We start from the raw sequence: 55,010 nt of genomic DNA, 5'->3' as shown, positions 1-55,010 counted from the left end.
CATAATTGTACAGGATAGTATGTAATTTTTTAAGAAATATTTTGCGTTATAATTAACTAAATGAACTATAAATTATGAATTTAAAAATTACATTTAAAATCCCCCCTAACTTAAAGGGTATTTTTTTTATTGCTATTGTAAGTTTCTTTTCAATAGCTATGGCAAGTGCGCAGACCATTACAGGAACAGTTTCAGCAGAAGGAGAACCATTGCCTGGAGCTTCTGTTTCGGTTAAAGGAACATCAAAAGGTTCAACTACAGATTTTGACGGAAAGTATTCAATTAATGTAAGCTCAGGAGCAACATTAGTTTTTTCTTATGTAGGGTATGCTACTAAAGAAGTTGTCGTTGGTAATCAAAAAACAATCAATATTAGTTTGGACCCTGATAATCAATTGGATGAAATTGTTGTTATCGGGTATGGTACTCAACGAAAATCAGATTTAACAGGATCAGTTTCTACCATTAAAGCAGAAAGTATAACTCAAACACCTGTTGCACGTGTAGATCAAGCGCTTCAAGGTAGAGCTTCTGGGGTGCAAGTAACACAAGTAAGTGGTGCTCCAGGTGCAGGTACAGTTATTAGGGTTCGTGGAGGTAATTCTATTACTGGTAGCAATGAACCTCTATGGGTTATAGACGGTATTGTGGTTGGTACCAACTTTAACTTGAATAATATTAACAGTAATGATATTAAATCTATTGAGATTTTAAAAGATGCATCTTCTATTGCAATTTATGGTTCTAGAGGAGCAAACGGTGTTGTATTAGTAACTACAAAAAGTGGGAAAAGTACTGGTAGTGGAAAACCCCAAATTACCTTAAACTTATACAACAGTATTCAATTTTTACCTGAGTTACCAGATAGATTAACTCAAGCAGAACAAATTGCATTCACAAATGAGAGTGCAGCATTTAGATCAGCTGCAATTCCATTTCCTAATAATCCTTCTACATATCCTGATAATGATTGGGTAGATTTGGTGTTAGGACCTGCTTTAATTTATAATGCAGATGTATCTGTCTCAGGGGCATCAGATAATGTGAACTACTATACTTCTTTTAATTATTTTAACCAAGAAGGTATCGTAAAAAGCTCTGGTTTAGAAAAATATATTTTTAGATCAAACTTAGATATTAAAATATCTGATAAGGTAAAAGCTGGATTTAGAGTAAACTATTCTAGATTAGAACAAGATAATGCGTTGGCTAGCTACAGTCAGGCTGCATTTGGTATTCTTCGAACACAGCCAGTTTATAATGCTGACGGTTCTTATAATGGATTTAATGATGTTGTTGGTTCTCCATTTTCAAATCCAATAGCAAACATAGCATTGAATACAAATGAAACCAAAGCAAATAACTTACTAGCTACCGCTTTTTTAGAGTATAAGCCAGCAGAGAATTGGATTATTCGTTCAACATTTAGTCCAGAATTTAATAATACAAAACGAAATATTTTTAGGTCTAGTCAGGCACCAGATTTGCTTTCTGTAGGTGATACTGGACAAGGAAGTGCTAGTGTACGCACAATTGCTAGTACTGGGTGGAATAATGAAAATACAATTCAGTATAATACAGAAATAAATGATGATCATAGTATTACTGCCCTTGCAGGAGCTTCTTTTCAGAAAGCTTCTACAGAAATTGCTGAAGCAGAAGCTTTTGGAATTACGAGTGATGCTACAGGCTTTAACAGTTTAGGTAATTCAGACCCAACAAGATCAGTTGTAAGCAGTTCATTCTCTGGATTTCAAATTGCTTCTTTTTTTGGAAGATTAAATTATACTTACAAAGACAAGTACTTGTTAACATTAGTAGGAAGAACGGATGGTAGTTCTCGATTTGCAAAGGGTAATAAATACGAGTTTTATCCCTCAGTAGCTGCAGCTTGGAAAATTTCTGAAGAAGAATTTATGCAAAACCAAGATGTTGTTAAAGACCTAAAATTAAGAGCAAGTTGGGGAAAATCTGGAAATCAAGCGATAGGACCTTACAGAACATTTGGTCTTTTAACAGCTGCAAATACTACACTTAATGGAGCTGAAGTACCTGGTTTAACATTAGGTAGACCTGCGAATCCAAATTTAAAATGGGAGACTACAAACTCATTTGATGTAGCATTAGAAGCATCATTGTTTGGAGGTAGGGTTTTTACAGAATTTAATTATTACTATAAGAAAACAGATGATTTATTATTAGATGTTACTATACCTAGGCAAACAGGTTTTACAAGTCAATTACAAAATGTTGGATCTCTGCAAAATCAAGGTTGGGAACTTTTAGTGAATACTAAAAATGTAAACACAGATAATTTTCAATGGAATTCTAATATAACATTATCATCTAATAAAAATGAAATTTTAGACCTTGGAGGTGTTGATTTTATTGATGTTGTAGTAGATCCAATTATTGGTTCTGGTAATACACGTTTAATTGTTGGAGAATCAGTTCCTGTATATACAGGGGTTAATTATTTAGGAACATGGAAAAGTCAAGCAGAAATTGATGCATCTGGTTTAACTGCTCAAGTAGTTGGTGGATCAAGATTTGAAGATCTTAATGGAGATGGAATCATATCAACAGAAGATAATGTGGTTTTAGGAAGTCCATTTCCAGATTTAATCTTTGGGTTTGAAAACTCATTTTCTTACAAAAATTGGGATTTCTCATTTTATTTCCAAGGAACTTTAGGAAATGAAGTATTTAACTTAAATATGCGTAATAATTATTTTAATAGAGGAGAGACCGTAAAATTTGGTGATTTAAGAGATCGCTGGACTCCACAAAATCCAACATCAGATATTCCAAGAGCTGGTGCAGATTCTGTAACAAACACTCCACCAAACTCTCAGTATGTTGAAGATGGATCACATTTACGTCTTAAAACAGTAAGATTAGCTTACAATTTTCCTGTTGATGAAATAGGAATTTTAAAAGGTGTTAAAAATGCCACTTTTTATATGTCTGGATCTAATTTGTTTTTATTATCTAAAACAAGATTAATAGACCCAGAAGCTAGTAATTTTGGTAGAACAGGACTAGGAAATATAGCACAAGGTTATTTAAGTGCCCAATATCCAAACCCAAGAGTTGTAACATTTGGTTTAAACTTAACTTTTTAATAACAAACAGACATGAAAACAAATAAAATATTTATATACATCTTCATACTTTTTACAAGTATTAGTTGTGAAAGTTTTTTAGAGGAAGATCCAAGGTCGTTAATTTCTCCAGACACTTTTTTTGCATCAGAAAATGATGCAAGACAAGCGGTTCAAGGAATGTATGCTATCTTAAAAAACAACTCCATTTATGGACAAGTTGGGCTAGATCATTTTTACGATAATGGTGCAGATATTATAGAACCTAACCGTGCTGCAAATTTTGTACAACCAATTGGAAATTATACATTAAACGAGGCTTTAGCAGATGTTTCAGTTCAAAAGATGAGTGTTTCTGATACATGGAAAGATTTGTACAGAACTATACTAAATGCAAATGTAATCATAGAGAGAGTTACAGGTAATGAAGCTATAGGCTCTAAAGCAGTGAGAACAGATATTATTGCAGATGCAAGATTTATTAGAGGTCTATGTTATTGGCACATTACAAATCTTTGGGGAGATGCTCCTTATTACACAGAAGTACTTACTCTTGAAGAGATTAGTAAACTGGGAAGAACAGATGAGTCGACTATTTTAACAGGAACCTTAGCAGATTTACAATTTGCTCAAGATAATTTACAAGATTCATATTCTGGTGATCAAAGTGGTAGAGCTTCTAAATGGGCAGCAGCTATTGTGATGGCTAAAATTTACATGAAGCAAAAACAATGGCAATTAGGTTTAGCAAAATCTGAAGAAATTATAAATCAATCTTCTCATATTTTGTTACCTACTTACAATGAAGTGTTCGACCAGTTTAACGAATATAATGCTGAAATTATTTGGTCTTTAGATTTTGCTAGAGATATAACAGGTCAATTTGATCCACCATTTGCAGGTAGAGCATTTGCAGGTAATAGTAACTGGAGACCAAGTATGTTTAATCCTCGTTTAAGAGATGAACCTAAAAACTCAAATGAAAGAGATGCATTAGGTGCTGCACTTAAAGCAAGAGGTGAGGCATTTAATGGTACAGGCTTGCAAGTTGCAGCTAAAGATTTTGCAGAAAAATTCCCTTTAAACGATAAAAGAAGAGAATTAAATATTGTAGATAATTATTTAGGTTTTGATTTAGTATTTCCATATATGGCTAAATTTTGGAACTTAGAATTAGATCGTTCTCCTCGTTTTAATCACTCGGATAATAGAATGATTTTTCGTTTAGGTGATGTTTATTTAATGGCGGCAGAATGTGAAAATGAATTAAATGGTCCAACAGCAAAGGCATTAAATTATATGCACGCTATAAGAAAAAGAGCTTATGACAATCAAGCTGATTGGGATATTACAGGTGTAAGTCAACAAGGATTTAGAGAAGCGATGTATGATGAGCGTAAATGGGAGTTAGCAGGAGAAGCACATAGAAGATTTGATTTGATTAGATGGGGTATTTTATTAGATGTAGTTCAGAATTTAGAATACCGTTTCTGGCAACCAAATGTTAACATTAAGCCTTATCATGTTAAATTACCTATTCCTTTACAAGAATTAGAATTAAATCCAGCGTTATTGGAGTCAGATCCAACAAATAATGGATACAGATAGAATTAGTTTGAATTGATTTATTTGGATTGAAACCGAAAGAAATTTTTCTTTCGGTTTTTTTATTTAATCTATTATAGGATTAAGTATAGTCAGTTTTTAATATAACTATTAAGCAATACAAATTAGGGTAAGAATTAGACAAATTAAGTGATATTCCTAATTGCAAAAGATATGCTAAAATTAGTATCATTAAGTAGAATTCATGATATAATAAAAGAGTATTTAAGGATGATTGCTATCTGCAGATGAATTTGTGTGATAAGGGTTTGGAAAAAATAAAAATGATAAACAATCTAAATTTAGATTAATGCTATAGAATTACTCTGTAAGTTGTTTTGTAAAAGAAACTTGTGTGTTAAGTTTATGATAGTGTAAATCTATGATAAAGTAAAAAAAAGACTCATGCTAAGGTTTAGCCAATTTATAAGTATAATTTATTTATACAGGATGGGTATTTATGAAAGAAAAAAATTAAAAGCAAAAGACATACATAATGTATGTCTTTTGCTTTTAATTTTAACAAATAGAAATAGAATGTTAATGTTACTTCTTTTTCCAAATATTTTCCATCTCTTCTAAAGTTTTTCCTTTTGTTTCAGGGATGTATTTCCAAACAAACCACATGGCTAATAAAGACATAGCACCATACACCCAATATGCAAATCCGTGATTAAATTGCTCAGTAAGTGCAGAGTTGTCATTCATCATTGGGAATGTTAAGGATACTAAATAATTAGAAATCCATTGGGCAGCAACTGCTATTGCCATTGCTTTTCCTCTAATTTTATTTGGGAATATTTCCGATAATAATACCCAAGTAACTGGTCCCCAGCTTAACGCGAAACTAGCTACATATAACATCATACATCCTAAAGCTAAATAACCAGTTGCGCCTGAGAAAAATACAAAACCTAAAGCTAACATAGCTACAGCCATACCTAAAGCCCCTATTAACATTAGTGGCTTTCTACCTTTTTTATCTACAGTTTTTACGGCTATAATTGTAAATAAGAAGTTTACAATACCAACAATAATGGTTAGTAATAGAGCTCCATCAGTATCTGGATCTATAGATTTAAAAATTTCTGGAGCATAATATAACACGACATTAATCCCTACAAATTGTTGAAAAACAGAAAGAAGAATACCTATTATAATTACTGTCCATCCATAAGACAGCAGTTTTCCAGAAGTTTCTACAACAGAGTTTTTAATTTCTGATAAAATTCTTTTTCCTTCTACTTCTCCATTTACCTTAACTAAAACATCTAAAGCTTGTTGAGGTTTATTTTTTAGCATTAAAGAACGAGGAGTGTCTGGTACAAAAAATAGTAATCCTAAAAATAATCCTGCAGGTATCACTTCTGAAGCAAACATCCATCTCCAACCCACTTCATTTAGCCAAGCATCAGAACCACCACCTCTAGAAATAAAGTAGTTAACAAAATAAACCACCATAAAACCACCTACAATAGCTAATTGATTAAAAGAAACTAACCTACCTCTACTATTTGCGGGTGCAATTTCAGCAATATATAAAGGAGATAGCATTGATGCTAAACCAACACCAATACCACCGATAACTCTATATACAATAAAGATGGTAGAAAAAGTATGATCTAATTCACCAATAGGAGCAATTAACATTTCTGGCATTGCAGAACCCAAAGCAGAAATTAAAAATAGAATTGCTGCTAGAATTAAACCTTTTTTTCTCCCTAATTTTTTACTAATTAATCCGCCAAAAATTCCACCAATAACACAACCAATTAATGCACTAGAAACTAAAAATCCTTTAAAGGCACTAGCTGCAGTTTCGGATAATCCTTTTGGTGTTACAAAAAAACTTTCTAGAGAGCCTACTGTTCCAGAAATAACACCTGTATCGTAACCAAACAGAAGTCCGCCAAGTGTTGCAACTAAAGTTAATTTTAATAAATATTTAGAATTGGATGATGAACTCATAGGTTTGGATTTTGTATATATTAGTTTATAATGTTCTCAAAAAAGGTCTTACTGCTATGTATAATTAAGGTTTGTAATGTTTTTCTATGTTGTTTCTGCTAGCTTAAATTTATGTGATTGAAGTTTTTATTTCAGAGTTATAAATTTTTACAAAAATGCAGTTTTATTTAACTTTTTACTAGATAACAATTTTAATTTTTTTAAGAACAAGGTTTATCCTGTACTGTCATGATAATTTTATGGAATATTACTAGTCGTTTTTTTGTGGGTGGATTCTTAAAACAAACAGTAGTGTACAGGATGCTTAAGGTAGTTGATCATTGTATTTTTATGAAAAATTAGGATTTACAATGAAGTATTTTTTCTTTAAATTATTGCTTTTAAGTTTTACAATATCTTGTTTTTCTCAAATTAAACACGGTTTAAGAGATGATCAAGGTAGACACATTATACCAAGAGGTTTTGTAATCAATACCAACGATCATAAAGGAGAAGTTTTTTTTAATAATGATGATTATGCAAGACAGGTTAGAATGGGGGCTAATTACCAAGTTATCCGTTTAGAACTAGGTAGAGTTAGCGAATTTCCTGGAGGACAAGTAGAGCAAAAATATTTGCAAAAACTAGATGAATTGGTTGCTTTAGGAAAAAATCACGATATAAAAACAGTTTTTAAAATGACGGTTTATGGGGTTGATAAATTTGTTTGGCAAGAATTTTGGAATAACAAAAAAGACAAACAATACACGACTTATATAAATGCTTGGAAAGTAATTTGGGAACGTTTTGCAGAAGAACCCTATGTAGTTGGTTACGACGTTGTAAATGAACCTAGAAAGCTAGAGATGGATATTTCTTACAAAGATTTAACAGATAAATATTTGGTGCCTTTGTATCAGAGAATTATTGATGAAAGCCAGAAAATAAATCCGGATAAAAAGATTTTATTTCAGTCTATTTTCATGAATAAAGGAGAAAAGATAGACAACAATCAATATGCTGAAATTACATCAGCTATAAATCGAAAAAACATTGTTTTTGCACCCCACATTTATCAAAACAACATTAATTATATTCAAAAAAATATGGATCGTTTTGATAAAGAATCAGATATGTTAAAAGCACCAATTTTAATTGGAGAATGGGGTTTTCCAACTTTTGCAAGAACAGACACTACTTTAGTAGGTAATTTAGGGCAATTAAAATATAGAGAACTCTATATTAGAACAGCAGAGGTTTTTGATAAAATGGGTGTGGGTTCCATAAAAGCATGGTTTTTAGGAAACAGAACTATGCAAAATTTTTTACCTGGAGGACCATCAACTTGGTCTATTTTTAGTGATAAAACAGATGCAGGTACAGTTGAACGTAAATATATTACAGATGTAATTTCAAGACCTTTCCCACAAGCAATTGCTGGCGATATTCAGTCGTTTTTATTTAATTTTGCAAAAAGAGAATTGAATATCCATTTCAAATCAGATAATAAAAAAGGCGCTTCAAAAATTTTTATTGGAGCCAACAGGCATTATCCAGATGGTTTTTCAATTATTGTAAATGATGATTTTATAATGTATTACAATCCACTAAAAAATGTAGGTTTAGAAGTTTATAAAACAACTAAAGATTCTAATCCTGCAGATTTTATTTGGGATACTAAAACCCAAAAACTAATTGTCTTAAAATGGGGTAAAGACAATACAGAATATCAGATTAAAATAGTTCCAGGACTTCGTAATTTTTAAATTTATATATAATTAACAATGATCAAAAAGAATTTAGTATTACTTTTTTTAAGTGTTGCATTTTTAGCAAATGCGCAACAAGTAAGACACATAGAAACCATCAATGAATCATGGTCTTTTTATAAAGGAAAATTGAAGAACCCTTTTGATAAAGCTTCAAAAGTTTCTTGGGAAAAAGTAACCATACCACATTCTTGGAATACCGAAGATATTTTAGATGATGAGAAAGGCTATTACAGAGGAGAAGCTTGGTATAAAAAAACAATGACGATTCCTCAAATTCACGAAAATCAACAAGTGTTTTTGTTGTTTGAAGCAGCCAATCAAGTTGCTTCTTTATTTGTAAATGGAAAAAAAGTAGGTAAAGATCACATAGGAGGATACACCACATTTGCAAGAGACATTACCTCAGCTTTGAAAAAAGGAGCAAATGAGATTGCAGTTAGAGTAGATAATTCGCACAATGATGAAATTGTACCACATTCAGCAGATTTTTCATTTTATGGAGGTATTTATAGAGATATCCAGTTAATTATTACCAAGCCAGTACACTTTGAAGTGGCTAACTTAGGAGCTAATGCTGTATTTATAAGAACACCAGAAGTTTCAGAAACTTCAGCTAAAGTTACTGTACAATCTAAATTAGTAAGACCCAAAAAAGGAAGGTATTATGTAAAACAATCTTTGTTTGATGCCAATAACAATTTAGTAAAAGAAGTAAAAACAAAATCAAAATTTCATAAAGATGTTTTTAGTTCTTTTTCTGTGGAATCGCCTAAATTATGGTCACCAGAAAATCCATATTTATACAAAGTAGTTACTGAAATTGTAGATAAAAAAGGGAATGTTTATGATAGAGTAGAAAATCCTTTAGGTTTAAGGTGGTTTAGTTTTGATGCAAAAAAAGGATTTTTCATCAACGGGAAACCAACCAAGTTAATTGGTACCAATCGCCATCAAGACTTTTTAGGAAAAGCTAATGCAGTAAGCGATGAAATTCATAGAAACGACATCAAGCTATTAAAGGATATGGGTTCTAATTTTTTACGTATTGCTCATTATCCACAAGATCCAGCAATATTAGAAATGTGTGACAAATTGGGTTTGGTAGCTACGTTAGAAATTCCTTTTGTAAACAAGGCAGCAGCTAATGAAGCAGGTAAACAAAATACGGTTAATATGTTAAAGGAAGCCATTCGTTTCAATTACAACCATCCGTCTATTGTTGCTTGGAATTTAGGGAATGAAACAACCATGAAAGCTCCTAAAACATTTGGCGAAGAATACATAAAACATTTTGTAAGCACGCACGAGGTATTGGCGAAGACCATTAAAGAAGAAGATAAAACTCGATATTCGTATTCTGTGTTTTTTAGAGAGCCAGCATATCAAGACAGATTGGGTATCCGATTTACAGAATTGGTAGGCTATAACAAATACTATGGATGGTATGTTCAAGAATTAGAAGATATTGATAAAAACTTGAGAAGTTTGGTAGCTCGTTCATTAGAGTTAAATCCAGATAAACCATTTATTTTAAGCGAATATGGTGGAGGTGCAGATCCAAGAATCCGTTCTTACAACCCAACTCGATTTGATTTTAGTGTAGATTATCAGTTTTTATTGCATAAATACTACATGAAAACCATTCTAGATATGCCAGAGATAGTGGGTGCAAATGTTTGGAATTATGCAGATTTTCAAGTGGAACATCGTAGAGATGCTGTGCCACACATTAATAGTAAAGGATTGGTGTCTGCAACAAGAGAGAAAAAAGATGTGTATTATTTATACCAAGCTTTGTTAAAAAAGACCCCTTTTTTAGCAATTTCATCTAAAGGATGGAACAAAAGGTCTGGTATTTCCGATGTCAAAGACGGAACTTTCGCAACACAACCTATAACTATAGTTGGTAATGCTAAAGATGTAGAGGTATTTGTAAACGGCACTTCATTAGGTAAAAAAGCTTTCGAGTTTTCTACTGTAACTTTTAATATCCCTTTTGTAAACGGACAAAATTTAATTGAAGTCATTAGTGAAAAAGATGGAAAAATATTGAAAGATGTAGCTATTATAGATTTTAATTTGATACCAAAAGATTTAAAAAGTAACACCAATAAATTTGAAGAGTTAGCCATTAATGTAGGCTCTTATTGTTATTTTATAGAAACTGATAATATGGACTATTTATGGATGCCAGATAAAGCATACGAAAAAGGTAGTTTTGGTTATGTAGGTGGAGAGTTACTAAAACACCCAAGTAAAAGAAGAAATGCTATTGGTACAGATGTTAGTGTAAAAGGAACAGACAACGATCCTATATACCAAACACAACGTATAGGTATTGAAAGTTATAAATTTGATGTACCAAAAGGAACGTATGAACTGTCTTTGTCTTTGGCAGAATTAAAATCCAAAGAAGATAATGAAATGGATATTTTAGTAAACAACAAAAAAGTTTGGTCTAACTTAAATTTAAAAGCTGAGTATGGAGGTGATAGAGGTGTAACCAAACGTTTTTTAGTTTCTGTTGATGATGAAAATGGAATAACTATCGATTTTAAGTCTTTAAAAGGAAAAACACGATTAAGTGGAGTGAAATTAAGAAAGGTATATTAACCTGCTTATTTTGGTATTAATTAAAAGAAAAAGCCTCTTGATATATTGTCAAGAGGTCTTTTATTTGAACTAGTTTTTAATTTTAGGAAATTAATAAAGTTAAAAAGTACTTAATGATTCCCTGACACTACAGGATGAGTTTGTGTTAATATAGTTGTCTTTTTGGTTAAAATATTTAACTTCTAAATAAACATTTGTAGAAATGAAAAAATATATATTCCTTTTTCTAATGTTACTTTTAGTTTCAGCAACTATAAAAGCACAAATATTTACGCAAAATTTTGAAAGCTCAACATTACTTTCAGATTATGTAAGTAATACTCCATCAGCTACTCAATTAAGTGAAGTACATTCAGAGCCAGGTGTTGATGCTAGTATAACAAACAAAGCATTAAGAATAGAAAAAACAGCATTCTTAAGAACTTATTTTTACCGTACACCAAACCCTGCATTAACTGAACCTCCAAAATTTGTGCAGTTCAAGTTCGATTTCGAAGTAACCAATAATAGTCAAGACCACCCAGATAATCGAAGAGAAATTCCATTTTATTTTGGACCAACATTTGAGGCAAATGGTACATCAATAAGTACTTTTCATAGTCGATTTGGTTTGGGTATTAGTGCTACACCAGGTAATTTCTTTTTAAAAATTTTAGATAATGGCAGCACAAAATCAACAGAATTTTCAGGAAAACAAACCATTACATTAATTATTAATAATTCCGGTAAAGATTTAAACTATACTGCGCCAAATGAAAGTACAGAAACTATCGGTAACGATAAATGGGAAATTTGGGTAGGAAACACAAAAGTATTTAACGAAGTATCTGCAAAGAATAAAGATTTAAACTTAGGAAGTTTTAAATTTCAATACAATTCATTTTTACCTAAAGCTATTTTAGATTTTGATAATATAGAAATGACAGCTTTAGAAGAAAAAGAAATAGAAGCTGGAGAAAAGAATATAGAACATCCACGTATTTGGGTTAAAGATTCAGACAAACAATCTATTTTAGACAAAATTAACACTGTTACTTGGGCTAAAAAATTATTTGATCAATATAAATCTAGAGTAGCTAGTTTAAAAAGTTCTCATGGTGCAAATCCGCAAACAATTGTAAATTCTATACCTGCATTACCAGGAAGTAGAACAACGCACAGAGAAAGGTTAACTATGGGTTTTGATGCTGCACTACTGTATTGGCTTACAGGAGATAATGATTATGGGCAAATAGCTGCTGATATTTTACATCAGTATACAACTGAAATTTCAAAAAAATCAGGAAATATAGACTTTCATAAAGGTAGTGGAAGCACTTATTTAATAGATTCAAGAGAAGCTTATACGAAGCCTCCTATGATTTACGATTTTGTATTTGGTTTTTTAATGAAACCAGAAACCACCGTTTATGATAAAAGTACCCAAACTAGAGTTAAGTTTAATTTTACGAAAGCTGAAACAGCATTTAAAAAATTAGCAGACAATGTTTTTAGTAGAGGAGGATTAAATAATAATCACCCAGTATTGGAAGCGCCTGGAGCACTTTTTAATACGCTTGCTATTGATGATGATGCAACACGAGAGGCTTATTTTAATAAGTTTATGAATGGAACTTCTAGGCAAAATGGTTTAACTTGGATGATGGAGGAATGTAAAGAATCCGGAATTTGGCCTGAGTCAACGGGTTATACGCTAGGGCCACAGCGCATCATTTTAGAGTTAATGGAAATAGTAGATAAATATAAGCCGTCATTAAATGTAGTAGACGATAATCTAGATATCATAGAAAGTAGTTTTCTGTTTGAAGATTTCAGGTTTCCAAATGGAAATGAGGTAATGCGATTTGGAGATGGCCACAGAACACGTCTAAACACACAAGCTCTAATGGAACGTGTTGTTGTAATTACTAACAGAAAAGGATACACCAATTTTAAAGATAAATCAGAAGCTATTTTAAAAGCAATTTACGATAATAAATCTAATGGTTATAATCCAACGGTTTCAACTCAATCTTTAGAGTGGAATAACCCTTTGCAATTGTTGTATAATATTGATGTTGATGCAACAAATGTTATGCCAATTAATTACAATAGATCAATCAATATTAGTCACGCGGGTATTACTATGCAAAGAAATATAAATACAACAAATGTAGAAGAATATGGTTTAATGGGCTATACAGGAGGTGCACATTATGTACATTCTCATTTATCAGGAATAGATATGGAACTTTATGGCTTAGGAGTAGTTTTAGGAACTGGAGGAGGAGATGTTGGGGCTAGTGCTAGAAATGGAGAAGAATTTAGAAATTATCATAGAATATTTGCAGGTCATAACACAGTTATCGTAAATGGAAAGTCTAAAGGAGGGGGAAAAGGTTCTTGGAAATCAGACAATCAATTGTTTATGAATAAAACTCAAACTTTGGCTATAGAACCAAAGTCGCGAGAAGATGCTATAGCTAATGAGTTTTCATTTTCAGCACAAGAGTTAGATGATAAGATAAATAACGCAAAACAACAACGTGTTTTTAGTGTCATTAGAACGAGTAATACTACAGGTTATTATTTTGATTTATTTAGATCAAAATCATTAGGCACAAATGATTTTCATGATTATGTTTATCATAATGTTGGTAACGGTGTTTCTTTGGTAGATGAAAATAACAATCCTCTTCCATTGTCTTCAAGAACAGGAAGATATACATCTACTCCTAGTGTTTATAATAACAAGACAATTCATTTTCCAGGATGGCATTATTTTGAAGACGTAGAAACATCTAACGCAACTAAGCTTGGTGTAAAAGCAACTATAGGAATGACTAGGCAAGGTACAAGATACATGCATGTTATAATGCCAAGTGGAGAAAATAGAGAGTACACAGCATGTAAAGGGCCAGCTACTATAGAAGCACAAATGGGGTATAAAGATGTTAAAACACCAATTTTAACAGTTAGACATATAGGTGAAGCCTGGAACAAGCCTTTTATATCCATATTTGAACCCTCTAGAAAAACAGATGGAGCCGTAAAATCTGTGGAAAATTTATATCAAGAGGATAAAATAGTGGGTGCGAAAGTAGTTTCTGACATTAATGGAACAATAATTACAGATTTTATTATTTCAAATGAAAATAATTCAGAAACGTTCGAATCTATTAATTTAGGAATAAGTTTTAAAGGTAGATTTGCTATTGTAAGAACTAAACAAGAAGTAGGTAAAGAAACTAGAGATGTCTCTATGTATATTGGAGAAGGACAACAACTTACTTTTTTAGATGAAGAATTAATTGCCGATTCAGAAGGTAAAGCATACTCAGAAGTTTTTAACAGACCTTTATCTACAAAAGATAATTTAGTTTCAACAAAATCTATTTTTGGGTATCCAAACCCAACCTTTGGTAAATTAGAAATTACTGTTCCTAAAGAGTTAACTAAGGTTAAAACTGAAATTTATACTTTAAGAGGTCAATTGATAGCTTCTAGTCTACAAAATACCAATAACGCAAAAGTTAGTTTAGATATTTCAGACTATGTAAAAGGAATTTATTTAATTAAAGTTAATTTAGATAAGCCAGTTTATTTAAAAATAATAAAGAATTAATAGATGAGTTTATTTGTAAAGAAATGATTAGTTTATATAAATAGATAAATCATTACAAATTAATTACGGACTTACATTTAATCATTATCAACCCAGTTCATTTTGAAGTAGCAAACTTAATAGCAAATGCTATTTTTATTAGAACTCCGGAAGTTTCAGAAACTTCTGCAAAAGTTTCTGTAGAATCTAAATTGTTAAGAAAAAAAAAGAACGTATTGCGTAAAACAATCTTTGTTTGATGCTAATATCAACTTGGTAAAAGCAATTAAAACCAAGTCTAAATTTGGTAAAGATGTGTTTAGCTATTTTACCGTTGAAAACCCAAATTATAGGTTTAGAAGCGTATAAATTTGATGTGCCAAAAGGAACCTATGAAATCTCTTTATCTATGGCAGAACTAAAATCTAAAGGAGAAAATGTGATGGATATTTTAGTAAATGGAAAAAAAATCTGGGAAAATCTAAATCTTAAAAAACAGTATGGAAAAGACAGAGGTGTAACCAAACGCTTTCTAATTGCTGTAGATGATGAAAACGGAATTACTGTCGATTTTAAAGTGGTAAAAGGAAAAACAAGATTAAGTGGAATTAAATTGAGAAAAGTACATTGATTTTTTATATAAGTAAAGATAGTAAAGACAAAACATTTACATCTTATTAACAGGAAATCTGAGTAATTTAGTTGTAACAATATTAGAAAACAGGTTTTTTTTAGCCGGTACACATATAAATTTGTGTGTTTACATAAATCCTAAAATTGTTAAAAACTTACTTTTTAATTACAATAATATGTACAAAACAGTATAGTACAGGATACTAAAAACTAAGAAAAGTTTTTAATTGCATGTAAATTAACTATATAAATATAATATTATGAAAAAAATTACTTTAAAAATCACTGCAATCTTATTTATTGCATTATCAGCTTTTCAAACAAATGCACAAGCAGACGCAGTTTGGACTAAAGAGGGTTGGTATACATTAGGTGCAGAAGGAACAGATCTTTTAATGACAATAGATGGTGCTACACTTACTTTAATTTGGGCAGCTCCTAAGACTGGTGCTGATGCAAATTTACAAGAGTTTCGTATCGTAAATCATAGAACTCCTTCTTCTGCTGGTCTAATGGAAATTACTGCAGATGTAACGCCTGGACCAGGTTTAATTACATTAACTACCAATACTGAAGACCCAGGTCCAGATGCAACAACTGGTGAGAAAAGAGCACTAGGTTTAGCTATAAAAATAGGAGCACCTAAAGAAGTTACACCACTTGTTGGAGATTATTCAGGTTTAGATCAGTTTCAGAGAAGAAAAACGAAAGTTGATGCAGATGGAAATTATGATGCTGGTGGATCTAATCCATCAGCAGGAAATAATGCTTTATTTCTTAGAACTTCATGGGACAATGGTTCAAGATTTGGTGTTGCTCCAGTAGCAGGTGAGCAGGTTAAATTTGATAATGGTGCAATTGACGTAATACGTTTCAACTTTGTTAAAGATCTTGAAACAGCAAGTGTTAATACATTTGGTGCAGAGGCGTTTTCTATTTCTAATCCAATAAACAATACATTAACTATTAAAGGAGCTACATCTAAAGTTAGCAAAATTAATATCTTTTCGGTTTTAGGTAATAAAGTATTATCAAAATCTGTAAATAATGTTAATGGAGATATTAGTTTTAATACAAGTACTTTATCAACAGGTTTGTATATTGTAGAGTTGACAGGTGCAAATAACGAAAGATTTACAAAAAAAATTATCAAGCAGTAAGCTTAAAATTTTAATAATTTGTAAAAACCCTATTCTTTTGAATAGGGTTTTTTTTAATAAAAAAAATATTTTTCTCACTAATAAAACTAAAAATATTTTATTAGTAAAACCTTTACACTTTATTATTAGCAGGACATTACATGATAGTTTTATTATAAATAAGATGTATTTTTATAGCTACTATTATAGTAAATAAAAATTAAGTTTTTTTGTTTAAATAATTTAAATTAAAAATGAGGTAATGCTCTACTTAAAATATGAAAAAAAAACAGATTAAATTTTTGACTAGTGTTTTCTTTTTACTTTGTTGTAGTTTTTTGGTAAATGCACAAGTGACTTTAGAAAAAGAAATCAAGATATCCGACTTGGGTTTACATTTTGATGGGAGTAAGGTCTCTGGAGGAGCCTCAAATACGGGAGACAATGCTCCCTATGATTTTTTCTTTGGGCGAAACATTTCTGCTCATGGAGATGCAGTAAAAGCTTTTGGTAATTATGTATTTATGACTTGGTATCGAGGAGGGAAATCAGATCGCCATATGATGTTATCTAGATATAACAAAATAACAGGTGTTGTCTCCACTATCGAGTTTCCACATAGGCATACAGGATATCAAAACCGTTATTGGATAGGTGAATCACATAATACAATAGCAGTAGGTATTAGCCCATTAGATGGTACAATTCATTTATTGTATGATATGCATGCATATAGTGCTAACAGACCTTCAGATGGTAGCTTAGCAAACGATTATTTTCGATACTCTTATTCGGTAAAAAATGCTGCAACATTACCAGATGAAGATTTTACCATAGATAAATTTGTTTTAGATAATGGAGCTGCAGGTGATTACAAGCACTTACGTACGCCAGGAAATATATCACAATCAGAGTTCGTGGCATTAACTTATCCTAGTTTCTTTTTAAATGATCAGGGAGATTTGCTGTTTTTTATGCGAGAAGGAGGTAACAATAATGGAATGTATAAATTTAGTAAATATGATGCAAACAAAGGCGAATGGCAGAATTTTACAGATTTTAATAGATTGAATGCAAAAAGTCAAGCTGGTATAACGTATAACTGGGGGTTATATGGAGATATTAAATACGTAAATGGTAAAATACGAATTGGTTTTCAAAGAAGATTATCAAACAATAATGATAAGTACCAATACCAAAATGGTATTTATTATGCCTATTCAGATGATCCAAGTGGTGCTACGCAGTGGAAAAATTATAAAGGAGAGTCCATTAACTTACCTTTATTAGATGCAGATGATATAAAAGTAATGGAACCTGGAGATTTTGTAACTACTAACCAGGCAAATAAAGTTCATATAGTAGGTAATTTCGATTGGACAGTAACTGCAAATGAAGACATTCACTTTATTAGTAGAGTTAAAGACAATGAAAATAATGTCACTAAATTTTTACATACTTATAAGCCATCAGGTGCATCAGATTTTATTACATCAGAAGATTTTGCAGGCGGTACAGCATTATATACTTCAGGGAATGATGTTTATCTAATAGGTTTGAATAACGGACGTGTTTTTGTCGAAAAAACAGCAGGAGGTACACACAATTTTGAACGTGTTTACGAACAGACTGGAGGTAGACAATATGATCATGGAGTAGTACATATAAGTAATGGTAAGGCATATTATTATCTAATGGAAGACAGCTCAGGTAATGCACAGCCATTATACTTACAAATTATAGATTTAGATATCGTACCATTAAATCCTTTAGGAGTAGACAATTTCACAATTCAGTCTTTTGGTGAAACCTGTACAGATATGGATAACGGGAAAGTTATTATCAGCGGAAACGCAAAACACGATTATATAGCTACTATTGATGGTAAAGAGTACGAATTTGACAAAGATAAAACGATAGGGAGCTTAAAACCTGGGGCTTATGATTTAAGTATTGAAGTAGTTGGAAAAAATTTCAATCATCATTATCAATTAAATATAGAAGAAGCACCTACTTTATCGGGTAAAATAAGTATCGATAAAAAAACAGCAAAGGTTTCAGTTCAATCAGGAGAAGCACCATACAAAGTTATAAAAAATGGAGTTCAAATATTTGAAACGTATCAATCTAACTTTTCTGTAGATGTTAATCATGGAGATAACATCCAAATAAAGAGTAAAACTGCTTGTCAAGGAGAGTTATTAAAAACGATTAATTTATTAGACGATCTAAAAGCATACCCAAACCCTACAAGTGGTACATTTGAATTATTTATACCTAGTGATATAAAAACTATTGATTTAGAAGTGTATAATATACGATCTCAATTATTAGTTTCAAAAACCTATACTGTAAAATCAGGTAAAGTTCAATTGAATATTGCAGACAAACCAAAAGGCGTTTATTTTGTAAAAATAAATTCAAATAAACCATCATTTATTAAAGTAATAAAAAACTAAGTAAGATGAAAAAAACATATTTATACTTCATGTTAACATTATTATTGACTACAATATCTTGTGGTAGTGATAGCGGAAATGATATACCAGAACCAGAACCAGAGGTAGAAAATACAGCACCTACTACCCCTAGTTTAGTATATCCATTAAATAATACTGTTTGTATTGATAACAATATAATTTTTAAATGGAATGCATCAACAGATGCAGAAGGAAATGCGATAACATACATGTTAGAAGTTTCAGAAAACAGCGCGTTCTCTCCATTATTAGAAGCACAAAATAGCTTTTCAGAATCAAAGTTAATAAGCTTAGATAAGGGAAAAGCATATTATTGGCGTATCAAAGCAGTAGATAACAAATCTGCAGAAAGTGAATATTCAGAAGTAAGTCAATTTTTAACAGAGGGTAATGGTACAACTAATCATATACCATTTGCACCAAGTTTAGTGGCTCCTGCTTTGAATTCTGAAATCGATGGTACTAATACTACCTTAAGTTGGTCAGCATCAGATGTAGATGGAGATGCTTTAACTTTTGATGTGTATTTGGATACCAATTCAGAGCCAAATACTTTGGTTTCAGAAAATCAATCAGAGACTACTTTTAATGCTACAAATTTAAGTGCATCATCAACATACTACTTTAAAATAGTAGTTAAAGATGGTAATGGAGCAACTAGTATAGGTCAGGTTTGGAGTTTTACTACAAAATAGAATCATAAAATTTAAATAATATATTGGCTGTTATAATCAAGATGATTATAACAGCTTTTTTTATATTTAAAATTAAAATAATAGAAAGTTATGCAAAGATTAGCCTTTAAAATGAAATTAAATCCTGGACAAAAAAAAGCCTATACAAAACGTCACAATGAGCTTTGGCCTGAACTTAGAAAGTTACTTAAACAAAATGGAGTTAGTGAATATTCCATTTTTTTAGATGAAGAAACTAACACTCTTTTTGCTTTTCAAAAAGTGTCAGGAGAAGGAGGATCGCAAGATTTAGCATCCAACGAAATTGTAAAAAAATGGTGGAATTTTATGGCCGATATTATGGAAGTTAATCCAGATAATTCCCCAATTTCAATCCCTTTAGAAGAAGTTTTCTATATGCCTTAGTACTATACAAAGGTTCTATCAAGTTTTAGGTCAGGACACTACAAGATACTTTCCTGTTTTTTCAAGTTTACCTTTACAATAACTTGATAACACTCTATAAATGAATATAATTACTTTTAATAAACGTAACATAGCATTATGTGTACTACTCTTAGTTTGTTACCATTCATTTTCACAAGTAACTTTTGAGAAAGAAGTAAAAATAACTAATATAGGTCTACACTTTGATGGTTCTAAAGTTGGGAGTTCAGCCGCAAATACGGGAGACAATGCTCCCTATGATTTTTATTTCGGTAGAAATATTTCTGCTCATGGAGATTGTATAAGAACCTATGGAAAATATGTATTTATGACTTGGTATAGAGGGGGTAAAGGAGATCGTCATGTAATGCTAACTCGTTATAATACAGAAACAGGCACAAGCGTAGATATAGAGTTTCCTCACAGACATACAGGATTTCAAAATAAACCTTGGATTGGAGAATCTCACAACACAATAGCAGTTACAGTAAGTCCTTTAGATGGTACCATTCATATGTTATACGACATGCATGCATACAGCCGAACAAGACCTTCTAATGGTGGTTTATCTAATGATTATTTTAGATACACTTATTCAGTTAAGAACGCGGCATCTGTTTCTGACGCTGAATTTACCTTAGACAAATTTGTGAAAAATAGCTCTAATGGGTACAAGCATTTAAGTTTAAATGGAGGTAGGCCAGGTTATCCAGATGAAGAATATTCAAAATATGCTGCGTTAACGTATCCGCAATTTTTCACCAATGATTTGGGTGATATATTTATGTACATGCGCGAAGGAGGTAATAATAACGGAGCCTATAAGTTTTCTAAGTATGATGCAAGTACTTCAACTTGGTCAAATTTTACACATTTTAATGTTTTAAATGCGAAACGTCAATCTGGTATTACACACAATTGGGGGCTTTATGGAAACATGAAATATGTAAATGGAAAAATACGAATAGGTTTTCAAAGAAGGTTGGCCAATAATAATGATAAATATCAATATCAAAATGGAGTCTATTATGCCTATTCTGATAATCAATCTGGTGCTGATAGTTGGAAAAATCATTCAGGAGAATCTTTTTCATTACCACTTTATGATGCTGATAAGATTAAGGTAATGGAGCCTGGAGATTATGTGTCTACTACAAAAGCAAATCAAGTTTATATTGTTGGTAGTTTTGATTGGACAGTTACTCAAAATGGAGATGTTCACATTATTAGTAAGGTAAGAGATAAAGACAATAACGTTACCAAATATTTGCATACCTACAAACCTTCAGGGGCATCAGATTTTATTACATCAGAAGATTTTGCAGGTGGTACATCAATTTATACAGCAGGAAATGATGTTTATTTTATAGGTCTTAAAAACGGTAGAATTTTTATTCAAAAGACAAAAGGAGGTACCAATAATTTTGAAACGGTTTATCAAGCTAATTCTGGTAGAAAATTTGATCATGGTAGAGTGCAAATTGCAAATGGTAAACTTTATTATTACTTGATGGAAAAAAAATCAGGAAATGCACAACCTTTGTATCTTCAAATAGTAGACTTAGGTATTATCAAAGAACCGTTTAGAGTTTCATTAACTTCCCCTGTTAACGGACAAAATTATTACATAGATAGAGCAGTTCAAATTTCAGCAAATGCTTTTGATGAAAATGTAGGAATTGCAAAAGTAGAATTTAGAGTAAATGGCACTTCTATTGACGAAGATACAACCAAACCATACACTATAAGTTGGACCCCAACTTCAGAAGGCGCTTACACCATACAAGCAGTAGCGTATAACAATAGTAATGAAACAGTTTCTTCTTCAGAAATAACGATTAATGCACAAAATTTTGATTCTACAGATATAAATGGTAAAGTTTTCAGATTAAAAAACGTTGCCACTGGAAAATATTTAAAATCTTCTGGGTCTAACGTAGAGGAAAGCGATTATGTTGCTAACGATGATTCTTTACACTGGAAATTTGTTAAAACAAATATTGGAGACACAGAATACTATAACATAGATAGTGAAGTAAATGGAGTTTTAAGAGGTGGAGGTTCTGGAGTAGGAAACACAATAATTAGTACAGGTAGACCTTCGCCAAATAGCGATGTAGATAAAGTTTGGACATCTAATTACATAGAAACTGAAGATGTTTATAGGTTTAATGTTAAAGATGGCAATAACTTTTTATATCATCAAAACGATGATAAATTTTATAACATTGTTGCAAATATAAATGATGCTAGAAGTAAATGGATTTTAGAGTTGGCTAATGAAGCACCATTAAGTATTGATGACGAAAAAATTGAATCATACTCAGTAGATATTTATCCAAATCCAGCAAAAAATAACTTTACTTTATCGTTTCAAGGACTCACAAATGTTGATATAAAGATTTATAATATTCTTGGAAAAAAGGTATATCAGAATAAAACTTCTAAACAAAGTATTTTAATAGACAATAACAATAAGTTTAAATCAGGAATATATCTTGTTAGAATTGTTGGAGACAATCAAAAAGTAATTCATAAAAAATTAATTATTGATTAGATTTTAAAATCGAAAATCTTTACTTACAAATCATCTTGCTTTTTAGCAAGATGATTTTTTTTACGGTATAGAACAGGATACAATTTTAAAAAAGAGAAGTATCTTAGAAAACTTCTTTAATCTTTCAATAAATTTTATGAAAAGACGTTCGTTTATCCAACTTTCTGCATTAAGTAGCTTAGGGCTTTTGTTTCCTTTACACTCTTGTAATTCAGGCAGTCACAAAATCATCAATTTAGAAGAGTTAACTGCATTTCAAAAACAATCTTTTGATCTTTTAAAAACGTGGTGTGATGCTATGATTCGCGATCAAGTAAATGACAAAAATAATCCTATTACAAACGGAACATTATATTGCCACGCTTGTAAAACCGTTCACGGACGTGCAAACGATGCTGTATATCCATTTATGTATATGGCAGATGCAACAGGAGAAAAAAAGTATTTAGATGCTGCACTTAAGTTGTTAGATTGGTCTGTAAATGTTGATGGACCAAAAGGAAGCTGGACCAATGACATCAACCCAAAATCTTGGAACGGAATTACAGTTTTTGGCGCTATTGCTTTAGGAGAAGCGTTGCATCATCATGGTCATATATTGTCTAAAGAAGACAAAGCAAAATGGGATGCTAGATTAAAAGAAGCCATTGAATTTGTGTACAATCGATTTGATATGCATTTTAGTCATATCAATTATCGTTTTACAGCAGTATATGCCTTGTACTTTTTAGGCACTTATTTTAACGAAGAAAAATACATTAAAAGAAGTGATGAGTTTTCTGCGTTTATTCCAGATTATTTAACAGAACCTAATAAATTAATTTTTGGAGAAGATAAACCAGATAATGATAAAAGTGCAAAAGGTTTATATCCAATTGATATTGGTTATAATGTAGAGGAAACTTTGAACGGTGTTGTGCAATATGCGATTCTAAAAAATGATGAAAAACTTTTAGACTTGCTCACAGAATCTATGAATGGGCATTTAGAGTTTATGTTGCCAGATGGTGCTTGGGACAACAGTTTTGGGACGCGTCAAAACAAATGGTCGTACTGGGGTAGTAGAACTACAGATGGTTGCCAACCTGCATTTGCACTAATGGCAGATAGAAATCCTGCTTTTGGTACAGCAGCTTTTTTAAGTACAGAATTGTTAGCACGTTGCACAGTAAACGGACTTTTGGCAGGTGGTTTACATTACGAATCTCATGGTGTAAAACCGTGTATCCATCACACCTTTTCGCACGCTAAAAATTTAGCTTTTGTGTTAGATAATTTGGAGGCTACAAAATCGGTTACTAAAGAAACACCTGTTCCAAGAACCGTCAATGATGGTGTAAAACATTTTCCAGAATTAGATGTTTGGTTAGGTGCAAGAGGGCCTTGGAAAAGTACAGTATCTACTTATGATCAAATTTGGAAGAAAAAATACTCAGTTGCAGGTACTGGAGGTGCTTTAAGTGTGTTGTGGCACGATAAAGTTGGTCCTTTGTTTACGGCAAGTATGGCAGAATATTTAATGGTTGAGCCAAATAACCAGCAACCACAACCAGGAATTGATTTTTGTATCACACCAAGAGTAGAGCGTTTTGAAAATGATATATGGTTTACAAATATTCACGACTTAAAGGCAAAAGTAGCTTTTTCCGATACAAACGGAATTATTGATTTTTCAGTAGATGCTAATTTAACCAACAGAGAAAAAGAAGTTGTTGCTAACAATTCTCAAATTCATTTGAATTATATTTTTGATAAAGAGTCTGCAACTATAAAAGCGAAAAGAACAAGTATAGAAGCAAATGGAGATACGTTAGTATTACCTATCATTTCTAAAACAGGAGAAAAGATTGTGCAATCATCAGGAAATACTATCGAAATTCATAAAAAAGAAGTGATAGTTAAAGTAACTAGTAATATTGCAATTAAAATAAAAAAGATGCAAAAAGAACGCATTTTTAATCAAGTGCCAGGTATGGAAGTTTTACCTTTACTAATCTCTTTTCCAAAAGGAATAACTGAAATTTCTTGCGCTATAGAAGTATTTAAAAAAAACACTTAAAAATCGAGATACAACAGGATGGTTTTTTAAAAAAAATAAAAGAGATTGCGTAATTATAGATGACTATAACCTTAATTAATGATACGCAAAACTCTTTTTTTTAGTCTTTCTATTTATTCTTTTTTTATAGTGATGATGTCTTGTTCGCAAGATGGCATTCAACGACCAAAAGAATTAACGATTTCTGAAGGTTTTAAAAACCCAATAGGTTTTTACAATCCAAAACCAACTTTTTCTTGGCAATTACCAGTTTCAAAAGAAATAAAATCGCAATCAGCTTATCAAATTGTAGTAGCATCTTCTAAAGATTTATTGCCAAATAATGCTGATTTGTGGGATTCTAAAAAACAAGAAAGTGCACAGTCTACTTTTATAAAGTATCAAGGAGAAGCCTTAAAATCGCGTCAAAAAGTATTTTGGCAAGTCCGTTATTGGAATCAAGATAAGAATGCTTCTTCATGGAGTGATGTCAATCATTTTGAACTTGGCTTATTAAAAAACTCAGATTGGAAAGCAAAATGGACAGGTTTAGATACTGCAAAAGATAGTATTAAAGGAGTTCGTAAGTTTTTAATGCACAGACCACAATATTTACGAAAAGGTTTTGAGTTACCAGATGATATAGAGAAAGCTAGATTATACATCACTTCAAAAGGTGTTTTTGATGTGCATTTAAATGGAAAAGACATTAGTGATGATATATTAACACCTGGTTGGACGCCTTACAATCATCGCATTGAAACTTTAACGTATGATGTAACAGACTTATTGACTTCTGGTAAAAACGCAATTGCTGTAGAGCTTGCTTCTGGTTGGCATTCAGGTAGAATAAGTAGAGGAAAAGCAGTTTACAAAAATTTTGCCTCGCCAAAAGTTTTATGTCAGTTAGAAATTACCTTAAAAGATGGTTCTAAAAAAACAATTATTTCTGATGAAACTTGGAAAGGAACCACAAATGGACCAATAAGATTGGCAAGTTTGTACGATGGAGAAGTATATGATTCTAATTTAGAAATGCCAAATTGGAATACAGCAACTTTTGAAGATTTATCTTGGATAAATACGGAAGTAGAAGAGATTGCTGATAATGTAAAATTAGAACCAAAACGCCATACAACAGTAAAAAACATGCTTGTTTTAGAGGATGCAGAAATAGTAACAGCTACAAATAAATCTGTTGTTTTTAATTTAAAACAAAATATGGTGGGTGTACCAAAAGTAACTGTTCCTATGAAAAAAGGAGATACCTTAACCATCCGTTTTTCAGAAATGTTATTGTCAGACAATACGTTTTATACCAAAAACTATCGTTCGGCAAAATCAACCGATTATTATATTGCAGCAAAAAATGGCGTTATAGAATATACACCAAAATTTACCTTTCACGGTTTTCAATATATCCAATTATCCGGTTTTGATGCTTCAGCAAAACCAGATTCTAGTTGGGTAAAAGGAGTCGTACAACATTCAAATTTTGATAGAAACGGAACATTTACATCTTCGCACGATAAATTAAATCAACTACAAAGTAACATAACTTGGGGTTTACGAGATAATTTGTTAGACATTCCAACAGATTGTCCACAACGTGACGAACGTTTAGGATGGACAGGAGATGCACAAGTTATTTCGCCAACGGCTATGTATAATTTTAAAATGCATGCCTTTTGGACAGCTTGGTTACAAAGTATGCGAGAAACACAATCTGAACACGACAATGGTTTGGTGCCTTTTATCATACCAGATGTACTTCAAAATAACAGAGCAAGTTCTGGTTGGGGTGATGCCTGTGTTATTATTCCTTGGGATATTTATAATAGTACAGGAGATAAAAGAGTGTTGGAAGAAAATTTTGAAATGGCTAAAAAATGGGTGGGTTATTACCAATCTAAATCAAAAAATTACATACCAACCATACATTCTTTTAGAGATTGGTTGCAACCATATCCAACAAAAGGTGGTAAAATGGGAAATAGAGGTGACACACCAGGAAGTTTTGTAAATACCGCTTATTTTGCACATTCGGCTCACTTAGTTTCTAAAATTGCAGGTGTTTTAGGTAAGGTTGATGATGAAAAAAAATATAAAAATTTATATAACGAAATCGCTTTAGCTTTTGAAAACAAGTTTTTTGATAAGAACGGAAAATATCAAAATAAAAAGCAAACGCAAACCAGTTATTTACTCGCGATATATTTTGATTTGCTAAAACCAGAAACCAAAGTAAAAGCCCAAAAACATTTGCTAGAAACTATTAAAAATGCAGATAATCATCTAGGAACTGGATTTTTAGGAACTCCAATTTTACCCAAAGTTTTAGATGATATGGGAGAAATTGATTTGATGTATACAATCTTGTTTAAAGAAACCTATCCTTCTTGGTTTTACTCTATAAATCAAGGAGCAACCACAATGTGGGAACGTTGGAATAGCTTTAGCAAAGAAAGTGGTTACAATCCACAAAGCATGAATAGCTTAAACCATTATGCTTATGGTGCAGTTGGCCAATGGATGTACGAACGTATTGCAGGATTATCTGCTTTAGAACCAGGTTACAAGAAAATTAAAATTGCTCCAATACCTAATCAACCATTAACTTCTGCTGAAGCAAGTGTAAACACACCTTATGGAAAAGCATCTTCTTCTTGGAAAATTGAAAATGATGTATTTTATTTAGAAGCAACAATTCCTCCAAATACAACTGCAGAAATTCATTTTCCAGAGATATTAAAAAGCAAAAAACCAGAGGTTAAAACAGTATGTGCAGGTACTTATCAATTTCAAATTAAATTAGAATCTAATGAATAATACATCTCAACAAAAAGCATTTTTAATCACACTTTTATGTGTTGTTTTTTTTAGTGTAACCTCTTGTGATCAAAAGGAAACTTTAGAAAAAGCAAATGATTTAACCATTTCAGAAGGATTTCAAAATCCTTTAGGTTTTTATGATGCTACACCAACATTTTCCTGGAAATTACCTGCCTTAAAAAATAATAAAAGCCAGTTTGCATATCAAATTGTGGTAGCAAGTAACCCAGAATTATTACCCAATGACGCAGATTTGTGGGATTCAAAAAAACAAAAAAGTGAGCAATCTGTTTGGGTAAAATATCAAGGAGAAAAATTACAATCACGTCAAAAAGTATTCTGGCAAGTAAAGTATTGGAATCAAGACAAAGAGGCTTCTTTTTGGAGTGAAATCCATCATTTTGAACTAGGGTTATTAAATAATTCTGATTGGAAAGCAAAGTGGATTGGTTTAGATACCAAAAAAGAAAAAGTTATAGGTACTCAAAAAAATATGCTACACAGACCACAATATTTACGTAAAGATTTTGAACTTTCTAATGATGTAGCATCAGCAAGATTATACATTACAGCAAAAGGTGTTTTTGATGTTTCCATAAATGGAGAAAATGTAAGTGATGATGTGATGCCTCCAGGATACACGCCTTATAAAAAACGTATTGAAACTATTACTTATGATGTTAGTGATTTAATAGAATCTGGACAAAATACGATTGGTGTAGAATTAGCGGCAGGATGGCATTCTGGACGTTTAGGTTGGATGAAAAAATACTGGCTAGATACTGAAACGCCTAAAATGATTTGCCAGTTAGAATTGACAATGAAAGATGGTTCAAAAGAAGTGATAATTTCTGATGATAGTTGGAAAGGAACTACAAACGGTCCCATACGTTTGGCAAGTATTTATGATGGAGAAACGTATGATGCCAATTTAGAGATGCCAAATTGGACAACCAATAATTTTAATGATAAGAATTGGGAAGCTGTAAATGCATTTTCTATTACTAATGATATTCGTTTAGAACCTAAAAGACATACCACAGTAAAAACTAAAATTCAGCTTCCTACAAAACAAATAATAGAAAAAGATGGAGCAGTTATTTTTGATTTAGAACAAAATATGGTGGGTGTTCCGTTAGTAAAAGTGCCTATGAAAAAAGGACAAACGCTTAAAATTAGATTTGCAGAAATGTTATCTCCAGACGGTTCTTTTTATACTGAAAATTATCGCTCTGCTTTGTCGACAAATTATTATACAGCTAGTGAAGATGGGATTATAGAATATGAACCAAAATTTACATTTCACGGATTTAGATATGTAGAATTAAGTGGTTTTGATACCTCAAAAGCGCCCTTAAAAGATTGGGTAACAGGTTTGGTACAATATTCAGATTTTGATAAAAATGGAACATTTACATCTTCAAATGAAAAATTAAATCAACTACAAAGCAATATTGTTTGGGGATTAAGAGGGAATTTCTTTGATATCCCAACAGATTGTCCACAGCGTGACGAACGTATGGGCTGGACAGGAGATGCACAAGTGTTTGGACCAACGTCTATCTTTAATGCAGATGTGTATAAATTTTGGGCAAGCTGGATGCAAAGTGTACGAGAATCTCAGTTTGATGATGGAGGAATTCCTTGGGTAGTGCCAGATGTTTTGTTTAACAATAAAGTAAGTGCAGGTTGGGGAGATGTGTGTACTATTATCCCTTGGAAAATATATCAAAGAACAGGAGACAAAAGAATTTTACAAGAAAATTTTGAAATGATGAAAGGTTGGGTTGCTTATCATGAAAAAAACACCAAAAAAGGAATCTCTAAAATGGGTTTTTTTGGAGATTGGTTACAACCTTATCCAGAAAATGGGAATAATAAAGGAGATACTAAACAAAGTGTAATTGGAACTGCATTTTTTGCACACTCAGCAAAACTAACTGCAAAAACCGCAAAAATTTTGGGAAAAGAAAATGAATATCAAAAATATGAGAACCTTTTTAAAGAAGTATCAAAAAAGTTTGCAAATCATTTTTTTGATGACAATGGAAAAGTAAAAAATGCTCCAGAAACCCAAACAACCTATTTGTTGGCATTGGCATTCGATATGTTACCAGAACAAAAACAAAAAGGGGCAAAAGAACAATTATTAAAAAAGATTGAAGAAGCAGATAATCATTTAAGAACAGGTTTTTTAGGTACACCTTTGTTATCTGAAGTATTAGATGAAACAGGAGAAATAGATTTGATGTATAAATTATTGTTTAACGAAACTTATCCATCTTGGTTTTATTCAATAAACCAAGGAGCTACAACTATTTGGGAACGTTGGAATAGTTATAGCAAAGCAGAAGGTTTTAATCCGCAAAATATGAACAGTTTAAATCATTATGCTTACGGAGCTATTGGAGAGTGGATGTACGAGCGTATTGCAGGTATAGCTCCCTTAGAGGCTGGTTATAAAACTATTAAAATTGCGCCAGTTCCAAGATCTCCATTAACATCGGCATCAGCAAATTTAGATACACCTTATGGGAAAGTTTCATCATCTTGGGAAATAAAAGGAGATAAGTTACAATTACAAATTGTTGTTCCTCCAAATACAAAAGCAAAAGTTACAGTGCCAGGAATATTAGAACCTTTTGAAGAATCTAATGATGTAAAAATGATAAGCGATAATAAAGTTAATTCTGAGTTAATCGTAAAACCTGGTACCTATACATTTAATTCTAAGCTATAATGAAAGTCATATTATTTAAAACTGTTTTTTTTATTACAATCATTCTCATTTTAGCGGGATGTAAAAAACAAAATAAAGGAACATCTAAAAAGAATGAAAATGATAAGCAACAAGTTTTAAAGGAAACTAGTTATAATAATCCAGTAATTCGTCATATTAGAACCGCAGACCCATCTGCCCACATTTGGAATGATGGTAAAGTATGGATGTATACTTCTCGAGATGCAGAAGATGCAGTAAATTACAACTCAATGGATGGGTATCGTGCTTTTTCATCAACAGACATGGTTAATTGGACCGATCATGGAGAAGTTTTCCATTCTAGAGATATTCCATGGGGAGTTCCTGGTTGGATGTGGGCACCAACTGCTATTTATAAGAATAACAAGTATTATTTATTGTATCCTCATTCTGTAAAAGGCAATAAAGACGATATGCGATGTGGGGTTGCAGTTAGTGATGTTCCAGAAGGGCCTTTTAAATATGTAGGTTGGATTGATGGTGTAGAAGGACAATGGTTAGATCCTTGTGTTTTTACAGATGATGATGGTAAAACGTATTTATATTGGGGAGTTAGAGAGCCTAAAGTAGCTCTCTTAAAAGACAATTTATTAGAATTGGCAGAAAAACCAAGAACTATAGATTATGGGTATAAAAACTTTTTTGAAGCTAGTTACATGCACAAACGAAACGGAATCTACTATTTCTCTTACAATGCGGGTTTAGGCGGGTTTTATGCAATGGGTAACAATCCTTATGGACCATTTGAATACAAAGGCGGGTTGAATCCAAAGCAAAGACAAGACCATCATTCTATTATAACTTATAAAGGAAAAAATTATTTCTTTTATCATTGGCAAGGATGGAATGAGGGATCTAAATTTAGAAGAAATACTGCTATTGAGTATTTGTACTATAATGAAGATGGTACAATACAAGAAATTTACGCCACAGAAGAAGGTGTTTCAAAAATTAGTCAATAATCAAATACACAATTATCCCAAAAATGAAAATTAAATTATTTTCAATTACCATTTTAGCAATGGTATGTTTGCTATCAAGTTCTAAAAAAGCAGCAAAATCAGAACAAAAAGTAGAAAAAAAACCAAACATAGTCTATATCCTTACAGATCAATGGAGAGGTTCTGCTTTAGGATATGCTGGCAACCCAGATGTAAAAACACCAAATTTAGATGCTTTTGCTAAAGAATCAGTAAATTTTACAAATACAGTTTCTGTAACTCCAGTTTGTACACCACATCGTGCAGCATTATTTACAGGGAAATTCCCAACAACTACAGGAATGTTTTTAAATGACTTGCACATGCCTGCAGAAGAAGTAACCATGGCAGAAATATTTAAAAAAGAAGGCTATAACACTGCTTATTGGGGTAAATGGCATTTAGATGGTCATGGTCGTTCAACCTACATCCCAAAAGAACGACGACAAGGTTTTGATTTTTGGAGAGCTCTAGAATGTTCTCATAATTATACAAAAATGCCTTATTATGATAATGAAGATATCACATTAAAACACTGGAAAAAGTACTCGCCATTTGCAATTACAGAAGATGCAAATCAATATTTAGAAAAGCATTCTAAAGATGAGAATCCATTTTTAGCCGTAATTTCTATTGCTACACCACATTATCCTCATGGTTCTGCCCCAAAGAAGTATAAAGATATGTATCCGCCAGAATCGTTGACATTGAATCCTAATATTTCGGATAAATTTAAAGAAAGAGCTCGTAAAGAATTACAGGGGTATTATGCACACGCAACTGCAACAGATAAAGCTATTGGGAATGTTATTAATAAAATAAAAGAATTGGGTTTATTAGAAAACACCATTATTGTTTTTTCTGCAGATCATGGAGAAATGATGGGGGCACATGGCGTAAAACCTTTTGTAAAACAATTGGCTTGGGACGAATCTGTTAGAGTTCCTTTCTTAATCAGATACCCAAAAATTAAAGGTAATAAAGGGAAAGTTGTAAATGCGCCTTTAACAACGCCAGATATTTTACCATCTTTATTGGGGTTAACAAATATTGATATTCCAAAAGATATTGAAGGAGAAAATTTAGCAGCATTAATCCAAAATCCTAATCCAAATGCAGATAGAGCAGCTTTGGTGATGAATGTTGCTCCTTTTGGAGCTAATTATAAAGATCAACCTTACAGAGGAATTAGAACGAAGCAATACACTTATGCAGTTACTCCAAAAGGGCCAAGTATGTTTTATGACAATGTTAAAGACCCTTACCAACAAAATAATTTATTAGGGAAACCAGAATTTGAAGGAATTCAAAAAGATTTAGACACCAAATTACAAAAGCAACTTCAAAAAATTGGAGATGAAGTTAGACCAAGAGCGTATTATATGGAAAAATGGGGTTATAAATTTGACGATAGCAGAAGAGCTATTAATTGGTGGGATTGGAAAGAAGGAACAGGTACAGTGCAATCACCAAAAAAACTTTAAAATATTTATTTAAGATGAAAAGAATACTAGCATTACTGTGCGTTGCTTTTTTTGCTTCAAACACTTTTTCTCAAGAAGAAAAACCCAACGTATTAATATTTTATGTTGATGATTTACGAGCAGAATTAGGTTGTTATGGTAGTGAAACAGCAATAACTCCAAATATTGATAAATTGGCAGCAGATGGTGTACAATTTAACAAAGCATATGTGCAACAAGCTATTTGTGCACCTTCTAGAATGAGTACCTTAACAGGTTTACGACCAGAAACACTAGGGATTTATAGTATTTTTACACCACTTAGAAAAGTACATAAAGAGGTAGTTTCTATGCCTCAATTGTTCAAACAAAATGGATACAAAACAGTTAGTATTGGTAAAGTATATCACCATAGTATAGATGATAAAAAAGAATGGACCAATTACTTTGCAAAAGAACCCAACAGTTACGTTAAGCCAGAAAACATTGCTTTAATCAATCGCCTTAAAAAAGAAGGAACCTATAAAAAAGGACCTGCTTTTGAGGATGCTGATGTTGAAGATGAGGCTTATAAAGATGGACGAGTGTCCAAATATGCAATTGAAACTTTGCACAAAATTAAAGACGACAAATTTTTAATGTTTGTGGGTTTAAGTAAACCACATTTACCTTTTAATGCACCCAAAAAATACTGGGATTTGCATGATAAAAGTAAATTTAAAATTCCTTCAAGAACAAAACCAGAAGGAATGTATCGTTTGGCATTAAGTAAATGGGGAGAGTTAAAAGGATATCATGGAATACCTAAAAAAGGAGATTTAGATGATGAATTAACACGAACTTTAATTCATGGTTATCATGCCTCAGTTAGTTTTATAGATGCACAAGTGGGTAAGATAATGCAAACTTTAGAAGCGTTAGATTTAAGAAAAAACACCATGGTTATTTTCATGAGTGATCATGGATACAAAATTGGCGAATATGGAGCTTGGTGTAAACATTCTAATGTAGAAATAGATGTAAGAGTTCCTTTAATTATTAGTAGAGAAACCAATTATAAGAAAAGAAAAACTGGCAAAACATCAGATGCATTGGTAGAAAATGTAGATATTTTTCCAACTTTAGTTGAATTTTGTGGATTAGAAGGACCAAAACCTGATGGAAAAAGTATTCTTCCTGTTATAAATAAACCAAATAAAAATTGGGATAAAATAGCTACCAGTGTTTATGCCAGAGGAAAGAAAATTATGGGCGTTACAGCTACTGACGGAAAATGGCGATATACAGAGTGGAGAAATTCGGTAACCAATGAAATTTTACAAGCAGAATTATATGAACATAAAAATAGTTTATTGTCTTTTGTAAACCTTTCTGGAAATAAAAAATATAAGAAAACTGAAGCAAGAATGAAAATGCTTTTAGAAAAACAGTTTCCTAGAGATACCCCTTTTTTACAAAATGATAAACCTAGAAAATAAATAATTGGTTTAAACTATCAATATAGCATATAAAAGTGTTAAAAAACTTTTGGTTACCTTATTTTAGATTTTTAATTTTTAAGTGTGCCCTAACTTTACAATATTAAAAAGGAAGTAATATGGTAGACTTAATTAAATTAGACCCTAACTCAGTTGTCCCAAAATATTTACAGATCATTGATGCAATACTGCATAATATTTCTGTGGGTAATATTAAAATTGGTGATAAAATGCCATCAATTAATAAACTTAGTAAAGATATTTATCTATCAAGAGACACTGTTGAAAGAGCTTACAGTATTTTAAAAAAGCGAAAGGTAGTAGTCTCTGTTCATGGGAAAGGAACTTATATAGTAGAAACAGAAGCAATATCTAAACCCAAAATTTTATTCTTTGTTAATAATTTGAGCCCTTACAAAATGAAAGTCTATAATTCGTTTTTAAAAACAATAGACAACAGTTCAAGGGTAGATTTGCATAGTTATCATTGTGATGAAACCTTATTTTTAGAATTGATGCAAAAATACGAGTCATCTTACGATTACTTTGTAATTATGCCACATTTTAGAACCAAAAACTTAGCTCACACTAGCACTACAGAAAAAGTAACAAAAGTCATCGATAAAATAGCGAAAGAAAATTTAATCTTATTAGACAACAGCGATCATAATATAGAAGGAAAATTTAATGAAGTATATCAAGATTATAAAAATGATATTTTTACAGCGTTACATAGTGGAGCAGAAAGCATCTCTAAGTACAATCAATTAACAATCGTCTATCCAAAGACATCTTTTTATCCTTACCCTAAAAGTATTTTAGATGGATTTAAAAAATACAGTGTTCAAAATAATTTGGAATTTAAAATTATTGAGGAGGTTACAGATCAAACAATAATAACTCCCAAAAATGTATTTATAACTTTAGAAGATGATGATTTAGTAAAAGTCGTAAATAAAATAAAAAGTAGTAAATATGAGTTAGGTAAAGATATTGGTGTAATTTCTTACAATGATAGTCCTCTAAAACAGTTACTAGGTATTTCTGTAATTACTACTAACTTCTCCTCTATGGGAGAACAAGCTGCAAATATGATATTACAAAAGAAAAAGCAAAGTGTAAAAATTCCAATTAATTTTATCAAGAGAACATCACTATAAAACTATATTTGAATTAATTTTTTAAAAAAAAGGAAGCCTAGTTTAGGTTTCCTTTTTTTTTTTTTAGAACTATGCTACCAATTAAATTGTATTTTTTACCTTAGAACAACTATTTTAGCATAAAACTGTAAATAGGTTTTTTAATGAAACAGAAACTATTTTTATTACTATTCTTATTCGCTACTAATTTTCTGTTTGCACAAATAAGCAACTTTAACTTTAGAAATATTAATATTTCAGACGGATTGTCTAACAATACTATTTCTTCAATAACCGAAGATAAATTTGGGCAAATTTGGATTGGAACTAGTAATGGATTAAACAAATACAATGGTAAAGAATTTACAGTTTACAGAAATATTCCAGGTAATAATAATAGTATTAGTAGTAGTGAAACCATAAATGTTTTATCAGATAAAGAAGGTTATATTTGGACAGGTACCTTTAACGGGTTAAATAGATATGACCCTAAAACAAATACATTTAAAAGATTTTACAAACGTCCTACTGTTAAATATTCTTTAAGCCATAGTTTAGTGAGATGTAGTTTAGAAATGCCGGGTGGAAATTTGTGGTTTGGAACAGAAAACGGCGTCTCTATCTTCGAAAAAAAGAAAAATAGATTTCTAAAGTTTTTACAACGTAATCCAAAAACAGGAATTAGATCTATAAACAACATGATTCTAGATCACAAAAAAAATGTTTGGTTAGCCACAAATAAAGGAATTGTAAATGTTGAAAGAGGTAAAAGGTTTACGATTAATGATTACAGCTTAACAACAAAAAAAAATAATTTTGTTGTTAACAACCTTCTCGAAATAACTCCTGGAGTTATCGGTGTTGCTACTAGAAATAATGGTTTTTTGTACTTTAATACAACTACAAAAGAATTTAGCAGACCAAAAGAAATCAATCTTCCTGTAAATATAGATGTAAGAGATATGGAGATTGATGATGACAACAATATTTGGCTAGCTACAACAAGTGGTCTATACATTATAAAGCCATCAAAAGAAACAATTTATATAAAAGAAGATCATGTAAATAGTAGTGGTACAATTCAAAATTTTATTAGAACTATTTTTAAAGATAAAAATGGAATGATGTGGTTAGGTACAGAAAATGGAGGTGTGCTTACTTGGGATAAATCATATCAAAATTTTTTGCAACACAAAAATTACAAATTATCTAATAATATCACCAACAGTATAGTAGCAGGCAAAGATGCTATTATTTATGTGGCTACTGAAGGAGGAGTTGTAAATACGCTTAACAAAAAAGGTGAAATTTCTAAATTATTTAATGTTAAAAGTTTAGAAGAAAATATCAATCATCCAATTCGTTCTTTATACTTTCAAAAACCTAATTTATTGTTCGTTGGAACCTTAAATAAAGGACTAATTGTTTACGATATAAACACAAAGAAAATACGCGATGATGTTATTTCTAAAGAGCTTAAAAACTATATCGCTACAACTGCCATTTACGATATAAAAATGGATACTAAAGAAAATTTATATCTAGCTACTTTTGGGAAGGGGTTAATTAGGTATAATTTAAGTAATAAAAGGTTACGAATTTTTAGTAAAAGTCACATAACAATTACGTATTTAAAGACAATCTATATTGATAAAAATGATAATTTGTGGGTTGCTGGTATTGGAGGCGCAACAGCAATAAAATTTAATGATAAAGGAAGGCTTTCAAGAAAAAATTTCTTTAGAAACAAACCTTTTAAAACCTTTAATATAAACTACATATATAAAGATAATAATCATAATATTTGGGCTGGTACTAACACAAGAGGGTTATATAAATTAGCAGGAAACTCTTTTAAAAAAGTAAGATTTTCAAAAAAAAACACGTTTTCTATGGTCAATTCAATCATAGAAGAGGATAATGGGATTTTATGGTTAAGTACAGACAAAGGAATTGTCAAATACAATTCAAAATCAGATAAAAGTTTTATATACAATCAAAATAATATTATAGGAAACAACGATTTTAGACAAAACTCAGCATTAAAAGTTGACAACCAAATTTATTTTGGGCATTTGTATGGGGTTACTAGTTTTAATTCTAAAAAGCTTATCAAAGTAAATAAAGTACCAAAAGTAGTATTATCAGAATTAAAAATTAAAAATGAAATTGTTACCATAAGAGAAAAAGATAGCATCTTAGCCAATGGTTTAAATTATACAGATGTTTTAAAATTAGCTCATGATAATTCTAACTTTTCAATCAGTTACGCACTTCCAAATTTTATAAACCCCACAGAAAACAGATATGCATATCGTTTAAAAGGGTTAGATGACTCTTGGACGTTTACCAAACAAACCGAAGCTTTTTTTACGCTTCAAAGTGCGGGTACTTATGAGTTTCAAGTTAAAGCAGCAAATCATGATAATGTATGGAATAATAAACCAACCAAAATTAAGATTATAATTAGTCCTGCACCATGGAAAACTTGGTGGGCTTATACCATATATTTCCTATTGCTTTTTGCTATTATTTATGGATTTAGTTGGTTTGTACAATCCAAATCTAGATTAAAAAATAAGTTAGAATTAGAATATATAGCCAACAAAAAAAACGAAGAATTAAACCAAGTAAAGCTTCAGTTTTTTACAAATATATCTCACGAATTTAGAACTCCATTAACCCTAATTATTGGTCCTCTTCAAAATATTTTAAACAACTATAAAGGCTCAAGTGAAATACATAAAAAATTAAAAATTATAGAAAGCAGTACCAATCACCTTTTACGGTTAATCAATAGGTTAATGGATTTTCGAAAGCTAGAGAGCAATCAATTTGAATTAGAAGCTGCTGAAGGAAATATTGTTAATTTTTTACAGGAGATTTTTTTATCGTTTACAGAACATGCCAAAGATGGTAATTACAACTACCAATTTATACCCTTAGAAGATGAAATCCTTGTGTATTATGATCGCTATAAATTAGAGCGTGTTTTCTACAACTTAATATCAAATGCGTTCAGATATACTGAAAAAGGAGGAACGATTTTGGTAAAAATAAAAAAAGAAAATGAACAAGTAATTATTGAGGTCGAAGATTCTGGAGTAGGTATTGCTGATGAGTTTATTGATAAAATATTTGATCGTTTTTTTGAAGTAGCTGTGCATAAACAAACTGATGAAAATCATCTAAAAGGTACTGGTATTGGATTATCGATAGCAAAAAATATTGTAAAACTTCATCATGGAGATATTTCTGTTATCAATCTAAAACCTCATGGAGCTAAATTTTCTGTAACACTTAAACTTGGCAAACAACATTTATCAGAAAAAGAAATTATAAAAGATTTTAAGAAAAGTGATGATGTTTCACAATATGTAACGCAAATAGATTTACCTAAATACGAAAATAAAGAAATAGAAAAATTAATTTTAGAAGAAAAAAAACACACTATTCTTGTTGTTGAAGATAACATAGTATTAAGGTCTTTTATAAAAGAAATTTTAAAAGAAAAATATAATGTTTTACAGGCTGAAAACGGTAAAATTGCTTTAGAGAAAGCTGTAAAATATCTTCCAGATTTAATTGTAAGTGATGTCTTAATGCCAGAAATGGTTGGTACTGAATTATGTTCTAAAATTAAAACAACAATAGCAACCAGTCATATTCCTGTAATTTTATTAACTTCTAGAACATCTTTAATTTATAAGTTTGAAGGATTAGAAAGTGGCGCCGATGATTATATAACAAAACCGTTTAACTTGAAAGAATTTAGTTTAAAAATCAAGAATATTTTAGATTCTAAACAAAATTTAAAAAATAAATTTACATCTAACAGCAGTTTTGAATCTTTAGATGTTTCCTTAACTTCATTAGATCAAAAGTTATTAGAAAAAGCATTTCAAATTGTTAAAGAAAATATTTCTAATCAAGATTTTAATATCTCTCAGTTTTCTGAGGATTTAGGTGTAAGTCGTTCTATGCTTTTCACTAAAATAAAAGCTTGGGCAAATGCAACTCCAAACGAATTTATTCAAGAAATACGTTTAAATCACGCGGCTAAACTATTGGAAATTAACAAACTAAATATTTCAGAGGTAAGTTATCAAGTAGGTTTTAAAAGGCCAAAATATTTTAGTCAATGTTTTAAGAAGAAATACGGATTGACACCATCAGAATTTACCGATAAATTTAATAGTAACAATATTTAAACAAAGTTTTTCTCACCCATAACACTACAGGATTATTTATTAGTTTTTTAAAGTTAAGTTTGATAATTATTTACATTACAAACTTAATAGAAAATGAAAAATATTTTTTTTACGATACTTTTTTTATTTGCATTTTTTGTAACAAATGCCCAACGTATTGAAACCAATTTCAATAATAATTGGAATTTTATATTAGAAGATAACTCATCATTTTCAAAAGAAAATATCGATGATTCCTCTTGGAAAAACTTAAACGTTCCTCACGATTGGTCTTTTGAAAAAGGTGTAAGAAAAGGTGGTGATCAAGGTCAAGGTGGTGGTTATCATGATGGAGGCATTGGTTGGTACAGAAAATATTTTAATGTAAAAAAAGAAAGTCTTTCTAAAATTACCTACATCAATTTTGATGGAGTTTATATGAATTCCGAAGTTTGGATAAATGGCAATCACTTAGGCAAAAGGCCTTATGGATACATCAGTTTTAGATACGATATTTCAAAATATCTAAAAGAAGGAAAAAACACTATTGCTGTTAGAGTAGATAATAGTTTAGAACCTTCTGCACGTTGGTATCATCCATGTGGAATTTACGCTCCTGTAAAATTAATTGAAGTGAACCCAATTCACTTTAAACCCAATTCAATTTTTATAAAAACGCCTTCCATTTCAGATAAAAAAGCAATAGTTACAATCGACGCTGAAATAACTAATATCAAAAAAAGATTAAAATATGATGTAAAATTATTCTCGCCTTCTGGAAAGCAAATCAATAAAAATTGTGATAAGTTAAAAACAACAACTCCTTTTGTGGAACTGGAAGTTAAAAACCCAAAACTTTGGAGTCCTGAAACACCAAATGTTTATAAAGCAGTCACTCAAATTTTAGATGGTAAAAAGGTTATTGATGAAATTGAAACTACTTTCGGATTCAAAACTGTAAAATGGGAAACCAAAACCGGTTTTTGGCTAAATGGCGAAAACGTAAAACTAAAAGGTGTTTGCGAACATTGGGAGGGTGGCCCAGTTGGAGGAGCTTGGACAAAACCCATGTTACGTTGGAAATTACAGAGTTTAAAGGATATGGGTATTAATGCCATTCGTCCTTCTCACAATCCAACACCACCCATGTTTTATGATATCTGTGATGAAATTGGTTTGTTAGTAATGGATGAAATTTTTGATGGTTGGCATAAAAAAGCACCACAAGATTATGGGAAACAAGCTTTTGATGAATGGTGGCAAAGAGATGTTACAGAATGGATTACCAGAGACAGAAATCATCCAAGTATTTTCGTTTGGAGTTTAGGTAACGAAACGCATAGTCCAATTGGACCTGAATTGGTAAAGTTTGGGAAAAAATTAGATCCAACACGTTTGTTTACATCAGGTGCAGGTAACCCAGAAGATATGGATATTACTGGGGTAAATGGTGGTTCTGAAACCAAATCGTTCATAGAAGGTAGAACCTTTGAAAAACCATTTATTTCTACAGAAGCGCCACATACATGGCAAACAAGAGGCTATTACAGAACACAAACTTGGTGGAGAGATAATGAATTACCAGGAACGTATGAATTGCCAAATTTAACGGAAAAAGAAATCTTTTTTTATGAAGGAATCAACCCTAAAAATTGGAGAAACAGAAAACAAAGTTTCAATTCATCTTATGACAATGCAACTGTAAGAGTTTCTGCAAGAAAATATTGGGAAGTTGTTCGCGATCATCCATGGCATAGTGGAAACTTTAGATGGACAGGTTTTGATTATTATGGAGAGGCTGGTTTGGTGCATGGAGGTTTGCCTTTTAATTTATTTATGGGTGGTGCTTTAGATGTTGCAGGATTCAAAAAAGATTTATTTTATTTCTACCAAAGTCAATGGACCACAGAGCCAATGATTCATATGCTACCTCATTGGACACATCCAAGAATGAAAAAAGGTACTGTAATTCCAGTTTGGGTATATTCGAATGCAGATGAAGTAGAATTGTTTTTAAACGGAAAATCTTTAGGAAAAGACAAACCAGGAACTGTTTGGAACGAAATGCAATGCGAATGGATGGTGCCTTACCAAGAAGGAAAATTAGAAGCTGTAGCGTATATTGATGGTAAAGAAGTAAAAAGAACATCGTTTAGCACAAGCAAGCAACCCTCAAAATTAAAAACAAGTCTTCAAAAACTACCAGCTGAAGGTAGTTTTGAAGCAAGTTATATTATCACTTCAGAAAGTTTAGATGCAAACGATAATTTATATCCTTATGGAGAAAATAAAGTTTACTACAATATTCTAGGTGATGTAAACAAGATGTCTATGGAAAATGGAAATCCTATTGATCCTACAAGTAGAACAAAGTCAGATTTTAGAGCCTTGTTTTTTGGGAAGTCAAGACTGTTTTTAAGAGAACAACCCAATGCCAAAAAAGCATCTATAATTACTGGGGCAATTTTGGGAGATAAAGCTTTATACACTTCAAACAAAATTTCTATTGAAGCTAAACAATTTAATGTAATTGGAAAATCGTCATTCTCAAATTTAGAAATTTTATACACCATAAATGGAGATAATCCTGAAACGAATGGAAAAGTTTATAAGGGAGCTTTCGAAATTAAAGGCAACACCACTGTAAAAGCAATTGTAAAACAAAATGGCAAAATTGTGTTAACAATGGAGGAAACTTTTGGTAAAAACGAAGGGTTGTTTTGGGGTGATGAACATTCTAAAGATATGTGGATTGGTAGAGGTGTAAATATTTCTGCCGAAGACGGAATTTTAAAAGGAAGTGCCACAGCAAGTAGAGCTGCAAGACGTTTTAAAGGAAGTGGTTTTGTAGATTTTAATGGCAAAGAAGGTTCTGTAGAATTTTACCAAGAAAACGATGGAGAAGAAGGCGATTACAGTATCCGTTTTAGATATATGCACAATAACAAAGGAGAATTACATCCTATGAAGTTGTATGTAAATGATGAATATATTAGAACGCTAGAATTTAAAGCAACTGGAGGTTGGGAAAAATCTTGGAGATTTGTACCAACTATTATCAGGCTTAAAGCAGGAGCCAATAGTATTCGATTACAAACAACAGGAAAAAGTGGTCCTTTTTTAGATGAGTTGTTTATTGATTAAGAATGATTGTAAAATGTCAGTTCGAGTAATCCCGATTTTTTTTCGGCATTGTATCGAGAACTATTTTAAATAAAAGTTTTATGAAAAATCCATTAGTAATTTATAATAAGTTAGTTTTTATACTTCTAATAAGTTTATCTAGTTGTTCTGATGCTCAAAAAGTAGATAATAGCATAAAAGTAATAGAATATGAGGCTTTAGAAACTCAAAAATCACTTCTTAAAAAAGGTGATAAAAAAGCAGTTGAAGATTATAATAAACTAATAACAAAAGTAGATAAATTACTTAACGTCGATGGTTTTTCCGTAACAAAAAAAACTGGTGTACCTCCAAGTAAAAGCAAACACGATTATATGAGTATTGGTCCTTATTGGTGGCCAAATCCAAATACAGAAAATGGCTTGCCATATATTAGAAAAGATGGAGAAATAAACCCTGAAACTCGAAATAATTTTACAGATTTTGTCGAAAAAAAGAACTTTATTTCAGCTATAAAAACGTTAAAAGACGCCTTCTATTATAGTGATGATGTAAAATACGCCCGCAAAAATTTAGCGTTCATCAATACTTGGTTTTTAGATGAAACTACTAAAATGAACCCTAATGTGAATTTTGGGCAGTACGTTCCTGGTCAATCAGAAGGAAGGTGTTTTGGTATTATTGAATTTGATGGTCTTATAGAGGTTGTAGAGTTTCTTGAATTAGCTAAAGATAAAGGAGTACTTGATAAAAAAACAGAAGAAGGTATGATTAACTGGTTTACAGATTATAGCAATTGGCTAAAAAACAGTAAATTAGGAATAGAAGAATCCACCAGAAAAAACAACCACGCTACACATTACGATGTGCAATTATTAAGCATTTTAGTGTATTTAAATAAAATAGAAGAAGTCAAAAACTATCTTTCTACTACAACAAAAGCTAGAATTTTTAGTCAAATAGAACCTGATGGGAGTCAGCCTTTAGAGCTGGCGAGAACAAAATCATTTTCTTACTCGGTAATGAATTTACACGGATTTTTAGATTTGGCACAAATAGGACAAGAAGTAGGTGTAGATCTTTGGGGAATGGAATCTGAAGATGGCAGAAGCATAAAAAAAGGCTATGAATTTATGTTGCCTTATGTAACCAATCAAGAGGAGTGGTCATACAAACAGATTAAAGACAAAAAATCTTCTGAAGAAAAATTAATTGCAGATTTAAAAAAGGCTCGAAAACTATTTAAAGAGGATGCTTTTGATGATGCACTAGAAAAATTAAATAAAAATTAATGAAAAATTTAGGTTACATCTTGTTAATAATGTTTTGCTTTTGTTTCAGTAATTGCAATGAAAAGAAAAAGGAACCCCAAAATTTAACCTTAGAAGAAGGTTTTAAAAATCCTCCTCAGGCATCAAAACCCAGAACTTGGTATCATATCAATAGCGGAAATGCATCAAAAGCAGGCTTTACCAAAGATTTAAAAGCCATAAAAGAAGCAGGAATTGGTGGTGTTTTAGTATTTAACGTGTCTATGGGTTTGCCAGAAGGCGATGTAGCATACAACTCGCAAGAACATCGAGATATTTTAGCGCATGCCGCTAAAGAATGTGAAAAATTAGGCTTGAGTTTTGGAGTGCATAATTGTGATGGTTGGACGTCTAGTGGCGGTCCTTGGGTTACCCCAGAAAACGCAATGAAAGTTTTGGTGAATAGCCAAGTAATTACAAAAGGAGGGAAAGCAATTAACATACAATTACCTCAGCCACCTGCGAGACATAACTATTACAAAGACATTGCTGTTGTGGCATATCCATCTTTAGAAACCGAATTGATTGACAATAATGTAAATCCTATAATCACATCTTCAGATAAAAGTTTTAACGTAGCCTTAGCAACCGACAAACAAACTAATACACATGCAGATTTAAAAGCAAAAGCTTGGGTGCAATATGATTATGGGAAAGCACACACCATTCAATCAATGAATGTTTTTATCAATAAACGTAAAGGGCGATTGACTTTATTAAAATCGGACGATGGTGTGAATTTTACAGTAGCTCACAAACCTAGAGAAGAACGTATTGGTAAAGACGAGTGTTATTTCTATGAGAGCTTTAAACCAGTTACAGCACGTTATTTTAGAATAGAAACCGAAATGGATGCTGGGTTTTATGAGATGCAACTTTCTGCAAGTCCTGTTTTAGGAAATATTATGGAGTACACGTCTTACAGAAAAAATAGAAGACCAATTAGAAATTCTGCTTCAGAAGCTTTCATTAAAAAAGAAGACATTCTTGTTTTAACAGATAAAATGGATGGCAATGGTGTTTTAAAAACAACATTACCAGAAGGAAATTGGACGATTATGCGTTTTGGATTTACAGCTTCAGGAGCTACAAACGAACCGTCTTCAGATGAAGGAAAAGGATTGGAAGTAGATAAGTTTAGCAAAAAAGCATTAAAAGTCCATTACGATGCTTTTGTTGGGAAACTAGTAGAACAAGCAAAAGTTGATGGACCAAACGCCTTGCAATATGTAGAAATTGATAGTTATGAAGTGGGACCACAAAACTGGACTAACGATATGGAAAAGCTATTCGAAGATCGTTTTGGTTACGATTTTACACCGTTTTTATTGATGTATGCAGGTAAAAGCATAGAAAATAATGAAACTGTTGAATCCGTTTTTTGGGATATGAAACAATTGGTAAGTGATTTAATGGTTACCAATTATTTTGATTATTTTACAGAATTATGTCATCAAGATGGTTTGATATCCTACATCGAACCTTATGGTTTTGTAGGCCCTTTTAATAGTTTAGATGCTGGTAGAAATGCAGATATTCCAATGGGTGAATTTTGGTTAGGTAAACCAAATAAGCATAAGAGAGCAGCTGTATCTGCTGGTCATATTTATGGTAAAAATGTAATTTCTGCAGAAGCCTTTACAAGTACTAAATTGAACTGGGGATTTCATCCTGCTTTAGCCAAACAAAAAGGCGATTATGAGTGGACTAATGGAATTAATGAATATATGTTTCATCGTTTTGCACACCAGCCAAATACACATGTAAAACCAGGAATGAGTATGAGTTTTGTAGGATCTCATATCGATAGAACACAAACGTGGTGGGATAATGCAGGTCCAGAATGGTTCAATTATTTGGCAAGAGGTTCGTATATGTTGCGCCAAGGAAATCCTGTGTTAGATGTATTGGTTTTTGTGGGTGATAGAGCACCAAGTCATGTTGTTCATGCAAACCAAATGCGACCTAAACTTCCAGCTGCTTATAAATACGATTGTGTAAATTCTGATGTAATTGTAAATCGACTAACAGTAGAAAACGGAAAATTAAAATTACCTAACGGCATTACCTATAATGCCTTGTCTTTGCAGAGAAATGATATCATCAATTTAGAAACTTTAAGAGGGATTCATAAATTATCGCAACAAGGCGCTTTAATTGTTGGTAAAAAACCTAAAAAATTAGGAGGTTACAATATAACTAAAGAAATGCAAGTCGAATTTGAATCTCTAGTAAAAGAAATTTGGTCAAATAAAAAAACATACAGCTCTGGTGAATGGGAACAAATATTGAAAGAAAATGAAATTCAGAAAGATCTAATTGTTGAAGGACAACCAGATTTTAATTTTTACCACAGACGAACCCAAAACGAAGATATTTACTTTGTGTACAATCATAATTTAACAGAAAAGGAAGTACTAAACTGTAGCTTTTTAGTAGAAGGTAAAGTACCAGAATTATGGAATGCAAAAACAGGAAAGATTACCAAATTAGTAGAATACTCAACTAAAAGCGGACGAACAAATATTGCTATTCCAATGCATCCTCAAGAATCGGTTTTTGTGGTTTTTAAACCAGCAAAAGCAAGTCAACCTAAAGTTACGTTTACGTCAGTTGATAAAAAATCAAAACCTACATTCAGTTTAGATGATGAAAATAATTTACAGGCCGAAGTTTATGCAAATGGAAACTACACTGCAAAAGTAAATGATGCAGAAGACTGGATTATGAATGTAAGTGATATTCCAAGTCAAGTTGAAATAAAAGGCAATTGGGAAATCAATTTTAGAGCAGAAGATTTTTACGAAGCAACCCTAAAAACAGATGAATTGTTCGATTGGACAACAAGTAAAGTAGAAGAAATAAAACACTATTCAGGAACCGCAATTTATATAAAAACATTCAACATAAAAAAAGAAATGTTGCAATCAGATAGACAATTTCAGCTCAATTTAGGAGAAGTTAGTGTGATAGCAAAAGTATTGGTAAACGGAAAAGATGTTGGAATAAGTTGGATAGCGCCTCACGCTTTAAATGTAACAAATGCTTTAAAAGTGGGAGAAAATACTTTAGAAATTCAAGTAACCAACCAATGGACAAACCGTTTAATTGGTGATGAAAAATTACCCAACCAAACTGAGTATGATGTAAGAAGAAGTAAAAAAGGTTTTGGGTCTGAAGATTACAGAGGTAAATACAAAAAAATGCCAGATTGGTACAGAAATAATCAACCGCTACCAGAAGGACCTCGTAAAACATTTAGTGCCTATTCATTTCAAAAAGCAACGGATGATTTATTACCTTCAGGATTATTAGGTCCTGTAACCATTTCTACATCCAAAATTATAAAAAGAAAATAATCAATGAAAAAATTAGCCATTTTAATTGTTCTGTTTTTAGTTTTGGGGTGTAATTCATCTTCGGAAAAGGAGGCACAAACTCTAACCTTAGAAGACGGATTTAAAAATCCGCCAAACGCAGCAAAAGCAAGAACTTGGTGGCATTGGATAAGTGGTAACGTCTCTAAATCTGGGATTACAAAAGATTTAGAGTCAATGAAATCAGTTGGCATCCAAGAAGCACAATTGTTTAACGTGCATTTAGGATTTCCAAAAGGCCCAGTAAAATATTTAAGCGAAGAATGGCTAGATTTATTCAAATTTTCTGCAGAAGAAGCCAAACGTTTGGGGCTAGAATTAGCGTTTCATAATAGTGCAGGTTGGTCTTCTTCTGGTGGGCCTTGGGTTACTGAAGAAAACGCGATGCAAACCGTAGTTTTTAGTGAATTAAATATTAAAGGCGGGAAAGAAATTAAAGTACAATTACCAAAACCCAAAACAAAATATGAATACTATAAAGACATTGCAGTTTTAGCATTTCCAAAACCCAAAGCAACTCAAAAAATAGAAGGTTTAGATTATAAAATATTGTCAGAACGTATTCGAAATCATTTATTACCAGATACCAAAGTGATTCCACAAGAATCAATTATTTCAAAAGAAATGGTTATCGATGTAACTTCTAAAGTTTCTAAAGATGGATTTTTAAATTGGGATGTACCAAAAGGCGAATGGATTATTTTAAGATTTGGACACACACCCATTGGAACTACAAATCGTCCTGCACCACCAGAAGCCAAAGGTTTGGAAGTGGATAAAATGAGTAAAAAAGCATTAGATGCGTATTGGGCAGGTGGCGTACAACCCATCATTGATAAACTGGGAGATTTAATAGGAACCACCGTTAACAATTGTTTAATTGATAGTTATGAGGTAGAAACCACAAACTGGACAGCTGGTTTTGAAACGCAATTTGAAAACTTAAGAGGTTACGATTTAACATCCTTTTTACCAATTTTAGCAGGATATTATGTAGAAAGTGGCGAAGTTTCAGAACGCTTTCTTTGGGATTTTAGAAGAACGATTGGCGATTTAATCGCAGAAAATTACTATGCGCATTTCGCAGAATTATGCCATAAAAACGGAATGAAATTTTCTGTAGAACCTTATTGGGGACCTTTTGATAATATGCAAGTAGGTGCTACAGGAGATATTGTAATGTGTGAATTTTGGAGTGGTGGTTATCCATTTTTTGATTCGGCGAAATTTGTGTCTTCAATTGCCCATTTAAATGGAAGTGCTATTGTTGGTGCAGAAGCATTTACTGGAATTGGTGGTTGGGACAAACACCCAGCAGAGATAAAATCAATTGGAGATCAAGCTTGGGCACAAGGCATTACACGTTTTATTTTTCATTCTTATGTACATCAACCTTGGGATGTTGCACCTGGTTTGGCATTAAGTTATCACGGATTTGATTTTAATAGAAATAATACTTGGTGGAATCAAGGAAAAGGATTTTTGGATTATATAGCACGTTCTCAATTCTTATTGCAACAAGGAAAAAATGTAGCTGATGTTCTAGTTTTTACAGGAGAATCTTCACCAAATACCGCATTTTTAAAACCTGAAATTAAAGCTATGGGTTTTGATTATGATTTGATTGGCGCCAATAAATTAAAAGACTTAACTGTTAAAAACGGAACAATTTATTCGTCTGTTGGAAATACATATAAGATTTTGGTATTGCCAGAATCTAGTTTTATAAAACCAGAAACTTTACAGAAAGTAAAAGAGTTGGCTGAAGGTGGAGCAATAGTTATTGGTAAACAACCATCACAATCGCCAAGTTTAACTAATTATCCTAATAATGATAAAGTTGTTGAAAATTATGTTGATGAATTATGGGGAAAAGATTTGGTAAAAGAGCATTCAATTGAAGCTTTGTTAAGCAACCAAATACCAGATTTTAAATTAGAAACTAGCGATAAATCGGACCTAAGTTTCATCCACAGAAAAACAGCTGATGCTGATATTTATTTTATCGCCAATGCTAGAAAAGAAGCAAGAGAAATTACAGCACGTTTTCGAGTTACTGGAAAGCAACCCGAACTGTGGAATTCAGAAACAGGTAAAATAAAAGATGTGGTGGTCTTCAAAGAAAATGAAGATGGAACAACTACAGTTCCGTTATCTTTAGGTATGGAAGAATCAGTTTTTATTGTATTTAAAAAGGCTACAAAAACAAACCATTTAACATCGGTTACAATGGAATTAGAACAACAAAAATCGGAGGCTCTTTCGAATTTAGAAGTCGTAAAAGCAGAATATGGTACCTTTTTACAAGAAGGGTTAATCGATATTACAGATAAAGTAAATAGTGCTATAAAAGATGACAAATTAGACTTTAAAATGTCTCGCGCATTTTGCGATTGTGATCCTGCAATGGGCTATAAGAAAGAGTTTAGAATGGAATACCAAATAGGAGAATCTATTCATCAAATTTATGCAGAAGAACGCGAGCATATAGAAATTGATGCAGAAGGTAAAACTTTAAAAGTGTTAAAAGCTGTATTCGGAAAGTTTAAAGCGGAAACCAAGGGTATTCCTCGAAATTATAAAACCTATGAGGTTACAAATAAAATTAAAGAACTAGTTTCAAACAATACTTTTGATATTTTGATTTCTGATACATTGATAGATAATCAAATTTCGAAAGGTGACAAAACCACTTTGAAAATTACTTACAAAACTGATGGAGAAGAACGCACGATGTTCATTCCTAAAGGGCAAATCCTAAAACTATCCAAAGATACATCAAAACAAGATTTGGTGTATACTGAAGATATTGTCCAATGGATAACACCAAATGCAGGTAAAATAACATATACAAAAGCATCAGGTGAAACAAAAACTATAGAAGTGAATTCTATACCAAAACTCATTGATTTATCAAATAACTGGAAAGTTGAATTTCCATCAGCTTCCAAAGAAAATATATATGAAAAATTTGAGGAGTTAATATCCTGGTCAAATCATAAAAACAAGAATATTCAACATTTTTCAGGAACAGCAACCTATACTAAAGAATTTGTATTGTCGGATGATGTATTACAATCAGATAAAAGTTTAGAACTCGATTTAGGAAGTGTTGCTGTAATTGCAGAAGTAATAGTGAATGGTAAAAAGGTTGTAACTTTATGGAAAGCACCTTTTAGAGTCAATATTGATGATTTTGTGAAAAAAGGAAAAAACACCTTAGAAGTAAAAGTTACCAATTTATGGCCAAATAGATTGATTGGAGATGAAAAATTAAAATTAGACTATCCAAGAAAAGGCAAAAGAGCAAAACCACTTCCAGATTGGTTAAAAGACAAAACAGAACGTCAATCAAAAAGAACAACATTTGTGAGTTGGAATCATTATAAAAAAAATGACGAATTATCAATTTCAGGATTGTTAGGTCCAGTTAAGATAATCAGTTCTATAACTAAAAATTTAAATACATTACAATGAGAAAAATTTTATTTTTATTAATAACGCTTAAAGGATTGTTGCTTTCAGCACAATCTTTACAACATCCTATCATTCACATAACTGCTGATGAACGTGCAGAGGTGTTAGATAAAATAAGTAAATATGGTTGGGCTCAATTTGCACAGAATGAACTAAAGAAAAATGTAGATGCTAAGGTTGCTGCTCATAAATCAAATCCAGCACAAACCATAAATGCAATTATTGCTTTGGCAAGTGATGATAATTTAAGTGAATCTCAAACTAGTAGTGCAAATTCAGCCCATTTTAAAGTATTGAGTTCAGCAGCACATGCAGGGATGCTTTACTATTTAACAGAAGATGAAGATTATGCTGAATATGCAGCTGATATAATTTGGCATTATTTTCAAGAATTAGCACCTAGAACTCCAGAAACTACAGCAATTTGTGGTAACTACTTTTACGATCCTAGAAGTACGTATCCTCATTTGGCATATGCCTATGATTTTATTTATAATTTTTTGAATACACAAGGTAGGCAAGTTTACGATAAAACTGCAGGAAAACGTATACCTTACAATAATGAAACAGCTCAAAAAGCGATGAAAAACGTTGTAGGAAATGCATTGTTAGAATCTGGAGGGAGAGATACTAAATATGGTAAATTGGTTTCCAATCACCCAATTCTTACAGCTCCTGGAGCTTTAGCAGCAATTTTATGTATTGATGATGATACAGAACGAGAGCGTTTATTTAATGTGTTTTGGAATACAGGTACAAGAAGACAAAATTCTTTCACCAAAACTGTAATGCCAATCTTTGGTGATCAAGGTATTTGGCCTGAGTCTACAAGCTATAGCTTCATGTCTCGAATTCAATTGGTGTTAAATATGGTAGATCGAATTAAGCCGGAATTAGACGTTATTACGAAATACAGAAATGTTTTAGATGGTGTGTTTTTGTTTGAAAACCTTCGTCATCCAAATAGATCTTATGTTCGTTATGGCGACTCAAAACGGTATAACGATGGTTCAAAATCTTTATATAGATATGTATTAAGTATTGCTAAAAGAAAAGGATTAACTGATTTACAAGATAAAGCAGAAACAGCACTGGCACAATATTACAACGCCGAAGGCGGACGAAATCAAGCTTTTGGCACTTCAGCTTTTGGTGGTCTAGATCATCTTAGTTTATTTTGGGGAGAAGAATTTCCATTGAATTCAACTCAGAAATTTGATTATAAACCTACTGTTATCGTAAAACATGCTGGTGTAGCACTTCAACGAAACTATACAGAAAATAATAACGAGTTATACGGTTTGTGTGGTATTATTGGTGGCGCGCATTATGTCCATTCACATGCAACAGGTATTACTATGGAGTTGTATGGATTAGGTGATATTATGGCGCCTAATGGAGGTATGCCTAAAACCGTTCCAGAACGTAAAATACCAATGCACACCAATTATTTTAGGCTTTATGCTGGGAACAACACTGTAATTGTGAATGGTACCTCCAAAGGAAGACAAAGTGGTTCTTGGTCAAGTAATTCTTATTTATGGCAAAATACCACTGTCAATATAGCAGCAGAACCAGCACATCTTGAAGATCCTTTAAGTCCAAATTTTAGTTTCGCAACTCAGTTTTTAGATGATAATATAAATAATAGCGACCAACAACGTACGTTAAGCACCATTAGAACCAGTCCAACAACGGCTTATTATTTTGATATGTTTCGTTCAAAGTCATTAAATACAAATAATTTTCATGATTATATTTATCATAATATAGGCGATGCTACAACTATTAAAACCATAGATGGTTCAACCCTTCCTGTTTCAACAACAAACCGTTATCAAAATGATATAGGAGATCCAGTAGAATCTCCTGGTTGGCGCTTTTTTGAAAATACCAAAGTTACAGAACCAACTAGTGGTGCTTTGTACATTCGTTTCGATTTAGAGGCAACTAATTCCTATATGAATATGTTTGCACCTGCTGGAGTTACTCGAGAATATACAAAGGCATTAGGGCCTGCAACTCGAGAAGCATTAAACGGATATGTAAATAAGAAAACACAAGTTTTAGCCATTAGGCAACTAGGTGAAGCTTGGGATAAACCCTATGTGTATATTTTTGAACCTTCAAAATCTACGAATACTAGTGTTAAATCGGTTTCACATATAATGAATGGTGATGTTATTGCAGGAGCAAAAGTGGTTTCAGAAGTGAATGGTTCTAAAATAATAGATTATATATTTTCTAACGATTCCAATACTTCTGTTTCTCATCTTGATATAGATTTTACAGGTGAATTTGGAATTGTGCGTACAGAATTAAAAGATGGAAAAACGAATGTCTCCCTGTATTTAGGAAAGGGAAGTACTTTGAAATTTCTTGACGAATCAATTACAGCGGATGCAGAAGGAAAAGCATACAAGGAATTTGTTTTAAATTATGAATATTTTTCTAATATACCTGCAAATAATTTTAGAATTGAAGTTAATGGCGAAACTTGTTCAGGAAAGAATAATGGAAAGATAACAATAAACGCATTAGAGAAATTCAACTATGAAGTTACATTAAATAATGTTAATTATGAGTTTACAAATCAAACAGTAATTGAAAACTTAACTCCTGGAAGCTATGATTTTTGTATTGGTATAAAAGGGAATGATTTTCAACAATGCTATCAAGTAGTTGTAGACGAAGCAGAATCTTTACAAGCTAAAATTAGTACCACTAAAAAAGGACAAGTAACTATTGATGTTGCCCAAGGTAAAGCACCTTATCAAGTAATCAAAAACGGACAATTATTGTTTAAAACAGAAGCAACTCATTTTATAGTTGATGCAGTACAAGGTGATGAAATCAAAATAAAGTCAGATGTTGAATGTCAAGGAACTATCTTATCAAAAGTAGATTTTCTTCAAGGAATTAAAGTTTATCCAAACCCAACATCAAATACTTTTACAGTTAATTCAAATGGTGCTGATTGGGAAACCTTGAGTATATATAACACTTTAGGAGTAAAAGTTTATTCAAATAACAAGGTTCAGAACCTATTAAATATCAATACAAAAGAACATAAAATGACGAGTGGAGTGTATTTTGTGATTATAAAAGACAAACAAGGAGAACAATTTACACAAAGGCTAATGATAAAATAAAGGGTATCAATTAAAATGACTAAAAAAAGATATATAATCAGCATTGCTCTTCTTGTACTTCTTTTGGCTTGTAAGTCTAGCAAAAAAGAGTTCTCAAATGATAGAGAGACACAAAAAGTAGATTACTTTGCAGACAATGGTTTTGGGAATACAGTGGCTATTGTCCAACATCCTTCAGGGGTATATCACAAAGGGGTTACTTATGTGGCTTATCAAGGTCCTTTAGAAGATCCTTATGTAGCCTCATATAACCACACAACTAAAGAATGGAAAGGGCCATTTAAAGCAGGTGTTAGCCAAATGGGTAAAGACCCAAATCGTAAAAAAAGGATAGATAATCATGGTAAACCTGCTTTACTTATTGATAAAGCAGGCTATATTCATATTGCTTTTGGAGGCCATGGAGGAACACGTGAAGATGGTCATAATCCTTTAGGAAACCATCATTATGGAAAAAATTTACATGCAGTTTCCAAAAAACCTTTAGACATTTCTGAATGGGAAACACTAGATAACATTTCTCTATTTGGTACTTACAGTCAGTTTGTAAAAATGGATAATGGCGATATCTACCTATTTTATCGTCATGGAGCACATAGAAGTGACTGGGTATATCAAAAATCTACAGACAATGGTAAAACATTTGGAGAACCTGTTTCTTTTTTAAAGCATAAAAGAAGAACTGAAATAGAAGCCGAAGATTCATGGTATCCATGGGTGAGTAGAGGTAATGGAGATGATATTATTGTAGCGTTTGATTATCATATTTGCAGAGACAATAAAAACGCTCAAGATCCACGAGGTCACATCCCAGAACGTCATAATTTGTATTACATGGTTTTTGACACCAAGACAGGAGAATGGAAGAATGTTAAAAACGAATCTTTAAAAATGCCATTAACCAAAGAAATGGCAGATGAAAAAACATTGGTAAAAGGGATAGCAAATGATTGGACGTTTCAAGGGATTACTGATGTAGATCCAAATGGAAATCCACATGTAGTTGTCTTAGTTGGACCAGATATTGGAGCAAAAAGAAGTGGTCCTAAGCGTTTACAACATTTTAGATGGGATGGAAATGCTTGGTTACAAAGCAAGAATTCAAATCTACCTAGAGGAAATGGCGATATAGAAGT

Annotated in this window: 26 protein-coding genes (1 of these 26 only partly in view); 25 read left to right on the top strand and 1 reads right to left on the bottom strand. The window is 31.8% G+C overall.

Annotation, left to right across the window (positions count from 1 at the left end):
* Positions 1 to 74: 74 nt before the first annotated feature.
* Both FP421_RS14210 and FP421_RS14205 read left to right on the top strand, forming a co-directional pair.
* The gene (locus tag FP421_RS14210) at positions 75 to 3,125 is read left to right on the top strand and encodes a SusC/RagA family TonB-linked outer membrane protein (protein ID WP_159951718.1); all 3,051 of its coding nucleotides are present in this window, start codon (positions 75 to 77) and stop codon (positions 3,123 to 3,125) included.
* A gap of 12 nt (positions 3,126 to 3,137) precedes the next feature.
* Positions 3,138 to 4,712 carry a RagB/SusD family nutrient uptake outer membrane protein gene (locus tag FP421_RS14205; RefSeq protein ID WP_159951716.1) on the top strand — a complete coding sequence of 525 codons (1,575 nt, stop codon included), beginning with the start codon at positions 3,138 to 3,140 and terminating at the stop codon, positions 4,710 to 4,712.
* 543 nt (positions 4,713 to 5,255) lie between these two features.
* Here FP421_RS14205 and xylE read toward each other — a convergent pair.
* The gene (xylE, locus tag FP421_RS14200) at positions 5,256 to 6,677 is read right to left on the bottom strand and encodes a D-xylose transporter XylE (protein ID WP_159951714.1); all 1,422 of its coding nucleotides are present in this window, start codon (positions 6,675 to 6,677) and stop codon (positions 5,256 to 5,258) included.
* A gap of 350 nt (positions 6,678 to 7,027) precedes the next feature.
* On the opposite strand from xylE, the gene FP421_RS14195 reads away from it, so the two are divergent.
* The 23 genes from FP421_RS14195 to FP421_RS14085 form a co-directional block, all read left to right on the top strand.
* Entirely contained in the window at positions 7,028 to 8,422 is a 1,395-nt protein-coding gene (locus FP421_RS14195) for a cellulase family glycosylhydrolase (RefSeq protein WP_159951712.1), read from the top strand.
* Between the two features lie 18 nt (positions 8,423 to 8,440).
* Positions 8,441 to 11,041: a glycoside hydrolase family 2 TIM barrel-domain containing protein gene (locus FP421_RS14190; RefSeq protein WP_159951710.1), complete on the top strand. Its 2,601-nt coding sequence runs from the start codon at positions 8,441 to 8,443 to the stop codon at positions 11,039 to 11,041.
* A gap of 202 nt (positions 11,042 to 11,243) precedes the next feature.
* The gene (locus tag FP421_RS14185; protein ID WP_159951708.1) at positions 11,244 to 14,645 is read left to right on the top strand and encodes a T9SS type A sorting domain-containing protein; all 3,402 of its coding nucleotides are present in this window, start codon (positions 11,244 to 11,246) and stop codon (positions 14,643 to 14,645) included.
* 292 nt (positions 14,646 to 14,937) lie between these two features.
* Positions 14,938 to 15,255, top strand: a complete 318-nt coding sequence (locus tag FP421_RS14180; RefSeq protein ID WP_159951706.1) for a malectin domain-containing carbohydrate-binding protein — start codon at positions 14,938 to 14,940, stop codon at positions 15,253 to 15,255.
* Positions 15,256 to 15,517: 262 nt separating this feature from the next.
* The gene (locus FP421_RS14175) at positions 15,518 to 16,417 is read left to right on the top strand and encodes a T9SS type A sorting domain-containing protein (RefSeq protein WP_159951704.1); all 900 of its coding nucleotides are present in this window, start codon (positions 15,518 to 15,520) and stop codon (positions 16,415 to 16,417) included.
* A gap of 257 nt (positions 16,418 to 16,674) precedes the next feature.
* Positions 16,675 to 18,855 carry a BNR-4 repeat-containing protein gene (locus FP421_RS14170; RefSeq protein ID WP_159951702.1) on the top strand — a complete coding sequence of 727 codons (2,181 nt, stop codon included), beginning with the start codon at positions 16,675 to 16,677 and terminating at the stop codon, positions 18,853 to 18,855.
* Positions 18,856 to 18,860: 5 nt separating this feature from the next.
* On the top strand, positions 18,861 to 19,571 hold the full coding sequence (locus FP421_RS14165) for a fibronectin type III domain-containing protein (RefSeq protein WP_159951700.1): 711 nt from the start codon (positions 18,861 to 18,863) through the stop codon (positions 19,569 to 19,571).
* 90 nt (positions 19,572 to 19,661) lie between these two features.
* The gene (gene rhaM, locus FP421_RS14160) at positions 19,662 to 19,976 is read left to right on the top strand and encodes an L-rhamnose mutarotase (RefSeq protein ID WP_159951698.1); all 315 of its coding nucleotides are present in this window, start codon (positions 19,662 to 19,664) and stop codon (positions 19,974 to 19,976) included.
* Positions 19,977 to 20,076: 100 nt separating this feature from the next.
* Positions 20,077 to 22,554 carry a BNR-4 repeat-containing protein gene (locus FP421_RS14155; RefSeq protein ID WP_159951696.1) on the top strand — a complete coding sequence of 826 codons (2,478 nt, stop codon included), beginning with the start codon at positions 20,077 to 20,079 and terminating at the stop codon, positions 22,552 to 22,554.
* Between the two features lie 136 nt (positions 22,555 to 22,690).
* Entirely contained in the window at positions 22,691 to 24,613 is a 1,923-nt protein-coding gene (locus tag FP421_RS14150) for a glycoside hydrolase family protein (RefSeq protein ID WP_159951694.1), read from the top strand.
* Positions 24,614 to 24,691: 78 nt separating this feature from the next.
* Complete coding sequence (locus FP421_RS14145; protein ID WP_159951692.1) at positions 24,692 to 27,421, top strand: family 78 glycoside hydrolase catalytic domain; 2,730 nt, start codon at positions 24,692 to 24,694, stop codon at positions 27,419 to 27,421.
* Entirely contained in the window at positions 27,414 to 30,164 is a 2,751-nt protein-coding gene (locus FP421_RS14140; protein ID WP_159951691.1) for a family 78 glycoside hydrolase catalytic domain, read from the top strand. The genes FP421_RS14145 and FP421_RS14140 overlap by 8 nt, the downstream gene beginning before the upstream one ends.
* The gene (locus tag FP421_RS14135) at positions 30,164 to 31,147 is read left to right on the top strand and encodes a family 43 glycosylhydrolase (protein WP_159951690.1); all 984 of its coding nucleotides are present in this window, start codon (positions 30,164 to 30,166) and stop codon (positions 31,145 to 31,147) included. Before FP421_RS14140 ends, FP421_RS14135 begins: the two co-directional genes overlap by 1 nt.
* 23 nt (positions 31,148 to 31,170) lie before the next feature.
* Positions 31,171 to 32,649 (top strand): sulfatase family protein, encoded by a 1,479-nt coding sequence (locus FP421_RS14130; RefSeq protein ID WP_159951689.1) that lies wholly within the window; start codon positions 31,171 to 31,173, stop codon positions 32,647 to 32,649.
* Between the two features lie 14 nt (positions 32,650 to 32,663).
* On the top strand, positions 32,664 to 34,106 hold the full coding sequence (locus tag FP421_RS14125) for a sulfatase (protein ID WP_159951688.1): 1,443 nt from the start codon (positions 32,664 to 32,666) through the stop codon (positions 34,104 to 34,106).
* Positions 34,107 to 34,225: 119 nt separating this feature from the next.
* On the top strand, positions 34,226 to 35,266 hold the full coding sequence (locus FP421_RS14120) for a GntR family transcriptional regulator (RefSeq protein ID WP_159951687.1): 1,041 nt from the start codon (positions 34,226 to 34,228) through the stop codon (positions 35,264 to 35,266).
* A gap of 143 nt (positions 35,267 to 35,409) precedes the next feature.
* Positions 35,410 to 39,456 (top strand): hybrid sensor histidine kinase/response regulator transcription factor, encoded by a 4,047-nt coding sequence (locus tag FP421_RS14115; protein WP_159951686.1) that lies wholly within the window; start codon positions 35,410 to 35,412, stop codon positions 39,454 to 39,456.
* A 93-nt stretch (positions 39,457 to 39,549) separates the two neighbouring features.
* Positions 39,550 to 42,579, top strand: coding sequence for a sugar-binding domain-containing protein (locus tag FP421_RS14110; RefSeq protein ID WP_159951685.1), 3,030 nt, complete (start codon positions 39,550 to 39,552; stop codon positions 42,577 to 42,579).
* Positions 42,580 to 42,659: 80 nt separating this feature from the next.
* Positions 42,660 to 43,850, top strand: a complete 1,191-nt coding sequence (locus FP421_RS14105) for an alginate lyase family protein (RefSeq protein WP_159951684.1) — start codon at positions 42,660 to 42,662, stop codon at positions 43,848 to 43,850.
* The gene (locus tag FP421_RS14100) at positions 43,850 to 47,227 is read left to right on the top strand and encodes a glycosyl hydrolase (protein ID WP_159951683.1); all 3,378 of its coding nucleotides are present in this window, start codon (positions 43,850 to 43,852) and stop codon (positions 47,225 to 47,227) included. The genes FP421_RS14105 and FP421_RS14100 overlap by 1 nt, the downstream gene beginning before the upstream one ends.
* Before the next feature lie 3 nt (positions 47,228 to 47,230).
* Entirely contained in the window at positions 47,231 to 50,722 is a 3,492-nt protein-coding gene (locus FP421_RS14095; RefSeq protein ID WP_159951682.1) for a glycosyl hydrolase, read from the top strand.
* Positions 50,719 to 53,874: a T9SS type A sorting domain-containing protein gene (locus tag FP421_RS14090; RefSeq protein ID WP_159951680.1), complete on the top strand. Its 3,156-nt coding sequence runs from the start codon at positions 50,719 to 50,721 to the stop codon at positions 53,872 to 53,874. Before FP421_RS14095 ends, FP421_RS14090 begins: the two co-directional genes overlap by 4 nt.
* 15 nt (positions 53,875 to 53,889) lie before the next feature.
* A protein-coding gene (locus FP421_RS14085; RefSeq protein ID WP_159951678.1) for a BNR-4 repeat-containing protein crosses the window boundary here: on the top strand, positions 53,890 to 55,010 show its 5' portion. It continues 316 nt past the right edge of the window; 1,121 of the gene's 1,437 nt are visible here — the first part of the coding sequence; it begins with the start codon at positions 53,890 to 53,892; its stop codon lies beyond the right edge, outside the window.

The sequence above is a fragment of the Polaribacter septentrionalilitoris genome (assembly GCF_009832745.1).
In the GTDB taxonomy this organism is placed as follows: domain Bacteria; phylum Bacteroidota; class Bacteroidia; order Flavobacteriales; family Flavobacteriaceae; genus Polaribacter; species Polaribacter septentrionalilitoris.
Note: the sequence above shows the minus strand (reverse complement) of the source record. Positions and strands in the feature narration are given on the sequence as shown.

Coding starts and splice junctions, on each gene's coding strand:
- FP421_RS14205 (WP_159951716.1), top strand. CDS start 3,138: ATGAAAACAAATAAAATATTTATATACATCTTCATACTTTTTACAAGT.
- FP421_RS14115 (WP_159951686.1), top strand. CDS start 35,410: ATGAAACAGAAACTATTTTTATTACTATTCTTATTCGCTACTAATTTT.
- FP421_RS14175 (WP_159951704.1), top strand. CDS start 15,518: ATGAAAAAAATTACTTTAAAAATCACTGCAATCTTATTTATTGCATTA.
- FP421_RS14140 (WP_159951691.1), top strand. CDS start 27,414: ATGAATAATACATCTCAACAAAAAGCATTTTTAATCACACTTTTATGT.
- FP421_RS14195 (WP_159951712.1), top strand. CDS start 7,028: ATGAAGTATTTTTTCTTTAAATTATTGCTTTTAAGTTTTACAATATCT.
- FP421_RS14145 (WP_159951692.1), top strand. CDS start 24,692: ATGATACGCAAAACTCTTTTTTTTAGTCTTTCTATTTATTCTTTTTTT.
- FP421_RS14090 (WP_159951680.1), top strand. CDS start 50,719: ATGAGAAAAATTTTATTTTTATTAATAACGCTTAAAGGATTGTTGCTT.
- rhaM (WP_159951698.1), top strand. CDS start 19,662: ATGCAAAGATTAGCCTTTAAAATGAAATTAAATCCTGGACAAAAAAAA.
- FP421_RS14130 (WP_159951689.1), top strand. CDS start 31,171: ATGAAAATTAAATTATTTTCAATTACCATTTTAGCAATGGTATGTTTG.
- FP421_RS14110 (WP_159951685.1), top strand. CDS start 39,550: ATGAAAAATATTTTTTTTACGATACTTTTTTTATTTGCATTTTTTGTA.
- FP421_RS14155 (WP_159951696.1), top strand. CDS start 20,077: ATGAATATAATTACTTTTAATAAACGTAACATAGCATTATGTGTACTA.
- FP421_RS14165 (WP_159951700.1), top strand. CDS start 18,861: ATGAAAAAAACATATTTATACTTCATGTTAACATTATTATTGACTACA.
- xylE (WP_159951714.1), bottom strand. CDS start 6,677: ATGAGTTCATCATCCAATTCTAAATATTTATTAAAATTAACTTTAGTT.
- FP421_RS14135 (WP_159951690.1), top strand. CDS start 30,164: ATGAAAGTCATATTATTTAAAACTGTTTTTTTTATTACAATCATTCTC.
- FP421_RS14190 (WP_159951710.1), top strand. CDS start 8,441: ATGATCAAAAAGAATTTAGTATTACTTTTTTTAAGTGTTGCATTTTTA.
- FP421_RS14095 (WP_159951682.1), top strand. CDS start 47,231: ATGAAAAAATTAGCCATTTTAATTGTTCTGTTTTTAGTTTTGGGGTGT.
- FP421_RS14180 (WP_159951706.1), top strand. CDS start 14,938: ATGTGTTTAGCTATTTTACCGTTGAAAACCCAAATTATAGGTTTAGAA.
- FP421_RS14125 (WP_159951688.1), top strand. CDS start 32,664: ATGAAAAGAATACTAGCATTACTGTGCGTTGCTTTTTTTGCTTCAAAC.
- FP421_RS14170 (WP_159951702.1), top strand. CDS start 16,675: ATGAAAAAAAAACAGATTAAATTTTTGACTAGTGTTTTCTTTTTACTT.
- FP421_RS14100 (WP_159951683.1), top strand. CDS start 43,850: ATGAAAAATTTAGGTTACATCTTGTTAATAATGTTTTGCTTTTGTTTC.
- FP421_RS14105 (WP_159951684.1), top strand. CDS start 42,660: ATGAAAAATCCATTAGTAATTTATAATAAGTTAGTTTTTATACTTCTA.
- FP421_RS14150 (WP_159951694.1), top strand. CDS start 22,691: ATGAAAAGACGTTCGTTTATCCAACTTTCTGCATTAAGTAGCTTAGGG.
- FP421_RS14185 (WP_159951708.1), top strand. CDS start 11,244: ATGAAAAAATATATATTCCTTTTTCTAATGTTACTTTTAGTTTCAGCA.
- FP421_RS14120 (WP_159951687.1), top strand. CDS start 34,226: ATGGTAGACTTAATTAAATTAGACCCTAACTCAGTTGTCCCAAAATAT.
- FP421_RS14210 (WP_159951718.1), top strand. CDS start 75: ATGAATTTAAAAATTACATTTAAAATCCCCCCTAACTTAAAGGGTATT.